This is a genomic window from Roseobacter weihaiensis (genome assembly GCF_020622345.1).
Lineage (GTDB): Bacteria > Pseudomonadota > Alphaproteobacteria > Rhodobacterales > Rhodobacteraceae > Roseobacter > Roseobacter weihaiensis.
In genome coordinates this window covers 1-57,671 of record NZ_JACNMO010000030.1, presented here as the reverse complement: position 1 = coordinate 57,671, position 57,671 = coordinate 1, and the positions used below count along the sequence as shown (strand labels likewise).

The 57,671-nt window shown below is 62.0% G+C and carries 48 protein-coding genes (1 of these 48 running past the window's edge); 23 read left to right on the top strand and 25 right to left on the bottom strand.

Going from position 1 to position 57,671, the window contains the following annotated elements:
- The 4 genes from H7847_RS23010 to H7847_RS22995 form a co-directional block, all read right to left on the bottom strand.
- Positions 1-1,718, bottom strand: the 5' portion of a protein-coding gene (locus H7847_RS23010; RefSeq protein ID WP_227271837.1) for a hypothetical protein. The gene continues 223 nt to the left of window position 1, outside the view; only the first 1,718 of its 1,941 coding nucleotides appear in the window; it begins with the start codon at positions 1,716-1,718; its stop codon lies beyond the left edge, outside the window.
- Entirely contained in the window at positions 1,715-2,833 is a 1,119-nt protein-coding gene (locus tag H7847_RS23005; protein ID WP_227271836.1) for an acyltransferase family protein, read from the bottom strand. Before H7847_RS23005 ends, H7847_RS23010 begins: the two co-directional genes overlap by 4 nt.
- A gap of 231 nt (positions 2,834-3,064) precedes the next feature.
- A complete protein-coding gene (locus H7847_RS23000) occupies positions 3,065-4,024 on the bottom strand; it encodes a ParB/RepB/Spo0J family partition protein (RefSeq protein ID WP_227271835.1) in 960 nt (319 codons plus the stop codon).
- A gap of 27 nt (positions 4,025-4,051) precedes the next feature.
- Complete coding sequence (locus H7847_RS22995) at positions 4,052-5,434, bottom strand: AAA family ATPase (protein ID WP_227271834.1); 1,383 nt, start codon at positions 5,432-5,434, stop codon at positions 4,052-4,054.
- 432 nt (positions 5,435-5,866) lie between these two features.
- Here H7847_RS22995 and H7847_RS22990 point away from each other — a divergent pair, with 432 nt between their 5' ends.
- Positions 5,867-6,862: a replication initiator protein A gene (locus H7847_RS22990; RefSeq protein WP_227271833.1), complete on the top strand. Its 996-nt coding sequence runs from the start codon at positions 5,867-5,869 to the stop codon at positions 6,860-6,862.
- On the opposite strand, the gene H7847_RS22985 is transcribed toward H7847_RS22990, so the two are convergent.
- Positions 6,859-8,208 carry a hypothetical protein gene (locus H7847_RS22985; protein WP_227271832.1) on the bottom strand — a complete coding sequence of 450 codons (1,350 nt, stop codon included), beginning with the start codon at positions 8,206-8,208 and terminating at the stop codon, positions 6,859-6,861. The two genes, H7847_RS22990 and H7847_RS22985, sit on opposite strands and share 4 nt — an antisense overlap.
- A gap of 36 nt (positions 8,209-8,244) precedes the next feature.
- On the opposite strand from H7847_RS22985, the gene H7847_RS22980 reads away from it, so the two are divergent.
- The gene (locus tag H7847_RS22980) at positions 8,245-8,739 is read left to right on the top strand and encodes a hypothetical protein (RefSeq protein WP_227271831.1); all 495 of its coding nucleotides are present in this window, start codon (positions 8,245-8,247) and stop codon (positions 8,737-8,739) included.
- A gap of 6 nt (positions 8,740-8,745) precedes the next feature.
- Here the strand turns inward: H7847_RS22980 and H7847_RS22975 are convergent, their stop codons facing one another.
- Both H7847_RS22975 and H7847_RS22970 read right to left on the bottom strand, forming a co-directional pair.
- Entirely contained in the window at positions 8,746-9,813 is a 1,068-nt protein-coding gene (locus H7847_RS22975) for a glycosyltransferase family 4 protein (protein WP_227271830.1), read from the bottom strand.
- A gap of 64 nt (positions 9,814-9,877) precedes the next feature.
- A complete protein-coding gene (locus tag H7847_RS22970) occupies positions 9,878-10,882 on the bottom strand; it encodes a glycosyltransferase (RefSeq protein WP_227271829.1) in 1,005 nt (334 codons plus the stop codon).
- Positions 10,883-10,988: 106 nt separating this feature from the next.
- On the opposite strand from H7847_RS22970, the gene H7847_RS22965 reads away from it, so the two are divergent.
- Entirely contained in the window at positions 10,989-11,612 is a 624-nt protein-coding gene (locus tag H7847_RS22965) for a sulfotransferase family protein (protein ID WP_227271828.1), read from the top strand.
- An 8-nt stretch (positions 11,613-11,620) separates the two neighbouring features.
- Here H7847_RS22965 and H7847_RS22960 read toward each other — a convergent pair whose 3' ends face one another.
- Positions 11,621-12,715 (bottom strand): glycosyltransferase 61 family protein, encoded by a 1,095-nt coding sequence (locus H7847_RS22960; RefSeq protein WP_227271827.1) that lies wholly within the window; start codon positions 12,713-12,715, stop codon positions 11,621-11,623.
- A 140-nt stretch (positions 12,716-12,855) separates the two neighbouring features.
- On the opposite strand from H7847_RS22960, the gene H7847_RS22955 reads away from it, so the two are divergent.
- Complete coding sequence (locus tag H7847_RS22955) at positions 12,856-14,208, top strand: oligosaccharide flippase family protein (protein WP_227271826.1); 1,353 nt, start codon at positions 12,856-12,858, stop codon at positions 14,206-14,208.
- Position 14,209: 1 nt separating this feature from the next.
- Here the strand turns inward: H7847_RS22955 and H7847_RS22950 are convergent, their stop codons facing one another.
- The 4 genes from H7847_RS22950 to H7847_RS22935 are packed head-to-tail and all read right to left on the bottom strand — an operon-like array spanning position 14,210 to position 18,480.
- Complete coding sequence (locus H7847_RS22950; protein WP_227271825.1) at positions 14,210-15,178, bottom strand: glycosyltransferase family 2 protein; 969 nt, start codon at positions 15,176-15,178, stop codon at positions 14,210-14,212.
- The gene (locus H7847_RS22945; protein ID WP_227271824.1) at positions 15,175-16,035 is read right to left on the bottom strand and encodes a sulfotransferase domain-containing protein; all 861 of its coding nucleotides are present in this window, start codon (positions 16,033-16,035) and stop codon (positions 15,175-15,177) included. Before H7847_RS22945 ends, H7847_RS22950 begins: the two co-directional genes overlap by 4 nt.
- 1 nt (position 16,036) lies before the next feature.
- Entirely contained in the window at positions 16,037-16,996 is a 960-nt protein-coding gene (locus H7847_RS22940; protein WP_227271823.1) for a glycosyltransferase family 2 protein, read from the bottom strand.
- A gap of 11 nt (positions 16,997-17,007) precedes the next feature.
- Entirely contained in the window at positions 17,008-18,480 is a 1,473-nt protein-coding gene (locus H7847_RS22935; protein ID WP_227271822.1) for a hypothetical protein, read from the bottom strand.
- Between the two features lie 365 nt (positions 18,481-18,845).
- Here H7847_RS22935 and H7847_RS22930 point away from each other — a divergent pair, with 365 nt between their 5' ends.
- From H7847_RS22930 to H7847_RS22915, 4 genes are read left to right on the top strand one after another with little or no spacing between them, the layout of a single operon-like run.
- A complete protein-coding gene (locus H7847_RS22930) occupies positions 18,846-19,109 on the top strand; it encodes a spike base protein, RCAP_Rcc01079 family (protein ID WP_227271821.1) in 264 nt (87 codons plus the stop codon).
- The gene (locus H7847_RS22925; protein ID WP_227271820.1) at positions 19,109-21,223 is read left to right on the top strand and encodes a hypothetical protein; all 2,115 of its coding nucleotides are present in this window, start codon (positions 19,109-19,111) and stop codon (positions 21,221-21,223) included. The genes H7847_RS22930 and H7847_RS22925 overlap by 1 nt, the downstream gene beginning before the upstream one ends.
- Positions 21,224-21,227: 4 nt before the next feature.
- Positions 21,228-24,461, top strand: a complete 3,234-nt coding sequence (locus tag H7847_RS22920) for a G8 domain-containing protein (protein WP_227271819.1) — start codon at positions 21,228-21,230, stop codon at positions 24,459-24,461.
- A gap of 11 nt (positions 24,462-24,472) precedes the next feature.
- The gene (locus H7847_RS22915; protein ID WP_227271818.1) at positions 24,473-24,814 is read left to right on the top strand and encodes a hypothetical protein; all 342 of its coding nucleotides are present in this window, start codon (positions 24,473-24,475) and stop codon (positions 24,812-24,814) included.
- 13 nt (positions 24,815-24,827) lie between these two features.
- On the opposite strand, the gene H7847_RS22910 is transcribed toward H7847_RS22915, so the two are convergent.
- Genes H7847_RS22910 through H7847_RS22895 form a run of 4 tightly spaced genes read right to left on the bottom strand, consistent with a single transcriptional unit; the run spans position 24,828 to position 28,345 of the window.
- Positions 24,828-25,622 carry a sulfotransferase family 2 domain-containing protein gene (locus H7847_RS22910; RefSeq protein ID WP_227271817.1) on the bottom strand — a complete coding sequence of 265 codons (795 nt, stop codon included), beginning with the start codon at positions 25,620-25,622 and terminating at the stop codon, positions 24,828-24,830.
- Positions 25,623-25,660: 38 nt separating this feature from the next.
- Positions 25,661-26,320 (bottom strand): rhomboid family intramembrane serine protease, encoded by a 660-nt coding sequence (locus H7847_RS22905; RefSeq protein ID WP_227271816.1) that lies wholly within the window; start codon positions 26,318-26,320, stop codon positions 25,661-25,663.
- A 45-nt stretch (positions 26,321-26,365) separates the two neighbouring features.
- Positions 26,366-27,712, bottom strand: a complete 1,347-nt coding sequence (locus tag H7847_RS22900) for a hypothetical protein (protein WP_227271815.1) — start codon at positions 27,710-27,712, stop codon at positions 26,366-26,368.
- A gap of 30 nt (positions 27,713-27,742) precedes the next feature.
- The gene (locus tag H7847_RS22895) at positions 27,743-28,345 is read right to left on the bottom strand and encodes a polysaccharide biosynthesis/export family protein (RefSeq protein WP_227271814.1); all 603 of its coding nucleotides are present in this window, start codon (positions 28,343-28,345) and stop codon (positions 27,743-27,745) included.
- Between the two features lie 457 nt (positions 28,346-28,802).
- Between H7847_RS22895 and H7847_RS22890 the strand changes: the two genes are divergently transcribed.
- The 7 genes from H7847_RS22890 (at position 28,803) to H7847_RS22860 (ending at position 37,745) form a co-directional block, all read left to right on the top strand.
- Positions 28,803-29,690, top strand: a complete 888-nt coding sequence (locus tag H7847_RS22890) for an ExeA family protein (RefSeq protein ID WP_227271813.1) — start codon at positions 28,803-28,805, stop codon at positions 29,688-29,690.
- A complete protein-coding gene (locus H7847_RS22885) occupies positions 29,687-31,213 on the top strand; it encodes a GumC family protein (RefSeq protein ID WP_227271812.1) in 1,527 nt (508 codons plus the stop codon). Before H7847_RS22890 ends, H7847_RS22885 begins: the two co-directional genes overlap by 4 nt.
- A gap of 45 nt (positions 31,214-31,258) precedes the next feature.
- Positions 31,259-32,095, top strand: coding sequence for a tyrosine-protein kinase family protein (locus tag H7847_RS22880; protein WP_227271811.1), 837 nt, complete (start codon positions 31,259-31,261; stop codon positions 32,093-32,095).
- A 43-nt stretch (positions 32,096-32,138) separates the two neighbouring features.
- Positions 32,139-33,152: an NAD-dependent epimerase/dehydratase family protein gene (locus H7847_RS22875; RefSeq protein WP_227271810.1), complete on the top strand. Its 1,014-nt coding sequence runs from the start codon at positions 32,139-32,141 to the stop codon at positions 33,150-33,152.
- 9 nt (positions 33,153-33,161) lie between these two features.
- A complete protein-coding gene (locus H7847_RS22870; RefSeq protein ID WP_227271809.1) occupies positions 33,162-34,439 on the top strand; it encodes a nucleotide sugar dehydrogenase in 1,278 nt (425 codons plus the stop codon).
- 201 nt (positions 34,440-34,640) lie between these two features.
- Positions 34,641-36,245: a VPLPA-CTERM-specific exosortase XrtD gene (gene xrtD, locus H7847_RS22865; RefSeq protein ID WP_227271808.1), complete on the top strand. Its 1,605-nt coding sequence runs from the start codon at positions 34,641-34,643 to the stop codon at positions 36,243-36,245.
- 75 nt (positions 36,246-36,320) lie between these two features.
- Entirely contained in the window at positions 36,321-37,745 is a 1,425-nt protein-coding gene (locus H7847_RS22860) for a mannose-1-phosphate guanylyltransferase/mannose-6-phosphate isomerase (protein WP_227271807.1), read from the top strand.
- A 63-nt stretch (positions 37,746-37,808) separates the two neighbouring features.
- Here the strand turns inward: H7847_RS22860 and H7847_RS22855 are convergent, their stop codons facing one another.
- The 6 genes from H7847_RS22855 to H7847_RS22830 form a co-directional block, all read right to left on the bottom strand.
- Positions 37,809-38,330 carry a DUF2867 domain-containing protein gene (locus H7847_RS22855; protein ID WP_227271806.1) on the bottom strand — a complete coding sequence of 174 codons (522 nt, stop codon included), beginning with the start codon at positions 38,328-38,330 and terminating at the stop codon, positions 37,809-37,811.
- A gap of 35 nt (positions 38,331-38,365) precedes the next feature.
- Positions 38,366-39,136 (bottom strand): FkbM family methyltransferase, encoded by a 771-nt coding sequence (locus H7847_RS22850; RefSeq protein ID WP_227271805.1) that lies wholly within the window; start codon positions 39,134-39,136, stop codon positions 38,366-38,368.
- 40 nt (positions 39,137-39,176) lie between these two features.
- Complete coding sequence (locus H7847_RS22845; RefSeq protein WP_227271804.1) at positions 39,177-39,971, bottom strand: WecB/TagA/CpsF family glycosyltransferase; 795 nt, start codon at positions 39,969-39,971, stop codon at positions 39,177-39,179.
- Positions 39,972-39,974: 3 nt separating this feature from the next.
- Positions 39,975-40,859 carry a hypothetical protein gene (locus H7847_RS22840; RefSeq protein WP_227271803.1) on the bottom strand — a complete coding sequence of 295 codons (885 nt, stop codon included), beginning with the start codon at positions 40,857-40,859 and terminating at the stop codon, positions 39,975-39,977.
- Between the two features lie 23 nt (positions 40,860-40,882).
- Positions 40,883-41,983, bottom strand: coding sequence for a Gfo/Idh/MocA family protein (locus H7847_RS22835; RefSeq protein WP_227271802.1), 1,101 nt, complete (start codon positions 41,981-41,983; stop codon positions 40,883-40,885).
- A 193-nt stretch (positions 41,984-42,176) separates the two neighbouring features.
- On the bottom strand, positions 42,177-43,289 hold the full coding sequence (locus H7847_RS22830) for a glycosyltransferase (RefSeq protein WP_227271801.1): 1,113 nt from the start codon (positions 43,287-43,289) through the stop codon (positions 42,177-42,179).
- A 341-nt stretch (positions 43,290-43,630) separates the two neighbouring features.
- On the opposite strand from H7847_RS22830, the gene H7847_RS22825 reads away from it, so the two are divergent.
- Positions 43,631-44,692 (top strand): glycosyltransferase family 61 protein, encoded by a 1,062-nt coding sequence (locus H7847_RS22825; RefSeq protein WP_227271800.1) that lies wholly within the window; start codon positions 43,631-43,633, stop codon positions 44,690-44,692.
- Between the two features lie 10 nt (positions 44,693-44,702).
- On the opposite strand, the gene H7847_RS22820 is transcribed toward H7847_RS22825, so the two are convergent.
- Positions 44,703-46,022, bottom strand: a complete 1,320-nt coding sequence (locus tag H7847_RS22820) for a UDP-glucose dehydrogenase family protein (RefSeq protein WP_227271799.1) — start codon at positions 46,020-46,022, stop codon at positions 44,703-44,705.
- Positions 46,023-46,197: 175 nt separating this feature from the next.
- Between H7847_RS22820 and rfbC the strand changes: the two genes are divergently transcribed.
- The 5 genes from rfbC to H7847_RS22795 are packed head-to-tail and all read left to right on the top strand — an operon-like array spanning position 46,198 to position 50,920.
- Positions 46,198-46,761 carry a dTDP-4-dehydrorhamnose 3,5-epimerase gene (gene rfbC / locus H7847_RS22815; protein WP_227271798.1) on the top strand — a complete coding sequence of 188 codons (564 nt, stop codon included), beginning with the start codon at positions 46,198-46,200 and terminating at the stop codon, positions 46,759-46,761.
- A 3-nt stretch (positions 46,762-46,764) separates the two neighbouring features.
- Positions 46,765-47,805, top strand: a complete 1,041-nt coding sequence (gene rfbB / locus H7847_RS22810; RefSeq protein WP_227271797.1) for a dTDP-glucose 4,6-dehydratase — start codon at positions 46,765-46,767, stop codon at positions 47,803-47,805.
- Complete coding sequence (gene rfbD / locus H7847_RS22805) at positions 47,802-48,650, top strand: dTDP-4-dehydrorhamnose reductase (protein WP_227271796.1); 849 nt, start codon at positions 47,802-47,804, stop codon at positions 48,648-48,650. The genes rfbB and rfbD overlap by 4 nt, the downstream gene beginning before the upstream one ends.
- A 13-nt stretch (positions 48,651-48,663) precedes the next feature.
- Positions 48,664-49,530, top strand: a complete 867-nt coding sequence (gene rfbA / locus H7847_RS22800; RefSeq protein WP_227271795.1) for a glucose-1-phosphate thymidylyltransferase RfbA — start codon at positions 48,664-48,666, stop codon at positions 49,528-49,530.
- Between the two features lie 16 nt (positions 49,531-49,546).
- Positions 49,547-50,920 (top strand): phosphomannomutase, encoded by a 1,374-nt coding sequence (locus H7847_RS22795; protein WP_227271794.1) that lies wholly within the window; start codon positions 49,547-49,549, stop codon positions 50,918-50,920.
- Between the two features lie 16 nt (positions 50,921-50,936).
- On the opposite strand, the gene H7847_RS22790 is transcribed toward H7847_RS22795, so the two are convergent.
- A complete protein-coding gene (locus H7847_RS22790) occupies positions 50,937-52,649 on the bottom strand; it encodes a bifunctional sulfate adenylyltransferase/adenylylsulfate kinase (RefSeq protein WP_227271793.1) in 1,713 nt (570 codons plus the stop codon).
- A 616-nt stretch (positions 52,650-53,265) separates the two neighbouring features.
- On the opposite strand from H7847_RS22790, the gene H7847_RS22785 reads away from it, so the two are divergent.
- Positions 53,266-53,961 (top strand): sugar transferase, encoded by a 696-nt coding sequence (locus H7847_RS22785; RefSeq protein ID WP_227271792.1) that lies wholly within the window; start codon positions 53,266-53,268, stop codon positions 53,959-53,961.
- A 120-nt stretch (positions 53,962-54,081) separates the two neighbouring features.
- Complete coding sequence (locus H7847_RS22780; protein WP_227271791.1) at positions 54,082-56,538, top strand: tetratricopeptide repeat protein; 2,457 nt, start codon at positions 54,082-54,084, stop codon at positions 56,536-56,538.
- 552 nt (positions 56,539-57,090) lie between these two features.
- On the opposite strand, the gene H7847_RS22775 is transcribed toward H7847_RS22780, so the two are convergent.
- A partial coding sequence (locus H7847_RS22775; protein ID WP_227271790.1) for a hypothetical protein occupies positions 57,091-57,671 on the bottom strand: 581 nt, incomplete at its 5' end.

The window sequence follows — 57,671 nt, the reverse complement described above, 5'->3', positions numbered from 1 at the left end:
GGCGTGTTCTCCGTCAGGGTGATCTGCTCCGGCAGGATCTCCGGCGGGCTGTTCTCTGCTGTCGCGAAAGCGCCCTGGGACAAGCGGTAAAAGGATCCCGCATAAACCTCTGCCAGCCCCTGCGCGCGGGCCATATACCACGCGCCGGCAACAGGGCCGGGGTCGGTGAAGGCGCCCCCTGTCAGCAGATCCCCCCCCGCCAGAGCGCGATACGGCCCCGCGCGGGTCTCTGCCCGGTAGAGGATGACACCTTGCGCCGCCGCGGGCAGGGTCCAGCTCAGCTGCACAGCATGGCCCTCGGCACGGGCGCTGAAATCGCGCAGGGAACTTAAGGGAAAGGGCCGCAGCGTCGGATCCCCCAGCAGATTGACCCAGGTGGGGTTGATCCAGTCATAGCGGCCCGTGGGCACATATTCCCGCGTGTCCGGCATCCCCCGGGACCGCTCGCCGTTGTTGACCGTGCGCAGATGCGCCGCGCCAATGCTTTCGCCCAGGGCCATGGTGTGCAACTGCCACGCCGGGCGGCCGCCCCAGGCCGAGGTCAGCGGGTACCACGGCTGCGCCAGCAAGGCTGTCATCGGGTTGTCGCGCCCGGCAAACATATGCTTGCCGCTGCCGAAATTGATCGTAAAGACCGCCTCGGACGGCGGCAGCGTCGCATATTCGCCGCCTTTCCAACTGCCAAAATCCACGCCGAAGAGGAACGGCCCCTGCCCCGTGGTGTCATGATGCCCGCCTGCCGTGACCGCATCAGGGCCCACGATATTGCGCAGCCCGTTTCGTTCGACAATCACATGCTTGTTCTGGCCATAGGCCTGCCGGGTATCCCCCAGCCTGCCGTGACGCCAATGGTGGTTTTTGTCGAAATAGGCTCTGAGAAGGGGAATTTCACCACCAAACGCCGGACCCAGGTTGGCAAAATCGATCCGGCCCACCTGCATCTTGATGTGATCTGCGGGCAGGCCCCCGGGGGCAAACTGCAGCTTTTTCTTGGCATCCTCGATCACCGGCCAGGCGCCTTCGGGATCGGCATAGAAAAGATCGGACGGCACCGCTTTGGGCTTGTGCCCATCGGGGAACACGTTGCCGGTATAGGCCACGGGTACATGACCCACCAGGATCAGCGCGTAGGAAGAGAACGGGTCTGACCAGTACCGCTCCGCGATCTGGGCGCGCAGGGCCTGCGCCTGGCGCACGGCCTCCCTGTCCTGTTTGCGACCCACCCCGCGCGGGGTCAGGAGACGCGCGACCTGCCAGCCATCCCCGATCAGGTCCAGCTCAAACCGATCGAGGTGCAGCGCCAGCGGCGTGGCAATCGTTTCATCGATGACAATCAGCGCGGTGCGCGCCTCTGACCTGTGAGGCACCTGATGCCCCGCGGCCCAATAGCCGATGTGGACCCCGTCCTGCCCTTGCAGCCGGACCTGGTATTCATAGGCCACCCCCGGTCGGATGTCGTCGTCCAGCAGGCGCGTCCCGGACAGAACACGGGGCGCAATGGGCTGCCATGTATCCAGCCCCCGGTCGTCCAGCGTACGCCGGAAAACGGCGGCACTGGTGTTTTTCACAGGCGCCCAGTTCAGCCCGATCTTGGTGCCATCGTCAGAGATCTGCCCATCCAGCGCCAGCGGCTGCGCAGGCTCTGCACCCGCCGCCACCCCAAGGCAGAGACAGGCCAGGGCCACCAGAAGCGCCCGGAGGGGGGGCCACGGGCTCATGCCGGCACGGCCCGGCGGCCCCTGTCCTTGAGCGACAGAAAGTAACGCTCATAGGTTCTGAAGCTGATCTCTGCGATGAGGATCGAGAGGGCGACATAGATCGCCGTGATCACCAGCAGCTCGGCCAGGCCTTCCAGCCCCAGGCGGCTGCCGATTTCCATCCCGAAATGCAGCCCGATCAGATGATAGAGATAGAGCCCGTAGCTGATCTGCCCGAGGCGCGCGATGGGCCGCGCCCGGAGCACCCCCATCAGAGCATGATCCTCGCGCAGCACGATGCTCATCAGACAGAGCGCCATGGTCAGATGCATCAGAAAATCGGGCCACCCGCGCAACACGCCGGGCGTTTCATTCAGCACCACGCCGAGCGCCAGAAAGGTCACCACCGGCGTCCAGTAAAACCCGAACAGCCGGTAGCAGATCGCAAACCCCCTGGGGTTATGCAGCACGATGGCCAGCAGGGATCCGATCAGGATCGCGGAATACCCCGTGACGGAAAAGGTCCAGATCGCGTGTTCTGTCACGATCGGCCGCACCCCCAGAAATGCCAGAAGACCCGCCGCCGAGAGCACACAGACCGCGATCAGCCCGATCAGCACACTGGCGCGCGCATGCCCCTTGATCGGCAGAAACAGCAGCAGCATGGGCCAGATCAGGTAATACTGCTCTTCAACCGCCAGGCTCCAGGTCGGCTGCAGCAGGGGCAGATCGCCCACCAGAACATTGGACAGGAAGAGATAGTAATAGGGCAGCTTGGGCAGATATTCCGTCTCTCCCTTGACCCCGATCCACCAGACCGCGGCAAAGGTGACCACCAGAAAATAGACCGGCACGATCCGCAGGGTCCGCCGCCAGTAAAAGCCGCTGATCGAAAAGCTGCCCTTTCGCGCTTCTTCGCGCAGCAGCAACGTGGTGATCAGAAAGCCGCTGAGCACGAAAAAGAAGTTCACGCCGACAAAGCCGCGAAAGAAGATCTGCGCCGCCTCTTCAAAGACCCCGTGCAGCGGGCTGTGGTGCCAGAGCACGGCCATGACGCACAGGCACCGCAGCCCGTCGAGCGCGCCGAAAAAACGGACATTTCGGTAGGTTTCATAAGCAGCGGCAGGGTCGCGCATAAAGGTCCTGTTACGGTAAAATCACTCGTCAAATCATAGGTCGGGCACGGGGCAGAGGCGAGAAAGGATTTCGCGTGCGAAAATAAAGTCGTCAACTATCTGTTTCGAAACTGTTTATAACCGGAAATTTCGGGTCATATCCAGTAAAAAAATCACTGCGTCAAATCTGAGTGACACCATCTTTTCTTTATAATACAGATACTTATCCGGATTTTTTTCGCGTGCGAAAAATCAGCGCCGCGCCAGCCACTGCTCAAGCTGCGCAATGAGCTCTGGCGTGACCCCTGCCCCTTTGACCGTGACCTGGCCCCGCCCCACATGCAGCGCGAGATCAGCGCGCAGCTGCCGCACCTCCGTGGGCCCCTTGGGCGCGCTGCTTTTGAGGCTGCGCTCCAGGATCATCCGCTCCTGCTCGGCATCCCGGTCAGGCGCGCGGCGCAAGGCCGCCTTCAGGCGCGGGGCAAACCCCGCATCCGCCTGCAGCGCCTTGGAGAGCGCCAGCCCCAGCTTTTCTGGAATGGCCGCGGGGAACGCCAGCGCGGGGCCCAGATCCGCATGCACCCGCAAGAAGCTTGCGATCTTCGAGCGTTTGGCGGCAGGCGCATTGGCAAAAAGTGCGGCCACGGCCCGGGCCGGGGTCGGGTAGACGCCGATCCGGGCCGCCTCAGCCGCCAGCCGGGCCCGTTCATAGAACGACAGATTGGCGCGTATCTCGTTTTCCTCGACCATGGCGGTATAGCTGGCGGCAGCTCCCTCCAGCGGTTTGATGAGTGCCAGCACCTGCGCAAAGCGCGCCTCGCCGGTTTCCTCAAAGAGCCCCTGCAGCGCACTCAGCCGCCGATGACCCGAGATCAGCCCATATGTCTCGTCACCCAGTTCGACGACCTCCACCGGGGTCTGCTGGCCCCGCGCCACGAGCGAGGCCTTGAGCGCGGCCATTTCCGCGTCGTCCTGCACAAGACGGTCGCGGATCAGGTGGTCTGCGGCGATTGCCTGCAGGGGCAGGGCCTGCACAAGCCGCCCTGTCGCCCGCGCGGTCTGCATTTCACCCGCCAGATCCTGCAGGGCGGCCGTGGCAGCAGCGTCTCCGGCCACGTGGGCAATGGGTGCGCGGCGCGGCGTGGCGGTCTTGGGGGTCACGGGGGCCATGCCGGTCAGCGCCGCAGAGGTCAGTCGTTTGCGTTTTGCCATAGAAGTCTTCCTTCCCTGTGCCTGTCGTCAGCCCGCCTCGGAGAGCGTTTCCAGCTCCTCCCGCCGCCAGATGCCCAGCAACAGGGTCTTGAACGCGGCATAGGTCTCGTCAAAGGTGGCGCGCCCGCGGGTATAGGTCTCGCGGTTGAAATCCCGGTAATCGGCCTCGTAGATCCCGTTCACACTTTCCCCCGCCTGCCCGATCAACGCGGTGAAATCCTGCCGGTAGGGCGAAAGGGTTCGTCCCAGATAAGCCTGGATGAGCCCGGCCATCTCGGCCTGCTGGCCACCGTCATAGCGGGTGATCACCGCGCGTACGGCATCCCATTCAAAGCCCATCTCGGGCCGTCCCAGCGCGCGCGCGGCGGTGTTTTCACCTTCTTCGATGGATTGAAAGGTGGAATGCAGCATGTCGAAAAACCGCCCCGTGGAATCAAATTCCAGAAACGACGCCCCCAGCGGGACCAGCAAGATCTCGGCCGCCGACAGCCCGTTGATCGTCAGATACCCCAGGGCAGGGGGGGTATCGACAAACACCAGATCGTATGCCTGCAACACCCCATCGTCCTGAAGCACATCGGTCAGCGCATCCCAGAGCTTCCAGCCCCGCGATTGCATGCGCCAGACCGGGATCTGAAACTCGGACCAGTAGAGGTTGAGCTGGGCCCCGATCAGATCGATGTTGGGCCAGTGGGTTTTCTGAATGATGTCCTGGGTCCGGACGGTCAGCGCTTCGGTCAGCGTGTCATCCAGCGGCAAGGGGGCCTCTCCCCGGTCCAGACGGCGCTGATTGTCTGCCTGCAGCGTGTGGGCGTAATGGCGCGCCAGCAGCGGAAACACGGTCTGCCATTCGTCTTCGACCTTGCCGCCGAAGATTGACGTCATGGAGCCCTGGCTGTCGAGATCTATCATCAGCACCTTATAGCCATCGAGGGCCGCTGACATCGCCAGATGGGCACAGGTCGATGTCTTGCCGACCCCGCCTTTGAAATTTGCCACGGCCACGATCTTGGCTGCTGCATTTTTGGGCCGGTACGGTTGATAGTCCTTGGATTTTGAACCTTCAGCAGCAAAGAAAGCCCGCAGCCGCAGCACCTCATCAAGGGTAAACCACTTGGCACCGCCGGCGGTTTCCGAGCGCCCCTGCGGCAGGCTTTCATTCTGGCGCAGCACCCGGCGGAAATGCGCAGGGGCCACCGGGATCAGGTACTTCGTGATCTCCCAGGTGGAAAACAGTCGCAGGGATTTCGAGCCTTTTGCATCAAGCCCGCGCCCGGCCAGGTCATTGCGGCCCTGGGTGCAGGCCTGTGCAATCTCGGCAAAGCCCGCGGTGCCTGTGGGGGGGGCAAGTTGCCTTAACGCCTCATCAGGGGATATATTGAAATAAGGGGGGGGTTCGCTGCTGCTCATTTTCTGGTTTCCTTGGCTCTTCTGGCCTCATGTAACATGATTTCTCAGAAGTATCACGAAACATGTCACATGGAAAGAAGTCCGCGATAAACCTTGCCGTTCCCAGGGTTTTCGCTGATTTTACCCGGTTTTTGCAGGGGTAAATAAAAAAAGACGCTGTTAGAATCCTGTTATTATAGGTTACGGGTCTGATGGGGTTTCTCTAATTTCATGTGATTAAAGGGATAAATGGCCTTTGTCAGCGTACAAGCGACTCTGATCCCCCGAAAGAATGATTCCAAAACCACGGTGAGGCGACTCTGATCCCCCGATCATCCCCTCTCGACAGGTTGCCTGTGGATAACTACGCTGGGTGTCAATGAAACGACGAATCCCATCCGCCTCCAAGACAGGTGGAAAAACCGGGATCGACCCGAAGAGCAGGACAGTACAATGGACGCCAGACAGGTGGCACAGGCGGGCGCGGGGCCGCAGGATTTTTTTGTCTGCGATTTTCTCGGCGCTGTGCCCAAACATGATCTGGCCAGCATGGAGCATCCGGTGTTTTCGCTCTCCACCCGGCCGGACCGGCGTATTCTGAACTACAGTCACAACGACACCGACATCACCATCACCCCATCGGTCAAGGGTCGGGCCACGATCTTTGATGCGGATATCCTGATCTTTTGCATTTCGCAGCTGATGGCGGGACTGAATGCCGGTCGGCCGGTGTCGCGCACCCTGACGCTGACCGCTCATGACCTGCTGCTGGCGACCCGGCGCGAGACCTCCGGCGACAGCTACCGCCGCCTGCGCGATGCTTTTGAGCGGCTGGCCGGCACCCGGATCACCACCAATATCACCACCGGCGAGCGCGAGGTCACCTCCGGCTTTGGCCTGATCGAAGCCTGGGAGATCGTGCGCAAGACCCGCGCGGGCCGGATGGTCAGCGTTTCGGTGACCCTGTCGGAGTGGCTCTATCAGGCGGTGCTGTCGAAATCGGTGCTGACGCTGAACCGCGCCTATTTTTCCCTGCGCAAACCGCTGGAGCGGCGGCTTTACGAATTGGCGCGCAAACACTGTGGCCGCCAGCCGACCTGGCGTGTGTCCGTCGAGACATTGTGCAAGAAATCCGGCTCCAATTCGCCGCGGCGGGTGTTCCGGGCGATGATCCGCGAGATCATCAAGGCCGACAGCCTGCCCGATTATGACCTGACCGAAGAGCCGGGCGATATCATCCGCATCTCGCCGCGCCGTCTGATCGAGGCGCCGGGGCAGGGGCCGCAGATCTCGGCCGCGGCCATCGAGGCGGCGCGCGCGCTGGCCCCGCAGGCGGATGTCTATGCGCTGGAGGCACAGTGGCGCGCCTGGTGGGCCCAATCCGGCCGGACGCGGCTCAGCGCGCCGGACAAGGCCTTTCTGGGCTGGGTGCGCAAGCAGCAGGTCTAGAGGGTCTGAGGGTGCGCCCTGTCCGCGGCGATGGCACCTGCGGCCAGCAGGGCCGGGAAGTAGAAAAACGCGTTCAGAAAAGAGTCTAACAGGGCAAAAATCACGATCAGCGCCAGCGGCAGCGCGGCAGAAGACCCCACCCAGGCAGGCATGCGGCGCAGGTGGTAGAGCCCGCGTCCGGCCAGGGCCAGCAACGTGCCATAGCAGAGCAGAAACCCGATCAGCCCGAACTGTCCGATCAGGAGCAGCCAAAGCCCCCAGGGCCGGCTGTCGGAGGGCCGCCACCAATCCCAGAGGCCGGTGCCCTGGAGAAAGACCTCCTGCGCGATCTCCAGCGATTTGAGATCCGCCGAGATCCGCCATAGAAAAGAGCCGCGCCCCACCGTGCGGAAGCCCTCAAGGAGGGTTTGCCCGATGGCTGTTTGCCGGGCGATATATTCCAGCGGCACCACGCCGCTCAGATGCAGGGCGGCCAGAAGCCCCAGCGCGCCGAACCCGGCCATCAGCAGCAGCCCGGTAAGCCGTCGCCCCCAGCCCGCCAGAATGGCCCCCCCCGCGATCAGCGACAAAAGCGCCCCGATCGATTGGGCCGCACAGGCGATCGCAAGGGTCAGCAGGGCGAGGAAAAGCCAGCGCCTGCCGCTCCCGGTCTGCCGGTATGTCACCGCACCCCACAAAGCGGCCAGCGCCGAGAGCGCCACCCAGATGCCGTATTGATTGCCGTGCTCAAAAAGACCAACGGGCCGAAACCCCACATAGCGGGCCCAGCCATCGTCGCGAAAGGGGTGGGGGGTGTAGAGCACCTCGTAAAACCGCAATGTGCCGGTCCCTTCGAGCAGGGCAAAGGGCAGGCAGGCCGCCCCGGCCCCGGCACAGCCTTTCAGCAAGGCCACGCGCCCTGCGGTGTCCGAAAACCAGATCCGCCCCAAAAGCCAGGGCAGCCCCCAGCAGCCCGTCAGATAGGCTGCGGCAAGCGGGGCCTCTGGGCGCAGCGCCGTGCCGCTCAGCGCCAGCCCCAGCGGCCACAGGCACCAAAGCAGCACCGGCAGATCCCACCTGCAGGGTCGAAACCGTCCGACCGCCCGCCGGTCCGCCAGCATAGCCCCCGCCAGCGCGACCGCCGGCACCCCCCAGGCCTTGGACAGCAGCATGTCACCGGGCAGCGCCAGCCCGGTGATCCACCAGGCAAACCCGTCCGAGGGCTGCAGGGGCGGATAGGGCCCGACCGGCAGCACCAGCCAGCCCCCGAAAAAGACAATCAGGATGGCCAAACGCGTCTCCAGGCGCCAGAACAGCACGGCAGAGAGGGCAAGAAACGCGATGTAGGATGTGGTGATATCAACCATGGTTCACTTCTCCGGGTCACCGGGTAGTCTGGCAGCATGATGGATGTGAACGCAACACAGCTTGCCGGTGTGCTGAGCTTTGGCATCGCCGCCATCGCCTGTTACAGCGCCTGGCGGAGGGGGGCCGCCGCCGCGCGGCTTTGGGGGTGGATCAGCGCGATTTACGTGCTGATGGCGGCCGATGTCCTCTGGGGCGGGCGCTATATGCTCTCGGATGCGGTACGGGGCGGGCTGCGGGCGCTGGAGGCCTATGACGACCGCCGCCTCTGGCAGTCGGGCCTTGTGGTGGCCCTGTTGCTGGTGGCGGCGCTCGTGCTGTGGCGCGCCCGCGCCGGTCTTGGCCCGCGTGCGGTTTGGCTCAGCCTTCTGGCCCCGGTGTTTTTCCTGCTGGAGGCAACATCGCTGCATGCGATTGACGCGGTCTTTTACCATCGGGTCGGGCCCTTGCTGGGGATCGGCTGGCTGTGGGTGGGCCTTGCGGTCCTGACCACGGTCTGCGCGCGGCGGGCCGTCAGGACCCGCAGGCCCTGAAAGAGATCAGGGCGCGGTCAGCACCTTTTCAAAGAGCGCCGTGGCGTCCTCCCAGCTGTAATCCTTGACATAGGCGTGGGCGGCGGCTGAAAGCGCCTTCCATTCCTCTTGTGGGGCCTTCAGCACCTGTATCAGCCCCTGCGCCAACCCCTCGGCATCACCGATATCGGCCAGATAGCCATTGCGCCCCGGCGTGATCGCATCCGGCGCGCAGCCGGTCCGGGTGCCGACCACCGGGGTGCGGCAGGCCATGGCCTCCAGCACCGGCAGCCCGAAGCCTTCGGTGCGGCTGGCAAAGAGAAAGGCGTCACATTGGGCGTAAAGCTTGCGCAGATCGTCCTGCGCGGGGCGCAGATGGCGTTCAGCACTTTTGGGAAGCGCGAAATCCTGATGATAGGGATCCTTGCTGAAGGCAATGATCCGCAGATCCGGCCAGGCCTGCTGAACCTTGTGCAGGGCCTCGAGCGCGGTGTCCAACCCCTTGAAGGGGGTCGTGCTATACATCAGCCCCACCGTCGGGCGAGGCTGTTTGGGGCGTTCCGGCGCGTGAAACAGGCTCTGATCCACGCTGTTCGGCACAAGGGCCACGTCATGGTCCCCGTAGGTCCGGGCCATCTCATCAACCAGCCAGCCGGCAATGGTGATCTTTTTCAGCGGCAGGTAGTAACTGCCGGCACTCAGATGGCGCGTCATCTGATTGTGGACCTCATGATGCTGCACGAAATAGAACTGCCGACCCTTTTCCGGCGGCATCCGGGCGGCGTGAAAGGCGGTCTCCCACCAGGTTGCCACCAGAACATCGGCATCGGGCAGGTCGTCTGGCATGAAAGAGCCTGCGCGATCGATCAGTTTCAGCCCGGCTTTCATGGTGTCGTAATGTGACACATCCGGAAAGGACTGTGGCTTTTGCAGCTTCAGCCGCGATTTCAGCCGCTGCTGCAGGGGGAGAGGCTGGCGCTTTCGGGCGACCACGGTGACCTCATGACCCCGCGCCTGAAGCCGCTCTGCATAAATCGCATTGACGCGCTGACCGCCGGTCAGGTTCGGCGGTGGGCTCAGGAATGTGATCTTCACGGTCTAACCTTTCTTGTCCGGACGGGGGCGCCCTCTGATATCGTCTCTATACAAGGTGTTTTCCTCAAAACCCGGTCCGGGCGACGGCGTTGAAATATTCCAGCCAGACCGCGGGGCTGTTGTCCTGCCGGGCCTTGATCCGGGCGGCCTGTCCCAGTGCCTGCGCTGCCGGTCGGTCCTCGGCAAGGTGCCGGAGCGCCTTGATCATGCCGGCTTTATCGCCTGCCGCCATCAGCAGGCCGGTCTGGCCCTCGGTGATGTAATCCTCCACCCCGCGCGAGCGGGTCACCAGCAGCGGCAGGCCCAGAAGCTGGCCGCCGATGATGGTGATATGCCCGCAGGCGGTCTGATCGCTTTGCAAGGGTACTACCAGACCCAGACTGTCTGCCGCCACCCGCCAGGTCTGTTGCTTGGGCAGGTTGGTAAAGACCTCCACGTTGTCGGGAAAGGCGATGCCCGCAACCGAATAGGGGCGCGCCACGATCACCATCCTCTGGCGGGGCAGGGCGGCCATGGCCTGCGCCAGCAGCGCGTAATCGCGTCCCTCACCGCCGATGGAGCAGAGATAAGGGGTGCTGCCTGTCACCGGGCTGTCGGGGCCGGGCAGGGGCGGCTCCATCGTCCAGGGCAGATAGTGAACCCGGTCGGGGGGCAGATCGAAATAGGCGGGATACTGCGCCTGCTCGAAACGCGAAAAGACCACATAGGCGTCGATGCCGCGCAGCCCGCGTGTGAGCCGCGCCCGGTCGCGCCCCTGTGGCAGATCGGTGAAGTTGAAGGCAAAGGCGATATGGGGCGTGTCGGGGCAGAGCCACCGGCGCGCCCGGTTGGTGGCCGCAGAAACCCGTGGCAGATGCGAGACCAGCACGGCGTCCGTGCGCCCGCGCGCCGCGTGCGCGGCCATCCAGGCCGCCCGGTAACGCCCCAGCGCCGGGCGCGGCACCGATTTCTCGAACCAGTTGCGGGGGCGTCCGTAGTGCATGCTCCAACTGACCTGCGGGTCAGTGCTCAGCGGCTCCAGAAACCGCCACGTCGGCCCGGCCAGATCGGATATGTTGATAAAATGCACCTGTTTCCCCGCCGGAGGCCTGTTTTCTGTCTCCCTTCATGTCAAATGCTTGCGCGCGCGCCAAGACTGTGATGACAAGATTTGCGATTGCCCCGAGGCCGGTACGATGCAGAAACTCTTGCAAAAAGTGCTCTATGACACGCTGGGATATATTCCGACGCAGCGCCCCTTCGTCTTTGGGATCGGTCTGTCAAAGACCGGCACCACCTCCCTGAACGAGGCGCTCAATATCCTGGGCTTTCGCGCAGAGCATCTGCCGCCGGCAACGCGGGTGGCGCCAGCGGGCAAGATCGTGCTCGATTGGCCCTGGTGGCTGTCGAAATGTGACGCGGCCACCGATCTGAGCGTGGCGGCGGTCTTTGAGGAATTGCGCGCGCTGTTTCCCAGGGCACGGTTCATCTACACGCCGCGTGATCTGGACAAGTGGCTCGACAGTTGCCGGCGGCATTTCACCCATGATCTGGCGGCCCGCCGCGTGGCGCAAAAGAACTTTCACCTGATGGAGCTGTCACAGGCCTTCTACGGCTCGTTTCTCTATGATGAGGCGCTCTACCGCGCGGCTTATCTGCGCCATGACACGGCCGTGCGTGCCGCATTTGCGGGCGATCCGGCCTTTTTAGAGTATAATCTGACCGAAAATCCCGATTGGGTGCCGCTGTGCGATTTTCTGGAGCGTCCGGTCCCGCAGGCGCCTTTTCCCAACGCCAACAAAGGCCGCACGGATATCTGAGGCGGCGCTCAGGGCACCGCTTTGTCGAGCATCTCCAGCGTGCGGGCGAGCACCTCAAGGTCCATGGAAAACCCGCCCTGATCGGGTGTGCCCACCATGAAGGCGAACTCCATGTCCATCTCGCGGCACCAATCCAGATGGGAGGTGAAAAACCGGTCATGCGGCTGCAGCACCAAAAGCCCGCCCCGGTCGCGCATCGTATAAAGCGCATGGGACAGCTGGCTGCCCTCGACCCCGATCATGATCCGGGCATCCAGCCCTGCCGTCTCCAGCTGGGAGATGCCGCTTTCCGCCTCATGGATGTGGCAGCCCCTCTTTTCCAGCAGGGCGATCACCTCTGCCTCATTGGTCAGCGTGCGCGCGGTCGATTGCGGCCCGCGCTTGAGATAGACCATCCCGGCCCCGCCGGGGGTCTTGCCTTCGGCCCGTGCATGGGTTCGCAGGCTCTGGCGCAGCGCGTGAAACCGTTCGGCTTTATGCGGGTTCTGGCCGTGATCCACGTAAAGCGACAGGGTGCGGAAAAAAGCCGGCCGCGTCGGGGTCCAGTCCTGCCCGAACCGCCGGGCATAGTCGGGCTGTTCGGCCCAGGACGGGATCGGCATGACCAGCGGCGTGCCGCCTGCCTCCCTGGCCGCCAGCGGGTATGTGGCGCAGTCATCGCGCAGCCAATGCCCGAAAAAGTTGCACCCCACATGGGAGGAGACCAGCGTGCCGTGATCGCGTGTCTCGAAATCCTGCATCAGGCTGCTGGGGGCCTTGTGATAAAATGTCCGGCGCAGGGCCCCGGAAAACGCGTATTTCGGGGTCAGATAGGCATTTTTCACCTCAAGGCGCGCCAGCGTGTTGCTGTAAAGCCCCTTGCCCTTGACTATTTTTATCATTCTTTCAATGGGTTGCCCAAAGCCTGCCGCCTTGATCTTGTCAAGCTCGCCCGGCAGGTAAAGTGCGGGTTTATGGTCGTAATGCCGTTCGGGATAGAGCGTCTCCAGCTTGCAGGTCCTGCGGTCCATATCCGTATTCCTGCCGAGCTTGCGGGCAATGCCGTTTTGCAGATAGCTGATCCAAAACCCCGTTGATGCCATTTCGATCTCTGTCCCTTTCATGCCCCCGGCCCCGATTTACTATTGTCCGGTTTTTTTCCGACCCTTAAAGACAAGCCTGCGGTTTCTGGTTTATGGGTCTGTCCGGTGGTCGGATAGCCGGGTTTTGGTCCCTTGCACACCAATGAAGTGAAGAAAAGGTGATGAAAGTGGCACAAAACCAAGGAGAATCGCTTGGTCAGCGCGCCAAACGCGGCGCGCGCTGGACGGTGATCGGCATTGCGCTGACCAGTGTCATAAGGCTGGCGAGCAATCTCATCATGACACGGCTGCTGGTGCCCGAGGCTTTTGGGATGATCGCGCTGGCCAGCACCATCATGACAGCGATCAACCTGTCCACCGATATGGGCATCGCCCGTTCCGTCACCCGCGAGCCCGATGGGGATACCAAGCTGTTCCTGCGCATGGCCTGGATGGTGAAAATGCTGCGCAGTGCGCTCATCGCCGGGGCGATTCTGGCTCTGGCCGCGCTGATGTGGCTGCTGGCACCCGGTCTGGCCCCTGCCGGGACGATCTATGCGCAGCCTGAAATGCCGGGCCTGATTGCGCTGATTGCACTGGCCCCGATCTGTCGCGGGATGGGATCGGCCAACTGGGAACTGGCGCTGCGCAATATCGACCGGCGCTCCATCGTGATCTGGACGGTTCTCCCCCTCATGGTCAGCATCCTTGCGATGATCGCCTTTGCCCAGATCAGCCCGACGGTCTGGGCGCTGATGTTCGGCATGCTGACGAATTTCCTGGTGCAGAGCCTGGCCACGCATCTGTTTTTCCCCGGCCCGCGCATGAAGTTTGTCTGGGACAAGGAGATCGGGGACCGCCTGTGGCACTTTGGCAAATGGATCATGGGGTCCTCTTTTTTGTCCTTCGTGTCGCGCAATGCGGATAAATTCGTGCTGGGAGCGCTTTTGGGGTCTGCCACCTTCGGACTTTACGTGATTGCGCAGATCTGGGTGGAGGCGGGGCGCAACCTCATCAAGAAAATCGGGGACGGCATCGGCTATCCTGTGATCGCCGAAGTGGCCCGCACCCGGCCCGAGGATCTGGTACGGCTCTACCGGCGGTTTCAGTACCGCATCGATGCGCTTTGTCTGGCGGCTTGCGCAGCGGCCGTGGTGGGCGGGCCGATCATTGTCGATCTGCTCTATACCGATACCTACCAGCAGGCGGGTCATCTGCTGCAACTGATGGCTTTCAGTTTTCTGGTCCTGCGCTTCAGCACTCTGAGCAATCTTGTCCTGACGGCCGGCAACAGCCGTGCCATGCTCACCGTTTCGGCGATCCTGGCGGTGGTCTCCGTCACCCTGATGGCGTTGGGGTACCGGTTTTACGGGTTGGACGGGGCCGTTCTGGGGGTCGTGCTCGCGCCGCTGAGCCCGCTGCCCTATCTGCTCTATCTGGTGCACCCGATGCTGGGCACGAAAGAGGTCCGGATCGAGGCGCTCTGGGGGGGTGCCATACTGGTGGCGATCCCTGTCGGGTTCTGGGTGCTCTAGATCACTTGTATTCGATCAGCGCCACGCGGCCGCCGGTGAGCCTGCGCCAGAGGTATTGCAGCGCCCCCTGGGCTTCGGGAAATTTCGACAGCGTCAGAAACAACGCGCTGGCCCAGGGCTCGCCGCGCCATCGCAGGCGCAGGATCTGCAGGGGCCAGATCACCGCGAGCGCCAGCGCCCAGGGCGTGACCAGCACCGCCAGCAGCAGGACGACACCGGGCAGCAGGCCCCCCCAGATCGCCGCCTTGCGGGTCTCTGCCACGAAATGGCGCTCGGGTGGGCTCCCATGCAGGGCGGCCCCTTCGGCAAAGGCAAACCCGCCCCGCTTTGCGCGCCGCCACCACTGGGAAAACCGGGTGAGGGCGGCGTCATGCCAGGTCATTTCCGCGTCCAGCCGCCAGACCCGCCAGCCCGCCTGCCGCAGCCGCACGCAAAGCTCCGGTTCTTCGCCTGCGATCAGAAGGGGGTTATACCCCCCCACCGCCTCCAGCGCGTCGGCCCGAAAGAGCGCATCCCCGCCGCAGGCCTTGGCCTCGCCCGTCGGCGTGTTCCATTCCCTGTCGATGAGGGCATTGTACAGGCTGGCCTCCGGCGCGCGTTCGCGGCGTCTGCCGCAGACAACGGCCACGTCAGGATGTGTCTCTAAAAAGGCTTTTGCGGTGTCCAGCCAGCCGGTGCGCATCTCGCAGTCGCCGTCGAGAAACTGGATGTAGCGCGGCGCCGTTCCGGTCTGCCGGGTCTGGTCGATCCCGGCGTTGCGCGCACGCGCCGCGGTAAAGGGCTGGGACATATCCAGTGTCACGATCTCGGCGCCTGCTGCGCGGGCCGCCTGCTGTGAGCCATCACGCGAGCCGCTGTCCACATAGACGATGCGCCCGGCCTGGCCCTTGAGCGCTGCAAGACAGCGGATCAGCCGCGCGCCTTCATTGCGGCCGATCACCACGGCGGCAATATCGGGGTGCCGGCTCATGATCCGGCAAAGGGAAAGCACAAGGACAGGGCGGGATGGTCGGGAAACTGTCGGGCCAGCCGCGCGCGGTCCTCCAGGAACCGCTCCTGCAGCCCGGCGATCAGGGTCGGGGGCAGGGCGGGCCGCTCCTGCATGGTCAGCCGGGCGCGGATGCGGGTGCGCAGGGATTTGGGCACCAGTGTCTGACGCAGGGTCCGCGCGACAGGGTTGTCGAGCAGCAGCCCCTGCAAGGGCAACCGCCGCGCCCGGTTGGCCGAGACGTTCTGCGCCGCCATGTCATGCTGCCAGACGGCGCTTGCGCCGAGGCCCAGAAACCGGGCGATGCGGGCGAATTCCGCATCCGGGTCGGCCTTGATCTGCTCCAGTGAGGTCAGGAAGACTTGGTCCGCCCCTGCCGCCTCGATGAAGGGCGCGATCTGCATGCCGTAGCAGCTATAGGCTGCGATCTCAGGGTGGCGCTGGAATTCGGCCACCGGGTCCTGGCCCATGCGCGCCTCGGTCCATTCGTGGATGTAATGCGACACCGCCCGGTCGAGCGGGTTGCGAATCATATAGAGGAGCCGCGGCAGGGGCGCGCCTGCGGTCTGCGCCGCGTGCTGCATCCGCGCCAGCGTGTCCGGGTAGGTGGGCCGCTTGGTGTAATGGGTCGAAGCCTCACCGGTGAGCACGCCGGGGGCGGCCCCGTCATAAAGCGCGCGGTACCAGTCGATCCCCCTGGCATAGACGGCGTCATCGGAAAAGAAATTGGGTTCTTTCGGCGTGGTCATGAAGACCCCGTCCTGGGCGGCCAGCTGGGCCTGCAGCGTGGAGGTGCCGCATTTCATCGCACCGACGATCATGAAATCGGGCAGGGTCATGTCAGTCCTCGACCGCGCGGCGGGTGTCGAGCGGGTGGCGCGTGTTGATCCAGATGTCACGGGCTTCACCTTCGATCGTGCCGGGCAGCTGGCGGCCTGCGATCAGCCGCAGGTAGGAGATCGCCCGCCCCAGGGTCCAGAGCGTATTGGCCGCCAGCAGCCCTGCCGCCCCATGGGCCTGATACATGAACCGTGCCCGCGCCCGGTAGTAATACCGTGGCCGTCGCCTGCGGGCGGCCTCCATCGCCTTGACCGGGCCGCTGCCGCCGCGAAAATGCACCGCCACCGCCTTTGGGGTATGGATGATCTTCCAGCCTGCGCGTTTGGCCCGCAGGCAGTACTCGGCATCCTCGAAATAGAGGAAATAGCCTTCGTCCATGGGTCCGAGCGCCCGCACCATCTCGCCCTTGAGCAGGATACAGGCAAAGCTCGCCCAGTCGATCTGCGCCGGGTCAGGGTCCAGCCCCAGCGGCACGTCATGATGTTTGAACAGACGCGTCACCGGCCCGGTGGCGGCCCCGCGGATGAGCTCGCCCAGAGGCGAGTGAAACCGAAAGAGACTGACCTGGGGCTGCCCGTCCTCGCCTTCGAGCCGGGGGGCGATCAGGCCGGCGTCCGGCTGCGCCTCTGCGGCCTCCAGGATCCTGTGCAAAAACCCCGGTCGCAGTTCCGCATCGGAGTTCAGCAGTAGGTAGTAGCGCGCGTCATGGGCGCCCATGCCCTGATTGTGCCCGCCGGAAAAGCCGGTGTTCGTGGCCGAGTGCACCAGCTCCACCGGCGCGTCGGGATGGGCCGCGATCCAGGCTGCGATCTCTTCGGCAGAGCCATCGCCCGAGGCGTTGTCCACCACCACCACTCGGCCATCGATCCCGTCCAGATCGGCCAGCACGGACCGGACACAGGCCAGTGTCAGGGGCCCTGTCCGGTAGTTGATGATGGAAATGAGGATGTCATGTGCCATGAGAGCGGCACTTACCCTTTGTGTTCCGTGGGAACAAGCCGCCGCGCCCTCAGCGTCACCCCTCTTGGCGGGCGTTTGGGATGGGGGCGGGCATATTGCACCCCGCGCTTTGGAGCGGCGGCCTTTTCCTCTTCGAGACCGTGGCTGACCCGGCCCAGGGACAGCCGCCCCCACAAGCATCCCGCCAGCATCCAGGTCAGGGGGGTCTGGCTGGCATTGGGGATCAGATCGAGGATATTGGCCGCCAGCATCAGGGTGAGGATCGATGTCTCCAGTGTCAGATTGAGATGTCGTCGAAACCAGAAAAGATAGAAGGCGGGCAGGCAGTAAAGCCCGAATTGGGCCAGATAGCGCACCCAGCCGCCAACGCCAAGCGTCATGACCCAGGCGCCATCCGCGATGCTCGTATCCGTGCCGTTTTCGGCAAACACCCGCGAGCGGCCATACCCGCCCCAGCCAAAGACCGGACGCTCTGCCACCTTGGCAAGGAAATCGTCCTCGTTCTCGAGCCGCACGCGCAGCGAGGCGGCGCGCATCGGATCGACGCTTTCGGCATAGGCGTTGATGCGGTCAACCGGGACATAGCCCGCAGTGCGCAGCACCGGATAGCTGAGGAAGATGATGAAAAGCCCGACCGCCATCATCAGCTGCAGCCGCACGGTCAGCAGCAAGGCCATGGGAATCAGGGCCAGCGCAATCGCCAGCGCCCCGAGCGATTTGCACAGCACCAGCGTAAAGAACAGCCAGATCGCGGCGAGGACCAGCCGGGTTTTCCGTGCGGGGGGTTCAAGCCGGGTCAGCCCGATCGCAGCCACCAGGGCCATGGTCATGAAGATGGCCAGTACCAGCCCGTGTTCGAGAAACACAACCGGGCGGAACCCGTTGCCGCGCATGTGTTGCAGAAAGTTGTGCGGGAAAAATCCGTAGACCATGCGGTTGAGCTGCGGCGACATGCGCACCTCGTAAAGGGCGGGCAGCGTGTAGATGAGGGCCGCCAGCACAAAGATCTTCAGAAAAAGCCGCTGCTTTTCGGGATGGGCCAGAAATTTATGCGCCAGAAAGAAGGGCACAAGGGTCGAGAAAAACGCAAGGATGATGGAAAAAGCGTCATAAGTGCGCAGGGCTGGAAGGCGTATGGGGCCGTATTGCAACGGATCATCATTCGTGGCGGCGGTAAAAAACGCGCCGAATACGAAGGTGACCAGACAGAGCCGCGCCAGCGCGGAGCGCGGTATGAAGGTGGTCGTCCCCGGGGCCGACAGGGATTTTTTGAACACCAGCAAAACCAGCGCCAGCACGGCAAAGGCGGGGATGGTGTTTTTATCCAGCGTCGGCAGCACCGGCAGGTTGACCGAGATCTGCGTGGGCAAAAACAGGTACCCAAAGATCAGCGTCACCAGGATCGCCAGCGGCACCTCAAAGCGCCGGAAGGCCAGAAAGGCCACAACAGGCCAGCTAAACAGAGCAAAATACGCAACAGCCATTGATCATTCCACGGCGAGAATTTGGATCGGAGTATCGTCTATACAATCGGTTTTCTGCTTAGCACAATTCACTTTGCCGATATAGCACCCAAAGGTTCAAAGAGAGCGGCCGTGCCCTTCGCAGGCGCGCCACAGGTCTTACCAGTTCCTTTATCCCCCGCCCGATCCGTATGCGAAACCTTCGTTTTTGCGAGGCATCTTCTGTCGGCATCTTTTGCACAGGGGTCGGAGCGTTGACGTCTGATTGAACCAGAGGCCTGCCCCGTCTCAACCGTCTTACACCAAATGCATTCACCGTCTTCCCGACGTGGATCCGGGGGTCCGACCGCCCGGCCTTTGCCACTCACTTTCACAAGGACATCCCAATGCCCAAGAATAAATTCAATGGTTCTCAAACAGGTTCCACCGGTCCTTTGACCGAGCTTGAAGAAATCACCCCCTCTGACAGCGCCGATCTGCAGACTGTGACGCGCGCCCTCAATGTGGCCACGACCGGAACCGTGTTTGTCACGACACTCGATGGGCAGACCGGTGCGATCACCATTGCCGCGGGGATCCCTTTCCCGCTCCGGGCCACGCGTGTCTGGTCCACCGGCACGACAGCCACCGGCATCGTCGGGCTGTCCTGATGATCGGCGTCGGCGCCAGTATCGCATTTGCCTCGAATGTGGTCACGTTGCAGGGCCCCCAACCCATCGGGGCGCTTGTGACGCCAGCGTCCGCGCCGCTTGAGGTCGGGCAGACGCTTGCGCAAACCCCCAACTGGACCCTCTTTACCCGCGCCTCGAATTACATCGCAGGCGCGCCGGAGGCCACGATTGCCACGGTCAGGGTCGACTATACAGGTGACGTTCCTGATGACAGCACACCGCTTGCAGAAGGCGACCGGATCAGTTTTGCCATCACCGTGACCGACAGCGCAGGCGGTCGTCGGACCTTTGGGGTGCAGCCCCGCATCGTGGCATCTCGCGCGCCGGTCTTTACCGGCCCGCTGTCGCCCATCAGCTACCAGCAAGGTCTTGGCCCGCAGGTCTATGAAGACGCGCAAGCCGCCTTTTCAGGCTCTAATATAGCCTGGTCCGTCTCGGGTGCGGAGAATCTCACGATCCGGCCTGACGGGTTTATCGAGGTCAACACGGATCTCATCGACGTACAATCCGGCACGGTCCTGATCATCACGGCGACCAATAGCGGCGGCGCGGTCTCTGGCACCACGACGCTGCAGATCGACCAGACGGTTGTGAGCATCACCAACCTGACGGAGGGGGCTGCGGACGTCGACACCTATCCCGGTATCAGCGCGCAGCTCTCCAACGGGCGCGAGATCGACAGCTTCAGATGGGGCAGCACGCCCGGTGGGGCGCAATACGGCACCGCCCAAAACCCGCAGGCTTTCAGCGCAGGCACGCTCCATGTGGAGGTCGACGCAGGGGTGAACACCTATGCGACCAGTGTCCCGGCGATTGATCTGCTGAAATTCGATGTGCAGCCGTCCTTCGGGGCGCCCGGCTATACGGTGGGCGATACGCTCACGCTGATCGAGGGGGCCGCCAGCCCGGCGGCCACGATCACGGTCGAAGACTTCCGGCTCGATGGCGTGGATAAGTCGGACGCGTTGTCGGGGCTGTCCTGGGACACCTCGGGCGAGACGGCGGGCATCATTACGGCGCGGTTCCGGGCCTCAAGTGCGGGGCAGGCGGATATCCTGTCCGATGAAATCACGGTGGGCCTGAATGCGGTCGCAGCCCGCGTGTCGCCGCGCATCAACACGCTGACAATCGGGGCGCTTTCCGGCACCAACCTGCCGGTGTCGATCAGCATGACAGAAGATCAACCGACGCCTTACAGTGTCTATATTGTTGGTATTCCTGCCGGGGCGGTCGCCCCTTCGGCGCCACAGATCAAAGCAGGCCACGATGCAGACGCGGCCCCGGCGGTCTTTGCGGGCAGCTACACGGTTTCGGCGGCAGGCGTCATCAATGTGAATCTGGGGGGCAACCCCAGCGGCACCTTCGATTTCTATGCCACCGTCGAGGATGACGAAGGCGATCTTTGGGATAACGCGGCCTTTGTGACGGATGTGGATCTCGATACCTCGGCCTTCACCGTGGACCGGATCGGCACGATCCAGGGGTCCAGAAGCACCACGGATACCGTCACCTATACCGTCGATCTGTCGGGCTATGCCGCTGGTGACGAGCTGTTGTTCATGCTTGGCACGCGGGCTTACGGGACGGCCCTTACGGTTGATGGCGACGCCGCGACAAAGCTCTCTGTCGATCAGGGCGCTGCGGGAGCGTCGCTCACCACGGCGTTCAAATATGTCATGACGGACGATGGCAGCGGGGCTGCCACCGTGGTGGTGACACTTGCGGCTGTCGTGCGTGACCACTTGCTGATGGTCTACGGCGTCAAGGACGGCACAATCGGGACCGGGGCCGCGGTGGCCCATGCCTACCGCAGTAGCGGCACCGACCCCATCACGCTGGCGGTGACCCCCGCAGGGCAAGCCAACTATGTCATCGCCTTTTCGGTCGGGCCCACGTCTTACATCGACGATGGCATCGTCACATGGACGGATCTCAGCGAAATCTACCTCGATGTCCCCCCGCAGCCCGATAACCGCAAGATGGCGGTGGCTGGCCTTTTGCGGACAGACGACAGCTCTCCTCTTACCTTTTCATTTCAGGCTGGCTCAGGCGGTGCCTCATCGCTGCTCGGCATAGCAATTACGGCGGATTAATCACATGGTCACCCTGGTCACGACAAACAGTTTCTCCACGCCGCAAGCGGCCATCACCGCATTGCCCCGTATTGTGGGCACCCAACGGGCCGGTGTGCCCCTGAGCATCGCGGCAGGCAGCATGACGGGCCTGTCGAGCTATCAATGGCGCGTGAATGGCGCCAGTGTCTCCGGCGCGACGGGGGCCACTTTTTCAGCCCCGATGATGCCGATGGGCGCGCAGGTCTCCTGCCTTGTGACAGGCATGCAAGGCACCGCAGAGACGCCCGCCGTGCGGATTTATCATGCGCATGGCGATCCGTCGCACAACACGATGGACAATGCAGTGCTGGCGCTTGTGCCGCATGCGGCGGCCACGCATATCGCCATCCGGGATGGGGCGTGGTCTTCGGCGGCGACATGGGACACGGGCACCGTACCCGGTGCCGGCGCCGTGGTGCTTGTGCCTTTCGGGCGCACCGTCACCTATGACGTGGCCAGCGCGCCGCGCCTTGACCGGGTGCGGCTGGACGGGTTGCTGAATGTCTCGATCCTGCAGGACACCGAGATGCTGGTGGAGACGGTGGTGGTCACCCAGTCGGGTGAACTGCGCGTCGGCACCCCGGCGGCCCGGCTGCCGGACCAGTTCAGGCATGTGCTGACCTTTTCCGACCGGCACTATCCCGACAGCGCAGACGCCCCGTCGGATCTCAGCCTGACGCATGACCCGATGCTGCTGTCGCGCGGTCTGTTGTGGCATGGCCGGGTCAGCGTCTGGGCGCAGGACGTCACCCCCTGGCTGCGCACCGCCCCGGCAAGCGCGCCCATGACGGGTGACACCTCCCTGACACTGGCCGAAGCCCCCACGGGCTGGGCCGTCGGAGACACCATCGTCATTGGCGGCACGTTCTTTCGGGAATCCAACGGGATCATCACTGGCGAGGAAAACGAAGAGCGTGTCATCACATCGATAAACGGGGCGACCGTCGGCTGGGCCGCGAATGCGCCGCTGGTTCACGACCACGACCACCAGAACGCAGGGATAACCGGGGTGACGGAGCTGCAGCCTGCGGTGCTCAACAAAAAGCGCAATGTGATCTGGCGCTCCGAGGCCCCCAACGAGGACAAGCCCTGGCGCCGCGGTCACTCCATGGCGATGCATATGACAACCCGGGTCGACCTCTGGGGGGTTGCCTGTCTGGATATGGGCCGCACGGATAAATCGATCTATTCGGGCATCATCCGGGACGGCCGCTTTGCCAGCTACCCTTACGATTCAGACGAAGAGCAATATGTCGGTCAGAGCATCGACGCGAGCTTGCAGGCCACGCTGGAAGGGCTGGGGTATACGGTCACCCGCAGCGGCGATACCGTCACCGCCGTGGAGCGTCCCGCCGCCAACCCCGATGGCCTGCCGACCATAAATGTCGATGGCGCAGGGGCTGTCAGGTCGGTCAACCAGGACGTGATCCGCTACAGCCCGCTCACGGCACGGTCGAATTTGCAGTCGCGCTATCCTCTGCATGTGCATTTTGCAGGCTTTGGTCGCGGCGCGCAAAAGCCCGTCATCCAGGCCTGCTATGTGGAGAACGCGCCGGCCTGGGCCTATGTTCACCACGGCTGCGAGGCAGACTTCTTTGACAATGTCGGCTACCGGTTCGTGGGCGCGGGCATGGTCTCTGAGACCGCGGATGAGCTGGGCGCATGGGTCGGCAACCTGATGCTGGGCACGCGCCCCGGGTTTGCCGGCAACCGCGTGAGCGCCGGAAACCCCAAGAATGACGAAGGCGCCTCGGCCCGATACGGGGATTTCGCCTTTACCGGTATGGGCATGTTTTTCCGGGGCCGCGCCATGCGGGTCAACAACAACATGGTCATGTCCGTGCCGTCCGCCTATGTGTTCTTTCACCGGGCCAACCGCGCAGACAACCCGGCGTATCAGCTCTCCAAGAAACTGAAAGTCCCGCGCGCGCATCTTGATATCGGGTCGCTGTCCTATCTGGACTGGCAGAATGGGTACCTGAATGCGGAGGATGTGCCGATCCGTCACTTTGCGGGCAATGAATGCGCGGGCGTCCAGGGATACGGTTTTGCCGTCACCAAGTCGGGGGCAAAGCAGGACCATGCCCTGGCCATCAACGTCAAGAACAACAAGTTCTGGGCGGTCGGGATCGGCACGCATCTTGAGTATGTGGCGCGCTACAATTTCCTTGATAACCGGTTCTATGCCACGGGCCGGACCATCGGGGGCAAGACGAAAACAGGGTTCCGTCTGGCCGCCATCCAGATTTCCAACGTGCGCAACCACGTGGAAGGCTTTGACGTGGCTTTTGACCTCTGGGGGGTTTCGAACTTTGCCTGGACGAAGGATTTCAATCTGCCCGATGACCCGCTTTTTGCCATCATCGCGCCGACGCTGGTCAACAACACAGTCGATTATGAATACACCGAGGCGCAGGCCGAGCGGGATGCTCTGACCACCGTCACCGCGCAGGACCGCACCCTGTTTCTGTCCTCCGTCCCGGCAGAGGTGGAGCCGACCCTCTCAGGCCCGTTCATTGCCTACGACTGGACGGGGGGCACGCAGAATCTGGATGTCGAAAAAAGCTACGATTACACCAATTCTGTCTTTACGGTCACCGACAGCCTGGGCACGGCTCCTATTCCCGTCAGCTATGACACATCGGGCCTTTGGTATGGCAAGTCAGATCACAACATCAAGACCATCGAGGGCGTTAGAACCGAAGTCGACGAGCAGGATGCCAAGCTGACAGGCAAGCTGCTGCAAGAGCAGATTGCCCGTGTGGGGTACTGGACCTATCAGGGCGACGATATCGCGGTCTTTCCGCTCTATATCTCGGATCGGGTGACGGGGCGGCCTGCGCTTCATACGGTTGCGGTGCGCTGCACGGGCACGGTGCGCGCGGCCAGCACCTTCGGCAGTTCCAACGGGGCCTTCACCCTGTCGGCCACGGGCCCCGCACGGGCTGATCTCACCGCAACGACGGACCGCAATACGCCGGTCACCCTCGATGTGCTGGCAGGAGCCAGTGGCGAGGCCGGGACCACGCTGTCGCTCTTTGAGGACAGGATCAAACCGGACTATGGCGAGCTCAAGAACAATGGTGACGGCACGGTCACCTACACCCCTGACCGCGATTACGTCAGCCCCCCGGACATCCCGGACACCATGTTCGTCTTCATCACCGATGGGCGCGGGCGCTTTGAGACCGTGAAAATCTCCGTCACAACATCCTGAGGAGGGGGCCGATGACCGCTGCCCATATCTATTTTGCCCTCATGATCCTGGCGATGCTGCCTCTGGCCGTGGTGCATATGCTCTGCCGCGAGGTGGTGGCGCGCTATCCGGCGATCATGCCCGATACCAGACAGCGCAACCGCTACCGCTGGGCCGAGCTGGCGATGGGGGTCACCTGCCTGGCGATGCTTTGGTATATGTGGGTCATCCTTGACTATATGGTGACCTTTTGCGCGACCACACCCGTTCTGGGGATGATCGCGCATCTGCCCTGGATCATCGGCAGCTTTGCGGTGCTGGTGGCCAAGACGCGCCACCTGGGGCGGCTGGTGGAGCAGGTCAAGGCGCTTTGAAGCCCAGCCATCATCAGGCCAATTTGGCCTTTTCAGTCTCTGATATCTCTTGCAAGAGCTCGAAATCCCGGCGGTAAAACGCCCGGATGCGGCGCGCGGTTTCTGCGTCCAGCAGGGGCGCGGACTGGGCCGATTTCGGCCTCTGAAAAACCCCGCTGGCCAGCGCGTTCAGCCGGGTCGCCAGTTTGCGCGGCAGCACCCGGCGGGCCAGCTGATCCAGCCTGCGCAAGATTGGCGCCAGCGCCTTGACGCGAAACTCCTTGCGCACGTTCTGCCGGACCACCTGGGGCGGCGGAATATCAAGCCGGGTGGACAGCTCGGCAAAGGTCGCCTCCATCTGCTGCAGCGGGCGCAGCTCGCGGGCCACGCGCACGCCCTCCAGTTCGATGAAATCGGCCTGCGGGATGAAATGCGTCAACTCAAAGCGGAATGCCCCGTCGAGAGTTTCAAGCTGGTCCAGAATATCGCCGGCCAGGGTGTTGACGTCACCGGGGGACATCAGGGTGATATTGCCCCCGTGCATTTCGTTCACATACTGACCCAAGGCAGAGACAAAACGTTTGAGCGGATCGCGCAGGATCGCAAAGGTGTCACTGGCCCGCAGGGTTTCCAGCACATCCGGATAATGTGCGGCGAGCTGTTGCAGCGTCAGATGTTCGCGGTAGACGGTGCCGATCTGCGGATGCTCGATCTTGCCATAGAATGCGCCATCGCTGGTCAGATGCTGCCGGAGCCATTTCTGGATCGTGCTGCCGCCGCATTTGGGAATGTGCAGGAAAGCGAATTTCTTCTCGGTCAAAATAATCATGATCTCTCGCCTGGTCTTTCAGGGGGCAGGGGGGTGGTTCATTCTGCTTGGTCCGGTCTGCTGCGCGGGTCAACCAGCAGCGCCGTGACCCATCCGGCGACAAATCCGCCCAGATGTGTCTCCCAGGCCAGCAACCCGTCCATCAGCCACCACATCACGAGGTTCAGCACCAGCAGACCGGCCACGGCGCGGACCACGGGCCACAGACCCAAAGAGGCGGAAAAACGGTCAATGTAGCTCCAGGCCAGAATGCCGCCTGCCAGCCCGAAAAGACCGCCCGAGGCCCCCACCATCGGGCGGGTTGTCTCGGCCAGCAGGCCAAAGCCCACCGCCCCGCCCAGCACCGCCCCGGTATAGAGCAGGCAGAACCCCGAGGAGCCGACCCGCTGGATCACTGCCCAGGCCAGGCTCCACAGGGTGACCATGTTAAAGATCAGATGCGTGGGGCCGCTGTGCAGGAAGGCATAGGTCAGAAACATCGCATAGGGCTGCACTGCGTAGTTGGGCCGCCATTCGTCCAGCAGCCCGGGCCAGAAGCCTCCGTATTCATAGGCCGTCTGCCGCGCGCGGGGCGTGGCCAGAATACCCAGATCGCCCAGGACCAGGATGCCCTCCAGCACCGTGCAGACCGCAATCAGGCCAAGCGGCATCCAGTACCGCCTCAGAATCGGGGCGAGGGCCGGCAGAGAAAAGCTCATGGTGTCATGTCAGGATCACGCGGCCCGCGGCGGAGGCAGGCCGGCTCAGCGCCTGAAATCAAAGGTTCTCTCGACGCCCAGGAAAACGGTGCTGGTATTGGTGTCTGCGCGGTTTTCATTCTGATCTGATTCATAACTGATCCCACCTACCAGATCCCAGTCGCGCGTAATGGCCCGGTTATAAGACAGGCTGGCCAGAAGCGACCTGCTGTCGCCCGCATTGGTGCCAAAACGGTCGTCTTCGGCAACCTGAAAATCTGCGGACAGCGAAGAGACCGCGTTGATATCCAGATCATAGCCCACATTCAGCCGGGTGCGTATGACGCTGTCGTCATTGTCGTCAAAATCAGGCGACTGGCTGAGGCCCAGATTGAAACGGCTGATCTCGGTCAGCTCAAGCGCAAGCTGGAGATTGGCCAGCGGTTCAACCGATGTGCCCTCATCCTTGACGGCCCCCAGCGAAAAGGAAAAAGACCCGCGCGCAAGATTGTAGCTGCGCCCGCCCGATACCTGCTGGCGAAAGCCGTCAATCGTCTCTGTACCGGACAAATCGACACTATAAGTCCCGTTCGACACAGCTCTGGTTGCGCCGAACTGAAAACCCAGCCCTTCGTTGCTGTCGGTATCATCCTCATCGCGGTCATAGGACAGCTGCGCCGTCACACGGCTCAGCGCGGAGAGGTCATAGGTCGTGCCGATCCCGATGGCGCTCGTGGTGCGGTCCGACTGGCTGGCCAGATCCCGGTCTTCCTCGCGCCAGTCCGCAAAGACGAAAGCGGAGGCCACGGGGTTCAGGCGGAAGGTGACGCGGGCGGCAACCGTATTGGTCGTGCTGTCAGACAGGTCCGGATCGGCATCATCATAGGTGCTTCTGAGATAGGAATACGACAGATCGGTCTGCACCGGGCTCTCGCGGCCCAATGTCAGCGCCACGCGGCCCGAGAGAAGTTCGCGGGTGCCCCCGCCCGTGACCACGTCGTCATCGATCGTCTCGTCAAGAAAGTTGGATTCGCCCACATCCGACTCGCGGTAAGAGGTCGAGAAAGACAGCAGCGTGCTGCGGTTTTCGCGCGCGTAATCGAGGCGCGCAAAGGGGTCTTCCAGGGTGCTGGACGAAGTGTCGTTATCATCGAGAAACAGCGGGATATCGGCGCCAAGATCGAGCGAGAAGGTTTCACCGGCGGTTTCGGAGTCCAGGCTGAAGTCAAACGTCGTCACAGCGCTTGTGCCTTCGTCCTGAGGTCTGGAAAACCCGTCTTTTTCCACATGACGCAGCCGTTCGCCCACGGTCAGGCTGGCACTGAGACCGGGATCGGCCCGGGTGCTGTCGATCAGAATCAATAAAGGAGCGGCGCTTGCGAGGCCGCTCAGGATTATTCTTTTTGCCCGCATCGATTTTGCCTCATCGATTTCGTTTTATTGTTATTCGAAGAGCCTGCGTTCCGGTACAAGGATCACATCGCCCTCCATCAGGGTGATGTCATTGCTCAAAGCCTCTCCGTCCCCAAGTGCCTTGAAATTCATTGTAAAGATGCTCTGCTGGCCGGTCGTGCGATCAAGACGCCTGAGCTGCACGCGTTTGGTCGCGGCAAAGCGCGTAAAGCCGCCACTTTGCGCGACGGCCTGCAAAAAGGTTGTCCCGCGGGTCAGCGGGCGCAGGCCCGGATCATTCACCTCGCCCACGAAATAGACCGAAATGCTCGCTGTCGAAGAGCTGCTCGGGGCAGCCGGGCGCACGGCGCTGACGCTGACAAAAACCGTGGGGGCGGCGGCAAAATTGCCCGCAATGCCAGAGGTGATCGCCTGCTGAACCTCGGGCACTGTGCGGCCACTGACCGGGACACTGCCGGCAAAGGGAAAGCTGATCGAGCCGTCTGGCAGAACAAGGATGGAGCGGTTGAGAGAGGCATCTTCAAGCACTTCGACAGTGATCGTGTCACCGGGCTTGATGCGGTAATTGCTTTGTGCCGTAACCGATGTGGCGGTGAGCAGAAGGCTCCAGAGAACGAGTAAAATATATTTCATAATAGGCCTCAGAAGATTGAAGTGAGGTGCCCAAACAGAAGGCTTGTTTGGGGATACTATAAGGGCAATCGGCCTGATCCGGAAAGGGAATAACCAGCTTTTGGCCCCCGGGCAGGGCCAGATCGACCCGCGATTGTTGTGGGTTTGTCACGCTCCTGGCCTGCCTCCGGGGAGGGATTGGCCGCAAAAACCAATGCATCAGGGCTTCTTTTGACCCCGTCCGGGGGGTTTTTCGGGCACGCCTGCGGTGGGGGGTATTTTTATTGGCCTTTGGGGAAAGGCACGCGATGATCTTCCCTATTCTTGCCACGTTCCCTATATAAAACGCAGTGGCTGTGATTTTTTGTTTTTTGAGTAAAATGCGACAAGACAGAGAATGAATCCCGGCGACGCAAAGGTAGGGATAATCCGGTCACGCAGGTTGGACACCTACAAATTTATTTGAGCAAAGACCTAAATGGCGGCTGAACTTTATACATCCTTTTTCGGATTTACCGAAAGACCGTTTACGCTGCTGCCGGATCCGGATTTTCTGTTCTGGTCCAGCAACCATCAGCGGGCCTATTCGGTCTTGGAATACGGGATCGCCACCCGGTCTCCGCTGACGGTCGTGACCGGCGAGATCGGCGCGGGCAAGACCACCCTGATCCAGCAGCTTCTGGCCTCTCTGGAAGAGGATATCTCGGTGGGTCTGATCTCGAACGCGCAGGGCGGGCGCGGGGATCTCTTGCGCTGGGTGCTTTACGCCCTGGGCGTGGAGGCGGCGAACGAAGACGACTACATCACCATGTTCAAGCGGTTTCAGGACTTTGTCATCGGCGAATACGCAAAGGGCCGCCATGTGGTGCTGGTCATCGACGAGGCGCAGAACCTCAGCGTCGAGGCGCTCGAAGAGCTGCGCATGTTCACCAATATCAATTCCAACAAGGATGAACTTCTGCAGCTCATCCTGGTGGGTCAGCCAGAGCTGCGCGACATCATTGCCAGCCCCTCGCTGGTGCAGTTTGCCCAGCGGGTCACGGCCACCTACCATCTCAAGGCGCTGGATATGAAGGCGACCAAAGCCTATATCCAGCACCGGCTGCTGCATGTCGGCGGGACGGGCGATGAATTCTCTGCCTTTGCCGTCAGGCGGATTTACGAAGAAACCAACGGCGTGCCCCGGCTCATCAACAAGCTGTGCGATCTGGCGCTGGTCTATGCGGCTGTCGGGTCGCGGAAGGTTGTCGGCATCGACCTGATCCGGGAGCTTGTGGCGGACGGATTGTTTATCAAACCACGGACCCGGGATGTTTTCCTTTTGCAAAACCCGCTGAACGTCCCTCAGAGTAAGGCTGCGGAATGACCACGGATATCTGGTTTTATCTCAAGCTCCTGTCGCGCCGTTTTCCGGCGATGGCGGCGTTGTTCATTCTGGCCAGCAGCATCGGGCTGGTCATGTCCCTGCGCCTGCCCACGACCTATTCCACAACCGCGACCTTGCTGGTGGAAGGGTCGCAGATTCCCGATGCGCTGGTGCAGGCCACGATTGACATCGATCCGACAGAGCAGCTGGATGTGATCCAGCAGCGGCTGCTGACACGTGCCAATCTGCTGAATGTCGCGCGTGAGAACGGGATTTTCAGAGACCGCCCGCGCGCGGACCCCGATACCATCGTCGAGCAGATGCGCCGCAATACGCGGGTCCGCAACACCTCGGGACGCAACCGGGCCACGGTGATGCGGATCTCCTTCACCGGCACAGACCCCAAGCAGGTCGCAGCCGTGGTCAATCAATATGTCACGATCGTTCTGGCAACGAATGCCCAGATTCGCGAAGGCCGTGCCGGCGGAACTCTGGATTTCTTTCGCGAAGAGGCTGAGAGACTGTCAGAAGACCTCGATATCCAGGCCCAGAAGATCGTTGCGTTCAAGAATGCCAATGCCAACGCCCTGCCTGAAAACCTGAGCTACCGTCAGGGCCGTCAGAGCCTTTTGCAAGAACGGCTGAGCCGGGCGGAGCGGGATCTGGAAACCTTCCTGTCGCAGCGCGCCAACATAGAGCGGTTCCTGGCCTCGAACGGATCGCTGGGCACGCCGGTCAACATGCCGCAGACCCCTGAACAGGTTCAGCTGCGCACGCTTGAGGGCGAGCTGCGGGTGGCCCTTGGGGTCTATTCCGAAGAAAACCCCCGCGTCAAACTGCTGCGCAACAGGATTGCGGCCCTGACCGAACAGATCGCCGGGGCCCCTTCGGAAGAGGGCAGTGCACCCACCGAGGTGACCGCGCTCGACATCAGCCTGGCCGAGATCAACAGCCAGATCGCGGCCCTGGAACAGGAAATTGCAGATACCAGCACCGAACTGGAAGGGCTGCAGGAGAGCATTGACCGCACGCCGGCCAACCGCATCGCCCTTGAAGCAATGGAGCGCGAGCATGAAAACATCCGCAATCTCTATTCTTCTGCCATCCAGCGGGTGGCGGAAGCCCGTATGGGCGAGCGGATCGAGGTGACCGCCAAGGGAGAGCGGATCACGGTGCTGGAAAGCGCCTCGGTCCCCAGATTTCCATCAGGTCCGAACCGCACGAAAGTCGCCACCATGGGCATCGGAGCCGGCATCGCCCTGGCGGTGGGGCTCTTTGTCCTGCTCGAGGCTCTGAACCAGGCCATCCGGCGCCCCACCGATATCGTCAAGGCGCTGGAGATCACACCGCTGGCCACCATTCCGAGGTTTGAAACAGACAGCGACCGCCGCAGTCGCCGCACGATGCAGATTGCCGTCCTGGTGATCGTCATCGTGGCGGTCCCCAGCATGATGTGGGGGATCGACCGTTTCTACATGCCGTTGGATGAGCTTTTTCAGAAAATCCTCGAGCGTCTGACCTGATGTATTCTTCCCCTTCCGGTTTCGTTGAAAGAAGTCTCTGACCCAATGGAAAAACTTCAAAAAGCCCTGAATAAGGCCCGACAGGAGCGCGGCAAAACCGCTTCTGGCAAAAACCGCGCCGGGCCCGTGCCGCGCGCCGAGGTGGCGGAGGCCGACCCGGGCCTGCCGCTGCCCGAGATCTGGAACAGGCTGCCGCTTTTTGATCCGGATCCCGCGACCCTGCTGTCGAACCGGGTCATCACGCTCAATGCGCAGTCAGAAGCCAACCCGTTTGACGTGCTGCGCACCAAGATCTTCTTGCTGATGCAACAGAACGGCTGGTCACGCATGGCGATCACCTCGCCGGACAAGGCCTGTGGCAAAAGCACGACCGCCTGTAACCTGGCCTTTGGGTTTTCGCGCCAGCGAGAGGTCAAATCCATCCTGCTGGATCTTGATCTGCGCCGGCCGGGCATCGCGAACATACTGGGGCATAAACCGCAGCATGACATCAAGGACCTTCTGCTGGGCGAGGTGTCGGCCCAAGAGCAGATGGTGCGGCTGCGTTCCAATGTGGCAATCTCCATGGCGGAGCGCCCGGTCAGCGACCCGATACAGGTTTTGATGTCGCAACAGACCGCGACGACCATCGATACGCTGCAGAAAGACTTTGAGCCCGATGTCATGATGTTCGATCTGCCGCCGATGCTGGTGACCGATGACGCCCGCGCGATGCTGTCGCATGTGGATTGTGCCCTGATTGTCGCGCGCGCGGAGCAGACCAAGATCAGCCAGCTCGACATCTGCGAACGCGAGGTGGCCGAGCAGACCAATGTTCTGGGCGTGGTGCTGAACAACTGCCGCCTGCTCAACCCTGCAGACGCGGATGCAGGGTATTACTGACCCCCGGGGTCCCCGGCAACACCAACAGAAAGATCGGCACGCCATGAAACGTGTTCTTGTGACAGGGTCCGCTGGGTTTATCGGCTTTCACCTCGCCGCGCGGCTGCTGGCCGATGGCTTTGTGGTGCAGGGTCTGGACGGGATGACCGATTACTATGATGTCGCCCTCAAGCAGCGGCGGCACCAGATGCTGCTGCAAAACCCAAGCTTCGCGGCCACCGAGGCGATGCTGGAAGACGCCGGGGCGGTCAGAACGCTGGTCGAAAGCTTTGCGCCGGATGTGATCGTGCATCTCGCAGCCCAGGCCGGGGTGCGCTATTCGCTTGAGAACCCGCGGGCCTATATCGACAGCAATGTCACGGGCACCTTCAACGTGATGGAGGCTGCGCGCGCCCAGAAGGTCCAGCACCTGCTGATGGCTTCCACCTCATCGGTCTACGGCGCCAATGAGGACATGCCCTTTTGCGAGACCGATAAGGCCGACACCCCGCTGACGATCTATGCGGCCACCAAAAAGGCCAATGAGGCGATGGCCCATTCCTACGCGCATATCTACGATCTGCCGACGACGATGTTTCGGTTTTTCACCGTTTATGGCCCCTGGGGGCGCCCGGATATGGCGCTTTTCAAGTTCACCGATGCGATCCTCAACGGGCGGCCCATCGATGTCTACAATCACGGTGAAATGTACCGCGATTTCACCTATGTCACGGATCTGGTACACGGCATCCGGCTGCTGATCGATGCGGTGCCCGAGCGCCCTGCAGACCCTGCCGGGATCGCCCCCGGTGACAGCCTGAGCCCGGTGGCCCCCTACCGCGTGGTCAATATCGGCAACTCCGAAAAGATCCGCCTGCTGGATTTCATCGACGCCATTGAAGACTGTCTGGGCCGCAAGGCCACGCGCAACATGATGCCGATGCAGACCGGCGATGTCCCGGCCACCTGGGCCAATGCGGATCTGCTCAAGACCCTCACAGGCTACCGGCCCGAAACCCCGTTTCAGGACGGTGTGGCGCAGTTCGTCACCTGGTTCAGAGACTATTATCAAAAGTAAGGACAGCCAATGCCGCCGCTCAGCGAGGTGAAAATTGCCGTCATCGGGCTGGGTTATGTCGGCCTGCCTCTGGCGGTGGCCTTCGGGCGGGCATATCCCGTGATCGGCTTTGATATCGATACCGCCCGGATCGACGCCTTGCGGGCGGGCAAGGACAGCACGCAGGAAACCGACAGCGCCGAGCGCGCGGCGGCCACCCGGCTGACCTACAGCACGCAGATCGCTGATCTGGCGGTCTGCAACGTCTATATCGTGACCGTGCCCACCCCGATCGACATCATGAAGCGCCCGGATCTGGGGCCGCTGCTGCGCGCCTCCGAGACGGTGGGGCAGGTCATCTCTCCGGGCGATACAGTGATTTTCGAAAGCACCGTCTATCCCGGCGCCACCGAAGAAGACTGCGTGCCGGTGATCGAGGCGGCCTCGGGGCTGCGGCTTAACCGGGATTTCTTTGCCGGTTACAGCCCCGAGCGGATCAATCCCGGTGACCGCACCCACCGGCTTGCGGATATTCTGAAAGTGGTCTCCGGCTCGACCCCGGCGGTGGCAGCCTTTGTCGAGCAGCTTTATGCCTCGATCATCACGGCCGGCACCTATCTGGCCCCCTCCATCAGGGTGGCCGAGGCCGCCAAGGTTATCGAGAACACCCAGCGGGACGTCAACATCGCCCTCATCAACGAGCTGGCCCTGATTTTCGACCGGATGGGGCTTGATACCACGGATGTGCTGGAGGCGGCGGGCACCAAGTGGAACTTCCAGCCCTATCGCCCCGGTCTGGTGGGCGGGCACTGCATCGGTGTTGACCCCTATTACCTGACCTACAAGGCGCAGAGCCTCGGCTATCATCCCGAGATGGTGCTCGCCGGGCGCCGGATCAACGACGGCATGGGCCGCGAGATTGCGGGGCGGCTGGTGCGCCGGATGATTTGCGATGACCTCCGCGTGAAAGGCGCGCGGGTCCTTGTGATGGGGCTGACCTTCAAGGAAAACGTCCCCGACCTGCGCAACACGCGCGTTCTGGACGTGGTCACCGAGTTGGAAAGCTATGACATCACCGTGGATGTGCATGATCCGGTGGCCGAGGCCGAAGAGGTGACAACGCAATTGGGTCTAACGCCTATATCAGAGCCTGTTAAGGGCCGTTATGACGCCATCGTGCTTGCGGTGGCGCATGACGCGTTCCGCGCCGGCGGGCTTGCAGCGCTCTTGCCGCTTTTCTCCGGCGCGCCGGTGATTTTCGATGTCAAAGCGGTCCTGCCACGCGATCCACGGGTGTTGAGGCTTTAGATTACCCTGCTCCCCGCCAGAACCCGGCGGGCAGAAGAGCTGTCCTGGGTTTTGGGGAGCGCCGCGCCCGAAAACACCAAAAAAAGGCGCATTTTCGTGATAACATCTTCGCCAACGCGCCGTTACCCGCTATGAGCAGGCGGGGCGAAATGATATGTTCCGCGGCAATTGGAATCAAATTTTTAGTTTAGGTGGTAGTTGATGTCGGTTTTGAACAACACTTTAAAACCTGTCAGGTTTCTCGAAAATTTCATGTCCTGGGGCATGTTCTGGCTTGTTGCGGCCATTATTGGCGCGCTGATCTTCTTTTCCGACGGCCTCAATGCGCTGCTGGTGGCCTGGCAATTGCCCGAGTACAGCCACGGGCCGCTGATCCCGGTTCTGTCGGCGCTGCTGTTCCTGCGTCAACTCAAAGAGTTTCCCGAAAACCACGGATCAGTGAGCGACCGCCTGCCCGGTGTGTTTGTTGTCCTGCTGGCGATGACCATGGGCACCCTGGGTATTCTGTCCAACATCGACGATATCGTGGCCTATGCGCTGATCCTCTGGGTCGGGGGGCTGCTGCTCATCAGCTTTGGCTGGCGCACGGGCAAGTATTTCTGGCCCCCTGTGTTGCACCTTGTCTACATGCTGCCGCTGCCGGGCGTGCTCTATTACAAGATGTCGGCCTGGCTGCAGTTCATCTCCTCGGAGCTGGGCGTCTGGTTCCTGCAACTGATGAGCGTGCCGGTCTTTCTGGATGGCAACATCATCGATCTGGGCGTGCTGAAACTGCATGTGGCCGAGGCCTGCTCGGGGCTGCGCTATCTCTTCCCGATCCTCAGCTTTTCCTACATCTTTGCGGTACTCTACAAAGGGCCGATGTGGCACAAGGCGGTGCTGCTGATCTCGGCGGCGCCCATCACCGTGCTGATGAACTCCGTCCGGATTGCCGTCGCAGGCGTGATCGCCCAGCGTTACGGGGTCGAATGGCTCGACGGCTTTACGCATTTCTTCGAAGGCTGGGTGATCTTTATCTCCTGTATTCTCATCCTGTTCCTGCTGGCCTGGATCATGCTGAAACTGCAGCGCGAAAAGATGTCCCTGACAGAGGCGCTGGATCTGGAAACCGACGGGCTGGGCACGCAGGCCATGCGGCTGCGGCTGGTGCAACCCTCGCGCGCGCTGGTGTTCTCGGGTGTCTTCATGATCGCCGCGGCCCTGTCCCTGCAGGCCATGCCGGAGCGCGGCATGACCAAGATCGAACGCGACAGCTTTGTGCTCTTCCCGCGCCAGCTGGAGGACTGGTCCCAGGTCGGGCGCGCCACCAAGCTCAGCCCCGGCATCGAAAACGTTCTGGGCGCGGATGACTATCACCAGGTGAACTTTGCCGTATCCGAGGGGACGCCGCTGGTGGGTCTCTTCATGGCCTGGTATGACGACCAGAGCCAGGGCGGCGTGCACAGCCCCGAGATCTGTCTGCCGGGTGCGGGCTGGGAGATCGCCTGGCTGGAACGGACCGATATCTCGCAGACGATGGGAACCGATACACCCTTCGAGATCAACCGCGCGATCATCCAGAAGGGTGAGGCCCGCATGATGGTCTATTACTGGTTCCAGCAGAAAAGCCGCAAGATCGCCTGGGATTTCGAGGCGAAGTGGTGGCTCATGGTGGATGGAATCCGCACCGGCCGCACCGATGGGGCCCTGGTCCGGCTGACCACCATCATCGCCCCCGACGAAGAGGAGGCGCAGGCTGAAGCGCGCCTGAAATCCATGCTGGATGCCTTGCAGGAACCGTTGCCGCGGTTCATACCGGAAGGGTAACCCATTCTCGGGACAGGGCAGCTGCGCTTGTATCTGCCCTGACGTCTGCAAACAATCTGTCAGGGCCTCAAATACATGGCTAAATTGCATCCAGTCCTGTTGTGCGGAGGGGCGGGCACCCGCCTGTGGCCCCTGTCGCGCAAATCCTATCCCAAGCAGTTCGCGCCCCTGATCGGGGATCAGAGCCTGTTTCAGGCCTCCGCGCGCCGGTTGTCGGGACCTGAATACGCCGCCCCGCTTGTGGTCACCGGCGATCATTTCCGCTTTATCGTCTCAGAACAGCTGGCCGCGATCGAACAGGCCGCCCAGGCCATCCTGATTGAGCCCGAGGGGCGCAACACCGCCCCTGCGGTGCTGGCCGCAGCCCTGTGGCTGGCCGCGCGCGATCCGCAGGCGCTGATGCTGGTGGCACCGTCCGATCACGTCATCCCCGATGCAGAGGCCTTTCAGGCCGCCGTTGCCGCCGCGCTGCCGCGGGCCGCACAGGGCGATCTGGTCACCTTTGGCATCACGCCGACCCGCCCCGAGACAGGCTACGGCTATCTGGAGCTGGCCGCAGAGGCCGGCTCAGACACCACCCCGCAGCCTCTGGCGCGCTTTGTCGAAAAACCGGGTGAGGCCCAGGCCCGCGAGATGCTGGCGGCGGGGCATTTCCTGTGGAACGCAGGCATCTTCCTGTTCTCCGCCCGCGCGGTGATTGCGGCTTACGAAACCCATGCGCCCGCCTTGTTAGAGACTGTGCGCGCTGCTGTCGAAAGTGCCGAAACCGATCTGAGCTTTACCCGGCTGGCGCCTGAACCCTGGGCGGAGGTGGCGGATATCTCGATCGATTACGCGATCATGGAAAAGGCCGATAATCTTTCGGTGATGCCGTTCAGCGGCGACTGGTCCGATCTGGGCGGCTGGGAGGCGGTCTGGCTGCAGACCGGCCCGGATGCGGCGGGCAACGTCTGTTCTGACAACGCCACGGCCATCGATTGCACCGACACCCTGCTGCGCAGCGAGGCGCAAAACCTCGAAGTTGTCGGCATCGGGCTGGAGGATATCGTGGCCATCGCCATGCCGGACGCGGTGCTGGTGGCGCGCAAATCCGAAGGCCAGCGGGTCAAGGAAGCCGTCGCCGCTCTCAAGGCGAAAAATGCCAAACAGGCCACGGAGTTTCCCATCGATCATCGCCCCTGGGGCTGGTTCGAGAGCCTTGTGACCGGCAGCCGCTTTCAGGTGAAACGGATCGTGGTGCACCCTGGGGCCGCGCTCAGCCTGCAAAGCCACCACCACCGCTCGGAGCATTGGATCGTGGTGCAGGGCACGGCAAAGGTCACGGTCAACGATGCGGTCAAGCTCGTGGGCGAGAACGAAAGCGTCTATATCCCGCTGGGGGCCGTGCACCGCATGGAAAACCCCGGCAAGCTCGACATGGTGCTGATCGAAGTGCAGACCGGCCCCTACCTGGGCGAAGACGATATCGTCCGCTACGAGGACATCTACGCCCGCGACTGACGGGAAAACCGGGTGTCAATGCGATTGGCGATGTCTGCTTTGCGGGAAAACCCGACCTTCGGCTCAGTCGGAAAGTTTGCGCCTCAATTGGTTTAACATGTTTCTTACAATTGACTTATGAGCAATCCCAACAGGGATCATATACGCCTGTCCAAACCGGTTATGCACCCGCACTGAAGATGTAATGGAAATAGACGGCCCGTCAGTTGAGATACATGTCATCACATCAAGATGGCGGTCTCTTTCTGTAAGAACGAGGGTATCGCTATCAACGTATTCCACAAGGAAAAAATCAAGGTGGTCTCCGACAGTTACAGCTTTGGCAGGGTTCCCGCTGAAGCCACCGATCGACTTCACGCCGAACAAGCTTGACACCATGTCACGTACTCTGAACGCGAGTCTCAACATCGATTGCGGGTCTTCCATGATCAAGTTCCAAGCATCCAAAGGCGCTATATGTCTGGCCAATTGAACAGTTTGGCTATCGAAATAGTCAAGTGTTTCGACAGCTTCGAGAACGCGCACATTGCTATCGGCAAGGCAAATCATGACAACATTGTAGTGTGGCGGCGCAGCATAAGACAAGAAGGGCTCAAACCGGCGATCTGAGCGCGGGCCGCTCAGAAATGGCGTTTGTCGGCCAGAAACGCGGAAGCACTGGGCACAAACAGGATGTCGACCTGGTTGGTGGCCTTGTCGAGCGGGCGGCGGTGCAGCTCAAGGATATCGCAGACCTCAAAGCCGCGGGCATGCATGAAGCCCACAACTTCGGCAAAGAGCGGCGCGCCCTTGTTGATCTCCAGCAGTGATACTTCGAGAATGAGCGCCTGGCTCTGTTTCAGGGTCCCGGCACCGCCTTTCAGCACCTCCAGCTCGAACCCCTGCACGTCCAGTTTCAGCAGATCGACCTGCCGCCCGGCCAGAACCGTGTCGAGCGTCCGGGTCGCCCGGGTCTCGGTGCGCCGGTCGAGGGGGCTGTTTTCCTCCAGCACCGAAGAGCCGCTTTCCATGACGTGAAACACCACCTCCTGACCGTCCTGCGGGCCCAGAAGGGCGAAATGCACCTGCGCGCCCAGCTCCTGCGCCACCGGCTCGAGGGTCTCGCGCTTGTCGGTATTGGCCTCGATCATTTCCAGTTCGGCGGCAGGCCAGATGGCCTTGACCATGCGCGACCAGTCGCCGTGAAACGAGCCCACATCCGCGATCCTGCGCGGGGCAAACCCCCGGGCGGCCAGCTTGCGCAGCGCGAGATTCATTTCAGGTGCAAAGGCGGTCTCGAAAGCGACGCGCCGGAATTCCTCGGGGGCCAGTTTAACACCAAGACGAAAGAGACTATCCGCCGAAGACTGCGGCAAAACCGCTTTCAGACCCCTGGTAATGGTCGATTTCATATAAATGGCTCTGTAATGAAGCAAAAAAATATGCTTCTTATTAAACGCCGCCAAAGGGGTTCTTGTACAGGCCCAATTTCTGCTTGAGCACCGCCCAGAGAAACGGCGGCTCGTGGATCACATAGCGATGAAACCGCGCCCGCGGCTCCTTGACGAGCCGGTAGAGCCATTCCAGCCCGCCTTCGGTGATCCAGGTGGGCGGGCGCGCAAAGGTGCCGCTTTCGTAGTCGATCGTCCCGCCCAAAGGCAGCCAGAGCTTTACGCCCGGCATCCGGTCGCGGTATTTCACGATGAATTTTTCCTGTCGCCCGCCGCCCAGACCCACCAGACAGGCGGTGGCCCCGGACGCATTCACCGCTTCGATCATGCGGTCGATCTCGGCCGGGTCATCCTCGAAATTGAACGCCGGCGCGTAGCAGCCAGGGATAAAGGCGCGCCCGACCTTGGCGTTGATGTTCTGTGCCGCCCTCTCCGCGATGCCCGGCTTGCCGCCCAGCAGAAAGACGGTCATGTCGGGGTTGTCCTTGTGGTGCCTGTAGAATTTGGGGAAGTAATCCGACCCCGAGACCCGTTCCTGCACCGGGTGGCCGAGGAACTTGGTGGCGAAATACATGATCTGACTGTCACAGGTGATGATGTCGAAGGCCCCGAGAATGTCGTAGAATTCCTTGTCCTGCTGCAGCTTCATGATCATGTCCACATGCAGCGTCAGCAGGAGACCTTCATCGAAATTCTCGACCAGCTCCTCCATCGAGAGGTCATGCACATAGGCGTTGAGCATCTCGACCCGGGGGTAGTCCTGCGCGGGGGCTGCGGCGTCTGTTGACTGTTGCATCGCTCAGGCCACTCCGGGGGCTGTCACGGGGCCCATATGGGTCTGGACCAGATCGCGGGTGTTGCGGATATTGCCGCCCGAGGAGGCGCCAAAGACGATGGACTGCACGTTGGGCAGATCACCGATCCAGGAGATCGCCTCTTCGGCCGGGATCGCGCCCGAGGCATAGACCGACATGGCGATGGCCTGCAGCTTGCGGGTCCTGAGCACCTCCAGATAGCGCTCCAGACCGCCGGCCATGCGAAAGCCGATCTTGTTGATGTTGGAGCAGATCACCGGGTTCTCGATGCCTTGCTCTTCCAGCACGTCGAGCAGCATCGGCATGTTCATGGTGATGTAGCCGGGCTCGGCCCCGTATTTCTGCCGGACGTGATCGTGAAAGATGCGGAACGCCCGGTTGAACCCCATGCCGAGCAGAAGATCCGTAAAGACGTTCTGCAAGAAGATCACCGGCGTGTCGAGACCGGCAAACATCTTCATCTCCACATCGATGAGGATCTTGACGATGCCTTCGACGTCCTTCGAGGCCAGCGCCTTGCCGCCCGAGAGCATCGTCTTCATCAGCCCGTCATCCGGCATGAAATGGGTCACCGCCCCGACCATGCCGTGATCCGTCACTGCATTGGCGTATTTATGGGCGTAGGGCATGCAGGGGTAAAAGATGAAATCGCGATAGCGCCCGGGATTGGCGCGCACCACATCGCAGATCTGGCTGACCCGGTCATGGGTGGTGCACATGAAGGTGCGAATGCCCTCGTCATAAGCGATATCGAGCACCTCCATGATCGCCTGCGTGTCCTGAAAGCGCATCGACTGGGCGCGGGCTTTTTCCTCGGACATGTGGTTGATGCCGAAAAACTGGTTGTCGCCAAAAAGCAGACGGTCCATGACATGTGTCTCCTTGCTCATGCTCAGGCCCGCCCGAACCAGCTGCGCTTGCGCCCGGCCTGTGCCGGTGACGGGGCAGGGGCCGCGGCGGCTTGCGGGCTGCGGGCATTGTCCTCCAGAATCATCGCGATGCTCTTGTCGGTCAGCGCGGCGGAGCGGAAATCATTTTCCTCCGCGGCCCCGCGCTTGGCGCGCACCGCCTGGATGAAGCCGTCAAGCTGGTTGGAATACTCCTCGCCGCGCAGATAGAACCACGGGTCTTCGGTCAGCTCGGTGGTGTATTTCACCGTCCAGCCCTTTTCATACCCGGACAAGGTCTCGGGCACCTCGCGCAGGAACAGCTGACATTCCTGCCGGTCCGCATAAAGCCGCCCGTTTGTACCGATCATGGTGATCTTGGTGCTCATCTTGCGGTGCGATTCGTCGCTCCAGTTCACCGAGAGCTGGGCAGGCACCGCACCGAATTGCAGTGTCGAGAGCACCGCATCATCGGTATCGCGCGAAAAGATCGAGCTGAGCACCGAGCCCGACACCTCCGTGGGCGCGCCAAAGAACCAGTTCAGCAGGTTGAGCGGATGCGCTGCATAGTCATAAAGACACCCGCCGCCCTCGGATTTCTGATTGCGCCAGCTTTTCTTGTTCTCGCGCAGCACGACAGGCCCGTAGGCTTCGGCCTGCACGTGGGTCACCCTGCCGATGGCCCCGGCCTCCAGCAGCTTTTTCATGTGCTGAAAGGCCCCCACGTAGCGGTAGTGGTAGCCCACCTGGTTCACCAGCCCCCTGGCCTCTGCCAGATCCGCCAGGGCCTCGGCCGTGCGCCAGTCGAGACAGAAGGGTTTTTCGCAAAACACATGGATGTCGCGTTCAAGAGCCGCGCGCACCATCGTGTCATGCATCCGCGAGGGCGTTGCAATCACCACCGCATCGAGGTCTTCGGTCTCCAGCAGCCTGTCGTATTTGCGGTGCACCGTCAGGCCGGGGATATTCTTGCTGAGCACATCCACCAGAAACCCCGTGGCGTCACAGGCGATCGTCTCGGCGTTTGGATGGGCCCGCACCATCGAAAAATGAGACAGCCCCATCTTTCCCAGCCCCACGACAGCGATCTTGATCTTGTCCTGCATGGATCAGCCTTTCCGATTACCTTGATTTCACGCGTCACCCGTCCCTAACCGGCATGTACGCAACAATCCATTACAATTGGTGTCATTCCCACGACGTTTTTGCGGCAAACGGAACAACATGCCGACCCTCCGGGCAAAGAAGACAAACGAGGTTTTTCAGGATCCTGCACTTAGCAACCGAAACTAGATTGATCTACTCGAAAAGAAACCCGACATCCTCCACAAACCGGGCGTTCGAGACATAGGCCGAGACACGGCGGAACGCTTCCTGGCTGAGACGCACACGCAGATCGTCATCCGCCAATGCGGTGCGCACGACCTCTTCGAGATCGCTGAAATCCCACTTGACCGGCAGGTAGGTGACCCCCGGTTCATAAAGATCGGGCAGGGTCCGCAGATGGCTCATGTCCTGCTTGATCAGAACAGCCCCTGCCTGAATGGCCTCGATATCGCGCCAGCAAAGCTCGCCATAGCCAAAGGGGCTGAAACACAGGCGCGCGCGGCGCAGTTCCGCGTTGAACTGTGGCAAAGACAGCAGATCGGTTCCCGAGACGGAAACACCCTCCAGCCCGGCCACCAGGGTGCGCGCATGCTGCCGCATGGCCTGATACCAGGGTGAACCGGTGACCGCGAGCCGGGCCTGCACATCCAGGGTGCGCCCGTCCTGGGGCGGGGGGACCGGGGCCATAAACCCGCCGATCAGATGCGGGGCTGTAAAAAAATTGGGGGACAGGCGCAGTTTTTCAAGGACGCCTTCCGGTGCACGGAAGTCCTTGAACGGGCCGTCGACATCGTAAAATTCAGCGTAGTGGCCGGACAGGTAGGTGTCCCGGTAACAGGTCCTGTAGTGCGCAAAATCCTTGTACAGAGACTTTTTCACGTAAAAACTCAGATCATCGGGCAGATGGGCCGAGAGGCGCAGATCGTTATGGGCATAGCTGTCCAGAAAGGAAATGCGCGCGTCAGGATTGGCCTGTCGCAAACGCGTGCAAACCTCGGCAAGCGCCTCGGGGGGCACCGTGAACCAGGGTTGCAGCAGGATGTCATCCGCCTGCGGCACAGGGGCAAGTTTTCCCGTCAGCAAATCCTGAAAGGGGTAGGCGCGCAGGGTGACGCCAAACCGCGCGTGTAAGGCCTTGCGATAGTGGAAAAACGGATAGAGCTGTGAATAGCTGATCCGGTTGGGATCGTGGAAGGCAACAACCCGGCGCCCGGTTCCCCGCGTGAAAGGGCGCGCCATCCAGGCCGCGGCGATCCGGCGTGTGCCTTTTGACAGGCGGCGGCGTGCCAGGACATCTCCGATCATACGCATCTCAAAACCTTATATGACCAGCGGCTGGCAGATATCGGAACATCCGCGCCGCCGGAACCTTTGACTTAAACCAACCTGCCCGGCAGGCATATGTGTGGCCGTGAAAGCCAGTACAGGAAAATACAGATTTTTCCAGAGCAACGCCCCCCGGCAAACAGGGCATCCACGGCATGGGCGCAAAGAGCACAGTCCACGCTCTTGTGCGCCCCCCGGTTTTGAACGCTTCACAGAGCACCGTCAGAAACGATAGACCTGCCCTGTGCCCCCGACCGGGCAGGTTCCGACCGCTTTGCGGATCTCTCTTGCAGGGCCAGCACAGGAGTATGAAAACCCATATGGACGACTGGAGAAGTCCCAAGGCCAGGATCAAGCATCTTGTCAAATCAGGGCTCTTTCGAGGGTTCGCGCGGGCCGGGCGCTTTCGGCCCCTGTCGCCATCAGACAACCTGACACAGCCCTGCGAGACGGTGCCCTTTTTTGGCCATCGGGTCGGCACGTCCGCAGAGATGGGACCGCAGAAAGAGACCCGCCTGGCGTTTTGCCCGCCCCGACCGGCCTATGAAGAGGTGCCGGATCTGTTTTATGCCCCGGGCGGCATGGCCTGGGTCGGCGGGTGCCTGGTCGAGAAATTCAGCGTCCAGCCGATCCGGCTGAGCGATCTGCGCGCCCGCCCGCCTGCGCGCGCGCAGACGCTCCCCGCCTGTGCCGTGGTCGAATGTGACTATCTCTATTCTTACGGGGACTGGGTGCATTGCTACCTGGGCACCCTGCTGTCGGTGGGTTTCCCCGATGTGCCGGTGCTGATCCCGCAGGCGCTGGCGCAGAAAAGCTATGTCCGGCGTGATCTGGACCGGGCGGGGATCAACTGGATCGCGGCAACCGGCTGGTACCACATCGAAAAGGCTTTCGTGCTGCGCAAGCCGAACCCGAAATTCTATTTCTCGCCGCAGGATGTGGCGGCCTTTCGCACCGCGTTTGCCGTCACGCCCACGCCACCCACGCCGGGGTCGGTGTCCTATCTGGGGCGCTTTGATCTGACCGGTGAGACCGTCACGCGGCAGTTTCCCAGTGACGCCGCCGCCGCGTATGTCAGATCCATCGGGGGGCGGGTGATCCGCCAGGCCGACCTCAATACGACAACCGCCGCTGATTACGGTCAGGAGGCCGAGACCGTGATCGGCGATCACGGATCGGGCCTGCTCAACATCATGTTCTGGGCCCCCAGCACGGTGATCGAACTGGTGGTCGACGACTGGTGGGTCAACAACACGCTGTTTGTCGCCGCGGGCATGGGGGTGCGGAATTTCGGCGTGATCCGGGTCGATGGGCTCTGCGCCGCTGAAATCGGCACCCGGATCGAGGCCTGTCAGGCCCATTTTGCCGCGCAGCCCCCCTGAGCGCTGCCGCTCAGGCCACCTCGTCCCGGCGTCCGATCGAGGTATAGCCCTGAAAGCCGCTCGCCCGGGCCTGTTGCGCGGAATAGATATTGCGCAGATCGGCCATCATCGGGCTGGCCATCTCTTCGACCAGCCGCCCGAGGTCCAGGGCGCGGAATTCGTTCCATTCGGTCAGCAGCACGATGGCATCAGCGCCCTTGGCCGCCTCGTAGACGTCTTCGACCCACGTCACCCCCGGCAAGAGTGCTTCGCCTTCGCGGAACCCCTGCGGATCGACCACGCGCACCGACGCCCCATTGCCCACCAGTGCCGGCACAATGACCAGAGACGGCGCATCGCGCATATCGTCCGTGTTGGGTTTGAACGTCACCCCCAGCACGGCGATCTTCTTGCCGTTCACCGACCCGCCACACAGGTCGAAAACCTTCTCTATCATGCGGCGTTTGACCTCTTCGTTGACCTTGATGACAGTCTCGGTCAGCTGCATCGGGACAGCATGATCCTGCCCGATGCGTGCCAGCGCGGAGGTATCCTTGGGAAAGCACGACCCGCCGTAGCCCGGACCTGCATGCAGGAACTTGGCCCCGATGCGCCCGTCCATCCCGATCCCCTTGGAGACCATCTTGACGTCCGCCCCGGTGCGTTCACACAGGGCGGCGATTTCGTTGATGAAGGTGATCTTGGTGGCCAGAAAGGCGTTGGCGGCATATTTGATCATCTCAGCGCTTTCCAGATCGGTGGTCATGATCGGGAAATCGCGCAGGTACAAAGGCTGGTAGATCGCCTGCATGATCTCTGCCGCGCGGTCGCTTTCGACGCCGACGACGATGCGGTCGGGGCGCATGAAGTCGTCAATCGCCGCCCCTTCGCGCAGAAACTCCGGGTTCGAGGCCACGTCAAATTCGGCCTCCGCGTTCACCGCGGCAATGGTCTCGGCCACCTTGCGGTTGGTGCCCACCGGCACGGTGGATTTCGTCACCACAACCGCATAGCCGGTCAGCGCGCGGGCGATCTCTTCGGCGGCGGACATCACATAGGTCAGATCCGCATGCCCGTCACCGCGCCGCGTGGGCGTGCCCACCGCGATAAAGACAGCTTCCGCGCCCTCCACCGCCGCCGCCAGATCCCCCGAAAACGACAACCGGCCTGCCGCCACATTGCGCGCCATCAGATCATCCAGACCCGGCTCGTAGATCGGCACTTGGCCGGCATTGAGTTTTTCAAGCTTGGCGGGATCCTTGTCGACACAGACCACCTCATGGCCGAAATCCGAAAAGCACACACCGGATACCAGACCCACGTATCCTGTCCCAATCATTGCAATTTTCACTGCGCGCTCTCCTGCATATGGCTGTTGCAAAGGTGATGCGGCAAGGGGGGTCCCCTGTCAACTCGAAGGGGCACGTCCCCCCGCAAGAACGGCGCGAACACGCTTTTGGGGTGACACATCTTAAGCGCATTGCTAATGGGACGAGGGGGGAGAGCTGCGAGAATAGGAATTGCTTGTGCAGGTCGAGACGACAAAGCTGGCGGATGTCTTCATCCTGACCCCCAAACGGTTTGGCGATGCCCGCGGGTTCTTCAGCGAGAGCTGGAGCCAGCGCGCCATGGCCGGGGCCGGTTTCCATTTCGATTGGGTGCAGGACAACCATTCGCTCTCGATGCAGGTGGGCACCGTGCGGGGCCTGCACTTTCAGGCCCCGCCCCATGCCCAGGACAAGCTGGTGCGCTGCGGGCGCGGCGCGCTTTTTGACGTGGCGGTGGACATCCGGCGCGGCTCGCCCACCTATGGCCAGTGGATCGGGGAAGAGCTGAGCTTTGAAAACGGTCGCCAGCTGCTGATCCCGGCAGGGTTTCTGCATGGGTTTGCCACACGCCAGCCCGACACCGAGATCATCTATAAATGCTCTGACGTCTATGCGCCCGACTGTGACGGGGCGGTGCGCTTTGATTGCCCGCAGATCGGGATCGACTGGGGATTGGGCGGTTTGGAGCCTGTTTTGTCTGAAAAGGACGCGGCGGCCCCCGGATTGGCCGATTTCGACAGCCCGTTTGTCTATGAAGGATAATCTATGAAACTGCTTGTGACCGGGGGGGCCGGGTTTATCGGATCTGCCGTTGTCCGGGCCGCCATCGCCCAGGGGCATGCGGTCGTCAACCTCGATGCGCTGACCTATGCGGCCTGTCTGGACAACGTGGCCAGCGTCGCGGACAGACCCGATTACCGTTTTGAACACGCAGATATCCGGGACCGCGCGGCCCTGGACGCTGTTTTTGCCAGACACGCCCCCGACGCGGTGATGCATCTGGCCGCCGAAAGCCATGTGGACCGCTCCATCGACGGGCCGGGCACCTTCATCGAGACCAATATCACCGGCACCTATCACCTGCTGGAGGCCGCGCGCGCCTATTGGACGGCGCAGAATAAACCCGAAGGGTTTCGGTTCCACCATATCTCCACCGATGAGGTTTTTGGCTCCCTGGGCGACACCGGCCAGTTCACCGAAACCACGCCCTACGATCCGCGCAGCCCCTATTCGGCCTCCAAGGCCGCCAGCGATCACCTGGTACGGGCCTGGCACGAAACCTACGGTCTTCCGATCGTGATGACCAATTGCTCGAATAACTACGGGCCCTATCATTTTCCTGAAAAGCTGATCCCCGTGGTGATCCTGAACGCGCTGGCGGGCAAGGAGATCCCCGTCTACGGCGCGGGGCTGAACGTGCGCGACTGGCTTTACGTCGAAGACCACGCCGATGCGCTGCTGACCGTGCTGCAAAAAGGCACGCTGGGGCGCAGCTACAACATCGGCGGCGAGAATGAGGCGCGCAACATCGACATCGTGCAGATGATCTGCACGATATTAGATACTAAACGGCCCAAAGAGACGCCTTATGCAGAGCAGATCACCTTTGTGGCGGACCGTCCGGGCCATGATTTGCGCTATGCGATCGACCCCACACGGATTGCCAGCGAGCTGGGCTGGCGGCCCTCGGTCACATTGGAACAGGGTCTGGAAAAGACCGTCACCTGGTATCTCGAGAATGAGGCCTGGTGGCGCGCCCTGCAGGACCGCGACGGTGTGGGGCAACGTCTCGGGGCCCGCGCATGAAGGTTCTGGTCTTTGGCAAGACGGGCCAGGTCGCCACGGAACTGGCGCGCTTTGACGGGGTCACCTGTCTGGGGCGCGATGAGGCGGATCTGACGGACCCCGGGGCCTGCGAGGCCCTGATTACCAAGACCGACGCAGAGGCCGTGATCAACGCTGCTGCCTACACCGCCGTCGACCGCGCCGAAGAAGACCGCGACACGGCCATGATCGTCAACGCCATGGCCCCTGCGGCCATGGCCGCCGCCGCCGCCGCGCGCGGGCTGCCGTTTGTGCATATCTCCACCGATTATGTCTTTGACGGCGCCGGCACGGACCCCTGGCCTCCGGGGGCCGCCACCGGCCCGCTTGGCGTCTACGGGGCCAGCAAGCTGGGCGGTGAGCAGGGCGTACGGCGGGCCGACGGGGCCCATGCGATCCTGCGCACGGCCTGGGTGTTTTCCGCCCATGGCAACAACTTCGTCAAGACCATGCTGCGACTGGGCGCGGACCGCGACAGGCTGACCATTGTCGCCGATCAGATCGGCGGGCCCACCTCTGCGCGGGCCATCGCGGGGGCCGTTTACACCATTGCAGAGACGCTTTTGCGCGATCCCGCCACCTCTGGCACCTACCATTTCAGCGGCGCGCCAGAGGTCAGCTGGGCCGGGTTTGCCCGGGAAATCTTTGCCCGGACGGGGCAGGGGACCATCGTGGAAGACATCCCCACCAGCGCCTACCCGACGCCGGCCGCCCGGCCGCTGAACGCCCGGCTTGACTGCAGCGCGACAACTGCCACCTTCGGGATCGAACGCCCGGACTGGCGACAGGATCTGGCCGAGGTGCTGGCCGATCTCAAGATGACGTAACGAGGAACACATCATGACAGCGCGCAAAGGCATCATTCTGGCAGGCGGGTCCGGCACACGGCTCTACCCGATCACGCTGGGGGTCTCCAAACAGCTCCTGCCGATCTACGACAAGCCGATGATCTACTATCCGCTTTCGGTGCTGATGCTGGCCGGCATCCGCGAGATCGCCATGATCACCACGCCGCAGGATCAGGCGCAGTTCCAGCGCATGCTGGGGGGCGGGTCGCAATGGGGCCTGTCACTCACCTATATCGAGCAGCCTTCGCCTGACGGTCTGGCCCAGGCCTTTATCCTGGCAGAGGATTTTCTGGCAGGCGCGCCATCGGCCCTGGTGCTGGGAGACAACATCTTTTTCGGGCACGGGCTGCCCGATCTGATGGCCGCCGCAGACGACCAGGCCACCGGCGCCACGGTCTTTGGCTACCAGGTAGCAGACCCCGAACGCTACGGCGTGGTGGACTTCGACGACAGCGGCACCGTGCGCGGCATCATCGAGAAACCGGATGTGCCCCCCTCCAACCACGCGGTCACGGGGCTTTATTTCGTTGATGGCACGGCGCCGGCCAAGGCGCGCACGGTCAAGCCCTCGGCGCGCGGAGAGGTCGAGATTACCACCCTTCTGGAGATGTATCTGGCCGAGGGCAACCTGCGGGTGCAGCGCATGGGGCGCGGCTATGCCTGGCTCGACACCGGCACGCATGGCTCGCTGCTGGATGCGGGCAACTTCGTGCGCACCATCGAAAAGCGCCAGGGCCAGCAAATCGGCTGCCCCGAAGAGATCGCCTTTCAGCTCGGCTGGATCAGCCGTGCCGATCTGGCCCGCGAGGCGCAGAAATACACCAAGAACGACTACGGCGACTATCTGAACAAACTCTGACCGGAGGAGACGTCATATGGCGCCCAAATTCGGCACAAGCGGGCTCCGCGGGCTGGTGACAGAGCTGACCTCTGATCTGGTACAGGACCACGTGCGCGCCTTTATCGCCGCCTGTGACACCGGCCACGGGCTTTTTGTGGGCGAAGATTTGCGCCCTTCCTCGCCGCGGCTGGCCGAAGATGTCACCCAGGCCGCGCGCGGCATGGGGGTTCCTGTTACCACCTGCGGGGCCGTGCCCACGCCGGCGCTGGCCCTGGCCGCGATGCAGCAGGGGGCGGCGGCCATCATGGTCACGGGCAGCCATATCCCCGCGGACCGCAACGGGCTGAAGTTCTACACCCCACAGGGCGAGATCACCAAAACCCACGAGACCGCAATCCTCGCGGCCTTGGGCACAAAGCCCAAAAGCCTCGTATCAGAGACGATTTTGCGACAGGACGACACTGTCGGGGCTGGGTTCGTGGCGCGCAATGTGGCAGGCTGCGGGGCAGGGGCGCTCACCGGGCGGCGGATCGGGCTCTACAGCCATTCCGCCGTGGGCCGCGACCTGCTGGCCGAGATCCTGACCGGGCTGGGGGCAGAGGTGACCGAGCTTGGCCGCTCCGACACCTTCATCCCCGTCGATACCGAAGCGGTGGCCCCCGATGTGCGCCGCCAGATCAAGGCCTGGGTGGCCGAGCACCGCCTTGATGCGCTGGTCTCCACCGATGGGGATTCCGACCGCCCGCTGCTGGCGGATGAAACCGGCCGGATCGTGCCCGGCGACATCATGGGACAAATCACTGCGGAGGCGCTGGCCGCCGAGGCGGTGGTCACGCCGATCTCTTCCAACAGCGGGGTGACGCAAAAGGGGTTTGCCCGTGTCGCGCGCACGCGCATCGGCTCGCCATATGTGATTGCCGGGATGGAAGCGCTGGCGGGGCGTGTCGTGGGCTATGAGGCCAATGGCGGGTTTCTGCTGGGCTTTGCCGCACAGGGCCCCGCAGGGGTCTTTGCGCCGCTGCCCACCCGCGACTGCGTGCTGCCGCTGCTGATGACGTTGATCGCCGCCGGGGCGGCGCCGCTGTCGCAGCGCGTGGCGCAGGAGCCACCGGTTTTTACCGTGGCCGATCGGCTGCAAGACGTCCCGCAAGACCGAACGCAACCCTTTGTGGCGCGCCTGAGCCGGGATGTCGCCGCGCGCGCGGGTTTTCTGGCCAAGCTGGGCGGGCAGGAAGCCGGTTGCGATCTCACCGACGGGGTGCGGATGACACTGGACGACGGGCGCGTGGTGCATATCCGCCCCTCGGGAAATGCGCCCGAATTACGGCTCTATATCGAGGCAAAAGACCCTGAAACGGCGCAGGCGCTGCTGTCAGAGGGCCTGCATCATCTGGCGCAGGCGCTCTGACGGGAAACCGGCGCGATCAGCCCGAGATCAGCCCCATGCTTTCGAGCTTCAACAGCACCTGATGGGCACAGTTGTCGACCTCGACATTCTCGGTCTCGACGCTGAGCTCGGGGTTTTCAGGCACATCGTAAGGGTCTGAAATCCCGGTGAACTCCTTGATCTTGCCTTCCCGCGCCAGCTTGTAAAGCCCCTTGCGGTCGCGGCGCTCGCATTCCTCGATCGAGGTCGCCACATGCACCTCGACGAAAGCACCAAAGGCTTCCACATCCTCGCGCACCGCCCGGCGGGTGGTGGCATAAGGCGCAATGGGCGCACAGATCGCGATGCCGCCGTTCTTGGTGATCTCGGAGGCCACATAACCGATGCGGCGGATGTTGAGATCGCGGTGTTCTTTCGAGAAGCCCAGCTCGGAGCTGAGGTTTTTCCGCACGATGTCGCCATCCAGCAGCGTGACGGGGCGGCCGCCCATCTCCATCAGCTTGACCATCAGGGCATTGGCAATAGTGGATTTGCCCGAGCCCGAGAAGCCGGTGAAGAACACCGTAAAGCCCTGCTGGTTGCGCGGCGGGCGGGTACGGCGCAGCTCAGCCACCACTTCGGGGAAAGAGAACCATTCGGGGATTTCCAGACCTTCCTGCAGGCGGCGGCGCAGCTCGGTGCCCGAGATGTTCAGGATGGTGACGCTGTCCTTATCCTTGATCTCGTCCATGGGCTCGTATTGCGCGCGGTCCTCGACCCAGACCATGTGTTTAAAGTCCACCATCTCGATGCCCATCTCATCCTGATGGGCGCGGAAAAGATCCTGCGCGTCGTAAGGCCCGTAGAAATCCTCACCGGCGGAGTTCTTGCCGGGGCCCGCGTGATCGCGGCCCACGATGAAATGGGTACAGCCGTGGTTTTTGCGAATGAGCCCGTGCCAGACCGCCTCGCGCGGGCCGGCCATGCGCATCGCCAGATTGAGCAGCGACATCGACGTGGTGGCAGCGGGGTATTTGTCCAGCACCGCCTCGTAGCAGCGCACGCGGGTGAAGTGATCCACGTCACCGGGTTTGGTCATGCCGACGACCGGGTGAATGAGCAGGTTGGCCTGCGCCTCGCGCGCCGCGCGGAAAGTCAGCTCCTGATGCGCGCGGTGCAGCGGGTTGCGGGTCTGGAAGGCCACGACCTTGCGCCAGCCGACCTTGCGGAAATAGGCGCGCAGCTCGTTGGGGGTATCGCGGCGGGCGCGGAAATCATAATGTACCGGCTGCTGGATCCCCGTGACGGGGCCGCCCAGGTAAATCTTGCCCGCCTGATTGTGCAGGTAGTTCACCGCCGGGTGTGCGGCATCATCCGCCCCAAAGACCATCGCCGCCTCATGGGCCTTGTTGGGCTCCCAGCGGTCGGTGACGGTCATGGTGGCAAGGATCACCCCTTCCTGGTCGCGCAGCGCGATGTCCTGCCCGATCTCGAGCCCTGCCGCGAAATCCTCATTCACATCCAGCGTGACCGGCATCGGCCAGAGCGCCCCGTCGGTCAGGCGCATGGTATCGACGACAGAGATATAGTCAGCCTCTGACAGAAACCCTTTGAGCGGGTTGAACCCGCCATTCATCAAAAGCTCCAGATCGCAGATCTGGCGCGGGGTCAGATCCCAGCTGGCCAGATCACCGGCCTCTAGCTTCAGCTTCTGAGCAGACTCGTAGGAGACATAAAGCTCAGGGATCGGGGACAGGTTCGGGGTATTCATAAACGTCTCTCTCGTGAAAAAACCAAAATAGCACCCTCCCCCCAAAGGCGCGCCGTCTCGGGCCGCTCTTAATGGGCAGACCCTTGCGTGTTCAAGGCCAAGTTTCCGGTCACTCTCGAAAATATTGCAACTGTCACGCTCCTGCGCGGCCAGAGCGAAAAAGATCTGCTATTTTGATCCCGATAAGCATAATTATGTTAAAAAATACCCGGAAAAACCGGGCTCATGGCCTTGCCACGGGGCTGTCTGGGGGGCAGCGCCTTGCGCGGCCTGTTCAGTCAATCGGAATGAAAATCTTTTAGACTGCGGGGGAAAGAATCATCTGGGAAACCTCAACCCCCCCTCATGGAGAATCGCACGCACAGGCCAAAACACCCCCGTCACCCTCTACTCCTGATTGATTTTGAGGCATGCTTTGCTGAAAACTCTGACAAAACCGCCTCTTAATCCGTTCTATCGCTGGAAATACCAAAATCTATCTGTTAATTTATCTCGACCTTTAAATAAATTACATGGAATTAACATACCGGTGAAGGTGCGGACATTCTTCCGCAAGTGACGGGCGCTCTTGCCCAAGTTTTTAAAAGTGCAGCAATGTATAGCTGGGAGGCTTATTATGCCATTCGATACTCAGAGTTTTAGTACTCAAGGCCAACCCATTTCGGAACGAGAGGTGTTTTTTGGCGAAAGCTCGCCCAAACAGCCTTATTTCTATAGAAATATCACGAAACGTGCGATTGATGTAACGTTGGTGGTGCTCGCGGGTCTTGTGGTACTGCCTGTTCTGGTTGTGCTGATGGGGCTTATTGCGCGGGACGGCCATTCCCCCATCTACAGCCACCAGCGTGTCGGACGGTTCGGCAAGAACTTCCGGATGTACAAGCTGCGCACGATGGTTGCCAATGCGGACGATATGCTGGCCGAGCATCTGCGCACCAACAGCAGCGCCCGGATCGAATGGGAAACCACGCAAAAGCTCAAGAATGACCCCCGGATCACACCGATCGGACGCATCCTGCGCAAGATCTCTGCCGATGAGCTGCCACAGCTGTTCAATGTGCTGATCGGCGACATGTCTCTGGTTGGTCCCCGCCCGATGATGGCCTCGCAAAAGAACCTCTACTCCGGGACCTCCTATTTCGAACTGCGCCCCGGCATCACAGGGCTGTGGCAGGTGTCCGACCGCAATGATTGCGCGTTCAGCGATCGCGTCAAATTCGATGACACCTATAACAGGATCGTTTCGTTCTCCACGGACGTTGCCGTCCTGCTGCGCACCGTCAAGGTTGTCATGCGTGGCACCGGGTACTGAGCCCAGTCTGAGCCCAGTCAAATCGTGAACATTTAAACGGCAGTAAACTCCAAGAACACTGGAGTTTATTTGCATTTGGGCGTTAAAGTTGCGCCATTGATAGTCTTGGAGAATTGTTTCGTGACCCACTCTGCGTTCAGAAATTCATGTCTTGCCGTTCTGGTTTGCGTCGCCCTGGTGGCCTGTAAGTCAACCGAAGAACGCGCCGCAGAACACTATGAGAACGGCCTGAGGCTGATTGAGGAAGGTGACCCTCAGCGCGCCATGGTGGAATTCCTCAACACGCTCAATCTGACCGCCGACAATATCGAGGCACGGCGCAAGATTGCCGAAGTTCAGGAAGAACTGGGACGCTACAACGCCTCCTACCGCAGTTATCTGCAACTTGTTGAACGCGCGCCCGACGATCTTGAGGCGCGGGTCAAGCTGGCCAAGATGGCGTTTACAAGCCGCAACTGGGAAGAATTCGAACGGCATGGCCGCAGTGCGGTCGAGCTTGCGCCCGAGGATCTCGAAGTCAAGGCCATCAACATCGGTCTGAACTACCGGCAGGCCACGCTGGACGAAGACGTGGCCGCGCGCAGCACCATCCTGCAGGAGGCCGAGACCCTGGCCCGTGCCCTGCCCGACAGTGATATCATCCGCCGGATCCGCATCGACGGCTATGTCGGCAAGCAGGACTACCGCGCCGCCCTCGCCCTGATCGACGAGAGCATCGCGGAAACGCCTGACGACCTGACACTCTATAATAGCAAGTTGCAGTTCCTGGCCCAGCTTGGCGAGCAGGCGGCTCTCGAAGCGGAGCTGCGCACCATGATCGACGTCTTTCCAGACAATATCGCGCCGAAACAGACCCTGCTGCGCTACCTGCTCGGCCAGGAACGCACCGACGATGCCGAAGCCTTGCTCGAAGAGTTCTTCGCAAAGGCCGAAACCCGCGAGGAGCGCAACCAGACCTTCGTCAACATCATCCAGTTCCTGCAGACGATCCGCGGCCCCGAGGCGGCCCTCGCCCGGCTTGAGGCCAGCCTGGAAGAAGAGCCTGACAATGATGCCTGGCGCGTGCTGCTGGCCACCCTGCGCTTTGAAGGCGGTGAACAGGACCGGGGCATTGCCGCGCTCGAAGCGGTCTTGTCGAAAGAAGAAAGCACGCTGAGCGACACCGAGCGGCAAAACACCAAGATCGCCCTCGCGGAGATGCTGGTGACCACCGGCAATGAGGTCGGGGCCCGGCGTCAGGTCGAAGAAGTGCTGCAAGCCGACCCAAGCTCTGCCCCTGCCCTCAAGATGCAGGCGGTCTGGCTCATTCAGGAAGACAAGACCACCGAGGCCATCACCGCGCTGCGGACCGCCCTTGAGAACGCCTCCGAAGATGCGGATGCGATGATCCTCATGGCGCAGGCCTATGAACGGGCCGGAGACAGGGCGCTGACAGAGGATTTCCTGTCGCTTGCCGTGGATGCCTCCAACAACGCGCCGCGGTACGCGCTGATTTACGCAAACTTCCTCAACGCGGATGAAAAATTCGTGCAGGCCGAACAGATCCTGATCTCTTCGCTGCGCACCGCGCCCAATAACATGAGCATTCTGCAGGCGCTTGGCAGCATCTACCTGAGACTGGAAGACCTGCCCCGCGCCCAGCGGGTGGCCCAGACGCTGGAAAACCTCGAGGACCCCAATGCCGTGGCTGCGGCCAATGCGCTGAATGCCAGTATCATGGCCCGGCAGGCCGGGGCCGATCAGGCGCTTGATTTCCTGCAACAGCTTGCCGAGGAAGAAGGTGCCGAGAACATCACGGCCCGGCTCAACCTGATCCAGGGCCAGCTGCAGGCAGGGCAGACCGACGAGGCGATCACACTGGCCAGAGCGCTGGTCGCGGAAAACCCCGAGGATCTGCGCCGCCGCAATGCCCTGGCCCAGGCCCATCTGGTTGCCCAGGACCTGGAGGCCGCAGAGGCTGAATATAATGCCATTCTGGAACAGCGCCCCGATCTGAGCAGCATCTGGGTCCGGCTGGCCCGGATCAAGGCCGCCCAGGGCGACCAGGAGACGGCCCGCAGCATCATCGACGAAGGTCTGGAAAAAGCCCCCGGCGCGCTGGATCTGCTGTGGGGCAAGGCATCTTTCCTGCAAACCGCCGGGGATATCGACGGGGCCATCGAAATCTACGAATCCATGTATGAGCAGATGTCCAATTCCCCCGTGATCGCCAACAACCTGGCGAGCCTGCTGTCGACCCACCGGGCGGATGAGGCCAGCCTGGACCGCGCGCGCACGATTTCACGTCGGCTCAGAGGCACCGATGTGCCTGCGTTTCAGGATACCTATGGCTGGATTCTCTACCAGTCCGGCGATGTGGACGGGGCCCTGCCCTATCTGGAATCCGCAGCCCAGGGGTTGCCGGATGACGCACGGGTTCAATACCATCTGGGCGCGGCCTATGCTGCTGCCGGGCGCACAGAAGAGGCCCAGGCCCAGCTGAGCCAGGCGCTTGCGACCGTGGGCACCCTCGGCGATCAGAGCGTGGCCGCCCTGATCCGGCAGGAATTGACCGCACTGGAGGCGGCACCGGAGTGAGATAAGGGCCCCGACAGCCTCTTTTCACGAGACCGCTTGAGCCAGCGGGGGCCTTGCGCAGGCCCCCTGCCCCGTAAAAATGACCGCCTTGCCTTTTGGCGAAATCCCGCCACATCGGGTTTTTTTTCGGCTCAAAATCGCTTATAAATGATCGTGGAAAATTTTCCCGGGATCGCAGTTTTCTTGGGGGCGCTTGATTAAACCATTTTATTACAGTGTTTTAGGGAATACCGCTTGTACATCGGCGGCTTTTTGACCAGCCGCATGCGGCGCGCTTTCGAACCCGGCAGCCTATGCGTATGCCTTTAACAGGCGGCTGCCGAACGCTCTCGCGCTGCAGCCATTTCGAAAACGGGGTTCACCAAAATACCAAACGGGGAACATAAAATCTTCTTATTGGTAAACAAAAAATTAACCCCTAAGGCATGCGTTCCGAGTTTGTACGACTGGTAATTCCCAAAAAATGAAAATTCGGCACGGATTCGAGCAGAATCCGAAGACCTGCAGGAAGAGATTGAAATGTTCGCATTATTTCTGAGCTTGATCGGAGGCTTATCCTCGGCTGCTCTCGTGGCATCCGCCGGTGGGACCGGTTCCGAGGACGTGAAAGACACAGAAAACAAGACCGTGGTGCCCGTCACCCTCGAAGAAGAAGAAGACACAGACGAGCATATGGATGCCGGGGGGCATGACGACAAAGGCGATCATGGCGATGGCAGCGACCATGGCGACGGCGGTGACCATGGCGACGGCGGCGACCATGGCGACGGCGGCGACCATGGCGATGGCGGCGATCATGGCGATGGCGGTGACCATGGCGACGGCGGCGATCATGGCGATGGCGGTGACCATGGCGACGGCGGCGATCATGGCGATGGCGGCGATCATGGCGACGGCGGTGACCACGGCGATGGCGGCGACCACGGCGATGGCGGCGACCATGGCGACGGCGGTGACCACGGCGACGGCGGCGATCATGGCGATGGCGGTGACCACGGCGACGGCAGCGACCATGGCGACGGCGGTGACCACGGCGACGGCGGCGATCATGGCGATGGCGGTGACCACGGCGACGGCAGCGACCATGGCGACGCGGGAGGACAGGACGGCGGGCACGGCGGACATGGCAGCGG

Bases quoted from the DNA above. Each gene is read 5' to 3' on its own strand.
- H7847_RS22885 (WP_227271812.1), top strand. From the start codon at position 29,687: ATGACCACGGATATCTGGTTTTATCTCAAGCTCCTGTCGCGCCGTTTT.
- H7847_RS22870 (WP_227271809.1), top strand. From the start codon at position 33,162: ATGCCGCCGCTCAGCGAGGTGAAAATTGCCGTCATCGGGCTGGGTTAT.
- H7847_RS22905 (WP_227271816.1), bottom strand. From the start codon at position 26,320: ATGAGCTTTTCTCTGCCGGCCCTCGCCCCGATTCTGAGGCGGTACTGG.
- H7847_RS22890 (WP_227271813.1), top strand. From the start codon at position 28,803: ATGGCGGCTGAACTTTATACATCCTTTTTCGGATTTACCGAAAGACCG.
- H7847_RS22785 (WP_227271792.1), top strand. From the start codon at position 53,266: ATGCCATTCGATACTCAGAGTTTTAGTACTCAAGGCCAACCCATTTCG.
- H7847_RS22995 (WP_227271834.1), bottom strand. From the start codon at position 5,434: ATGAGCAGCAGCGAACCCCCCCCTTATTTCAATATATCCCCTGATGAG.
- rfbD (WP_227271796.1), top strand. From the start codon at position 47,802: ATGAAGGTTCTGGTCTTTGGCAAGACGGGCCAGGTCGCCACGGAACTG.
- H7847_RS22985 (WP_227271832.1), bottom strand. From the start codon at position 8,208: ATGGTTGATATCACCACATCCTACATCGCGTTTCTTGCCCTCTCTGCC.
- H7847_RS23005 (WP_227271836.1), bottom strand. From the start codon at position 2,833: ATGCGCGACCCTGCCGCTGCTTATGAAACCTACCGAAATGTCCGTTTT.
- H7847_RS22965 (WP_227271828.1), top strand. From the start codon at position 10,989: ATGCAGAAACTCTTGCAAAAAGTGCTCTATGACACGCTGGGATATATT.
- H7847_RS22900 (WP_227271815.1), bottom strand. From the start codon at position 27,712: ATGCGGGCAAAAAGAATAATCCTGAGCGGCCTCGCAAGCGCCGCTCCT.
- H7847_RS22910 (WP_227271817.1), bottom strand. From the start codon at position 25,622: ATGATTATTTTGACCGAGAAGAAATTCGCTTTCCTGCACATTCCCAAA.
- H7847_RS22845 (WP_227271804.1), bottom strand. From the start codon at position 39,971: ATGCAACAGTCAACAGACGCCGCAGCCCCCGCGCAGGACTACCCCCGG.
- H7847_RS22950 (WP_227271825.1), bottom strand. From the start codon at position 15,178: ATGAGCCGGCACCCCGATATTGCCGCCGTGGTGATCGGCCGCAATGAA.
- H7847_RS22930 (WP_227271821.1), top strand. From the start codon at position 18,846: ATGCCCAAGAATAAATTCAATGGTTCTCAAACAGGTTCCACCGGTCCT.
- H7847_RS22955 (WP_227271826.1), top strand. From the start codon at position 12,856: ATGAAAGTGGCACAAAACCAAGGAGAATCGCTTGGTCAGCGCGCCAAA.
- H7847_RS22990 (WP_227271833.1), top strand. From the start codon at position 5,867: ATGGACGCCAGACAGGTGGCACAGGCGGGCGCGGGGCCGCAGGATTTT.
- xrtD (WP_227271808.1), top strand. From the start codon at position 34,641: ATGTCGGTTTTGAACAACACTTTAAAACCTGTCAGGTTTCTCGAAAAT.
- H7847_RS22925 (WP_227271820.1), top strand. From the start codon at position 19,109: ATGATCGGCGTCGGCGCCAGTATCGCATTTGCCTCGAATGTGGTCACG.
- H7847_RS22880 (WP_227271811.1), top strand. From the start codon at position 31,259: ATGGAAAAACTTCAAAAAGCCCTGAATAAGGCCCGACAGGAGCGCGGC.
- rfbA (WP_227271795.1), top strand. From the start codon at position 48,664: ATGACAGCGCGCAAAGGCATCATTCTGGCAGGCGGGTCCGGCACACGG.
- H7847_RS22895 (WP_227271814.1), bottom strand. From the start codon at position 28,345: ATGAAATATATTTTACTCGTTCTCTGGAGCCTTCTGCTCACCGCCACA.
- H7847_RS22915 (WP_227271818.1), top strand. From the start codon at position 24,473: ATGACCGCTGCCCATATCTATTTTGCCCTCATGATCCTGGCGATGCTG.
- H7847_RS22875 (WP_227271810.1), top strand. From the start codon at position 32,139: ATGAAACGTGTTCTTGTGACAGGGTCCGCTGGGTTTATCGGCTTTCAC.
- H7847_RS22825 (WP_227271800.1), top strand. From the start codon at position 43,631: ATGGACGACTGGAGAAGTCCCAAGGCCAGGATCAAGCATCTTGTCAAA.
- H7847_RS22835 (WP_227271802.1), bottom strand. From the start codon at position 41,983: ATGCAGGACAAGATCAAGATCGCTGTCGTGGGGCTGGGAAAGATGGGG.
- H7847_RS22790 (WP_227271793.1), bottom strand. From the start codon at position 52,649: ATGAATACCCCGAACCTGTCCCCGATCCCTGAGCTTTATGTCTCCTAC.
- H7847_RS22920 (WP_227271819.1), top strand. From the start codon at position 21,228: ATGGTCACCCTGGTCACGACAAACAGTTTCTCCACGCCGCAAGCGGCC.
- H7847_RS22795 (WP_227271794.1), top strand. From the start codon at position 49,547: ATGGCGCCCAAATTCGGCACAAGCGGGCTCCGCGGGCTGGTGACAGAG.
- H7847_RS22935 (WP_227271822.1), bottom strand. From the start codon at position 18,480: ATGGCTGTTGCGTATTTTGCTCTGTTTAGCTGGCCTGTTGTGGCCTTT.
- H7847_RS22960 (WP_227271827.1), bottom strand. From the start codon at position 12,715: ATGAAAGGGACAGAGATCGAAATGGCATCAACGGGGTTTTGGATCAGC.
- H7847_RS23000 (WP_227271835.1), bottom strand. From the start codon at position 4,024: ATGGCAAAACGCAAACGACTGACCTCTGCGGCGCTGACCGGCATGGCC.
- H7847_RS22940 (WP_227271823.1), bottom strand. From the start codon at position 16,996: ATGGCACATGACATCCTCATTTCCATCATCAACTACCGGACAGGGCCC.
- rfbB (WP_227271797.1), top strand. From the start codon at position 46,765: ATGAAACTGCTTGTGACCGGGGGGGCCGGGTTTATCGGATCTGCCGTT.
- H7847_RS22840 (WP_227271803.1), bottom strand. From the start codon at position 40,859: ATGGACCGTCTGCTTTTTGGCGACAACCAGTTTTTCGGCATCAACCAC.
- H7847_RS22980 (WP_227271831.1), top strand. From the start codon at position 8,245: ATGATGGATGTGAACGCAACACAGCTTGCCGGTGTGCTGAGCTTTGGC.
- H7847_RS22860 (WP_227271807.1), top strand. From the start codon at position 36,321: ATGGCTAAATTGCATCCAGTCCTGTTGTGCGGAGGGGCGGGCACCCGC.
- H7847_RS22850 (WP_227271805.1), bottom strand. From the start codon at position 39,136: ATGAAATCGACCATTACCAGGGGTCTGAAAGCGGTTTTGCCGCAGTCT.
- H7847_RS22830 (WP_227271801.1), bottom strand. From the start codon at position 43,289: ATGATCGGAGATGTCCTGGCACGCCGCCGCCTGTCAAAAGGCACACGC.
- H7847_RS22945 (WP_227271824.1), bottom strand. From the start codon at position 16,035: ATGACCCTGCCCGATTTCATGATCGTCGGTGCGATGAAATGCGGCACC.